Raw genomic sequence first — 55319 nt, forward strand, 5'->3', positions numbered from 1 at the left:
CGCGCCGAACCGGTCCATCCCCGAGGGCCACTGCCCACGCGGCTCCAGGACCACCCCGGGCCGGTCGAGCGAGGCGGCGACCCGCTCGCCCGCGCCGGCGGGCACGCCGGTCGCCAGCCAGGGCTCCCCGCCGGCGGCCCGCACGCAGTTGTCGCAGCGCCCGCACGGCTGCGCGTGCGGATCGTCGAGCTGGGCGGCCAGGAACTCCATCCGGCACCCGTCCGTGCGCTGGTACGCCTTCATCGCCGCCTGCTCGTCCTGCCGCGCCTGCGCGATCCGCTCGTAGCGCTCGGCGTCGTAGGCCCACTCGGCGCCGGTGCGTTCCCAGCCCGAACCCGCCTTGCGTACCGCCCCCTCGACGGCGAGCACCTTGAGCAGCAGCTCCAGCTTGGTCCGGCGGATGTCCACCCGCGACTCCAGCGCCGGCACGCTCAGCGGCCCCTCGGCGGCCAGCGCGTCCAGCACGGCGCCCGCGGTGCGCTGCGTGGGCATCGACGAGGTGGCGAACCAGCGCCAGATGTCGGAATCCTCGTGACCGGGCAACAAGATCACGTCGGCGGACTCGGTGGCCCGGCCGGCGCGGCCCACCTGCTGGTAGTAGGCGACCGGCGAGCCGGGCGCGCCCAGGTGCACGACGAAGCCCAGATCCGGCTTGTCGAAGCCCATCCCGAGCGCCGAGGTCGCGACCAGCGCCTTGACCTTGTTGTCCTTGAGATCGGCCTCGGCCTGCTGCCGCTCGGCGAGGTCGCTGCGGCCGGTGTAGGCGCGCACGTCGTGGCCGGCGTCGGCCAGCAGCCGCGCGGTGTCCTCGGCCGCGGAGACGGTCAGCGCATAGATGATCCCGCTGCCGGGCAGCTCGTCGAGGTGCGACAGCAGCCAGCCGAGGCGCTGCCGGTTGGAGTCCAGCTCCACCACCCCGAGCCGCAGCGACGCCCGCGCCAGCGGCCCGCGCAGCGTGAACACCTCATCCCCCGGCGCCAGCCCGGCGCCGAGCTGCTCCGCCACGTCGGCGACCACCCGCGCATTCGCGGTGGCCGTCGTGGCGAGCACCGGGAAGCCGGCCGGCAGCTCGGCGATCAGGTCGCGGATCCGGCGGTAGTCGGGCCGGAAGTCGTGGCCCCAGTCGGAGATGCAGTGCGCCTCGTCGATCACCAGCAGCCCGGCATTCTCCATCAGGAACGGCAACTGCTCGGCGCGGAACCGCTCGTTCGTCAGCCGCTCGGGGGAGATCAACAACACGTCGAGCTCGCCGGCGTGCAGCTTGTCGCGGATCTGCGCGAACTCCTCGGGGTTGGTGGAGTTGACGCTCGCCGCGCGTACGCCCGCCCGCTCGGCGGCGGCGACCTGGTCGCGCATCAGGGCCAGCAGCGGCGACACGATCAGGCTCGGCCGCGCGGTGCCGGCTGCCTCGCGGATCAGCAGGCTGGCGATGAAGTAGACCGCCGACTTCCCCCAGCCGGTGCGCTGCACCACCAGCGCGCGGCGGCGCCCGGCGACCAGCGCCTCGATCGCCTCGAACTGCCCGTCGTGGAACTCCGCGTCCGCGCGCCCGGTCAGCGCGCGCAGGTGCTCGCGGGCGCGCTCGCGCAGGTGCTCGCCGGACGGATCCGCGGTGCTGCTCATGCGGCGAGTCTGCCGCAGGGCGCCGACACCGGGTCGCCGGCGCCCGCTCAGCCGCCCGCGCCGACGATCGGCCGGACCCGACCGGGCGCGATGGCGGCCAGTTCGGCGAGTACGCCGGCGACGGCCCGCTCGCCGCCCGGATGCATCGCCTCGACGATCACCGCCGCGCGCCGCGTACCCGCCCGGATCGCCGAATGCCCGCTCTGCCGGTGGCACCACCGCCGGGCGTGCGCCTCGCCGGCCGCGTCAGCGAAGATCACCTCGCCGGTTGCCGGGGCCTCGACCGCCCCGGACAGGGTCAGGTAGTGCTCGTCGCCGGCGGCCCGGCGTACCCGCAGCGGACCGGAGATCCGATCCAGATCGAGCGGCGCGACCCCGAAGGGCAGCTCGCCGAAGTCGGCGCGCACGTCCTCGGCATAGCCGAAGTCGAGATCCGCGCTGCTCATGCCACCACCGGCCGCGCGCGCAGCCCGAGCGCCAGCCCGGCGCCGACCAGCGCCATTCCCGCCCACACGCCCGGCCCCGGCACGACGCCGACCACGGCGACGCCGGCCAGCGCGGCCGCCACCGGCGCCACCCCGGCGAGCAGCACCGCGCGATCGCTGCCGAGGCCGCGGACCGCGGAATACCAACAGACAAAGGCGATCGCGGTCACCGCGACGGCCAGGAACACGATGCTCGCCCACGCCGGCCCGGTCAGCGCCAGCACCGCGGCCGGGCCCTCGACCGGCAGGGCGATCGCCGCGAACATCACCGCGGCCAGCCAGACCGCGTGCAGCGAGACGCCCCACGCGCCCAGCCGGCCGATCACCGGCACCGCCAGCAGGGTGAAGCCCGCCTCGCAGGCCAGCACCAGCCCGGCGAGCAGCGCGCCGGTCAGATCGGTACGCCCGAAGCCGATCACCAGCGCCGAGCCGGCGACGACCACCCCCGCAGCGGCGAGCACCGCCGTCCGCGGACGGCCGCCCTCGAGCAGCGGGCCGACCACCGCGACGATCACCGGCGCGCCCGCGACGGCCACCGCGAGCACCGACGGCTCGGCGTGCGCGACCCCGCGGACGATGCCGACGTTGAAGATCACCTGGCCGACCGCGGCAACCCCGATCAGCCACAGCCAGTCGCGCCCGCGGGGTCGCGGCACCCGCACCCGCAGGACCCGCGCCGCGACCACCAGGACCAGGGCCGCGCCGGCGTACCGGATCGCCTGCGCGGTGAACAGCGGCGCGTCGATCAGCGCATGGGAGACGGCGGTGCTGGCGCCGACGATGCCCATCGCCAGTGCCCCGCCCAGAACATTTCTCATCACATCGACCAGCAAAGCGGCATGATGGACCGGTGAACAGGGCCAATCCGGACGCGATCGATGAGTCCAAAACGCCGCCGTCCGGGGTGGACTTCCTGCAGCTCGACCCGTCCGCGCGCGCCGACGGCGTGGGGGTGACCGATTGGCTGACCGGCGAGCTGCGGGTCGCGATCGACGACGGGCGACTGCCGGTCGGGACCAAGCTGCCGGCGACGCGCGAGCTCGCGGACGGGCTCGGGCTGTCGCGGGGAGTGGTCACCGAGGCGTACCGCCGGCTCGGCGACGAGGGGCGGATCCGGGGCCGGGGGCGGGCCGGGACGCTGGTCGAGGCGGCCGCCCGCGCGCGTGCGACACCCCCGGCGGGCCGGTCGACGCCGGGCGCCGATGCGGCGATCTTCGACCGGGCACCCGCGGCCGGGCTGGTCGACGCCTTGCGCGAACTGCCCGCACGGATCGACCTGTCGCCCGGGCGGCCCGACCTGGCCGCCTTCCCGCGGGCGGCCTGGCTGCGCGCCGAGCGGGCGGTGCTGGAGGAGTTGCCGGCGCACGTGCTCGGCTATCCCGATGCCAGCGGTACGCCGGAGCTGCGCGCGGCCGTCGCGGGCTGGCTGGCCCGCTTCCGCGGCATCATCGTGGACCCGGGCGAGGTGATCATCGTCGCCGGGGTGGCACAGTCGTTGACCCTGCTCGCACACCTGCTCAGCCGGAGCGGCGTGGACCGGATCGCGGTCGAGGACCCCGGCTCGCTCGGCGCCCGGGAATCGTTGCGGGCCTGGGGTCTGGCGACACCGCCGATCCCGGTCGACGACCAGGGCCTCGACGTCGCCGCACTCGACGCGAGCGGTGCGCAGGCAGTGTTGATCACGCCCGCACACCAGTTTCCCACCGGCGTCGCGCTGGCGCCGGAGCGCCGGCACGCCCTGCTGGACTGGGCGCGGCGGACCGGCGGGTTGATCATCGAGGACGACTACGACGCCGAGCACCGCTACGACCGCGCGCCCGTGTCGGCGCTGCGCTGCCTCGATCCGGATCTGGTCTGCTACACGGGCAGCGTCTCCAAGACCCTCTCCCCCGCCCTGCGGATCGGCTGGCTGGTCCCACCGGCGCGCCTGCGCGACCAACTGGCCGGTCTGAAGCGCGACACCGATCTGGGCAATGCGGCCCTGCCCCAGCTCGTCCTCGCCCAGATGATCACCACCGGCGCACTGGAGCGGCATCTGCGCCAGCTCCGGCGACAGCAGCAGCGCCGCCGCGACGCCATGATCGAAGCGGTCGAGCGGCACCTGCCGGGGGCCGAGGTGCACGGCGCTGCGGCCGGCGTACACCTGACGATCACGCTGCCCGCCGGCGCCGACGACGTGGCGCTCGCCGCCGCGGCCCTGGCCCGCGGGGTCAAGGTGCACCCGCTGTCCTGGCACGCCCAGCGCCCGGGCCCGGCGGGCCTCGTCCTGGGCTATGCCGCAACCCCGGGTGCCGTGATCGAGGAGGGGATCGGCATCGTCGGGGAGACCCTTGCCGACCAGGGCGCGCACTGATCGGGGCTCATCCTCACCCCGCGTCCGACGGATGGGCGGCGAGCAGCCCGCGCAGCTCCGCGACGGCCTCGGTCAGCCGCTCGGCGAAGCCCGCGACATCGATCCGCGCCCGCGCGCTCAGGTACACCCGCCAGCGGTCGGGCAACAAGATGTAGCCGACCCCGATGCAGTCGTCATTGGTCGGTCCGAAACCGAACCCGTCGATCAGTCGCGACGGCACCGAACTGGTCGACAGCCGTTCCTCGCGCAGGGCGAGCCAGCCCGGGGAGGCGTACAGCTCCGGTTCGTCGGGTACGCCGATGCGCGGCCCGTCGGTCCTGCGTACCTGCTGCAATGCCTCCAGGTGCTGTTGCGGCGCGCGCCCGGCCTGGCACTCCTTCGCCCGGGCCGCGTGGGCGGCGGCCGCATCACCGATCGCGGTCGCCCGCTCGGCTCCCCCGCGCGCGGGATCGCCCAGCGCCTCGATGAGGGCGACGCTGTGCGGAGTCACCACCCGCATCGCCTCCGTCCGACCCTGCCGGTAGCCGCGCATGCTGACCGACTCATAGGTCGGCGCGATCGCGCCGCGCGCCCGGGCGTGGGCGACCTGGTAGGACAACTGGGCGAACGCGTCCGGGGAGACCCCGAGCGCCTTGATCGCGTCGGCCCCGAGGTCGAGATCGACCGCGACGGTGGCGGTGTCGGACACGAGGGCGGCGAACTCGGCCGCGGCCCGCCCGATCTCCTCGCGCAGTTGATCATCGAGTCGCCAGGTCAGTCGCCGGTGTGCCGGCGAGCCACGGCCGGGATCCGGATCGTCGGTCGCGAGATCGATCATGGTCTCCAGCGCGGCGATCACGGTGGTTCCGTCCAGCCGGCTGTGCTCGATGTTGATGCCCGCCCGACCGTCCGGCAGCACGATCCACGACCACGGCTTGTCCCACCAGCGATTGGCGGCCGATCCGAACAGCAGTGCGTCGTCGGCACCAAGATCACCCGGGGCGGCCGCGTCGTCCAGACAGACGCAGCAGATCGCCGACTCGACCGCATCGAGCGCCTCGGCGTTGCCCAGGGCGGCCAGCAGCCGCTCCCGGGCGGCGGCCCAGTCATCGCGCGGTCCGGTGCCGAGGATGCCCACCGGATCGGGTTCCGGCGAGCCCGCCGCCTGCCCCGCGATCGCGGCCAGCGCGGGTGCCAGCGCTTCCGGCGGGTACGCCCGGCCCGCGTCGTCGAGCACGTCGAGGGTGAAGATCGCCCCGCCTGCCAGCACGGCGACATGGCGGACCGACGGGTCCACCGGATCGACCGCGCCACCGATCGTCCGGTCGGTGTCGCGGCCCGGCCGCGGGATCCGGCAGGCACCGAACAGGTAGCGCCACTGATGCATCGACACCCGCTGCCCGCGCACGGTGAGGTCGGGCAGCTCGTCGGCCCGGATCGCGCGATACAGCCGGGCGGTCCGGGCGAGCAGCCGGGCCGCGCGCCCGGCCTGCGCGCCGTCACCGTCCCCGCCGGACTCGGCGGGCAACACCCGGGGGCCCAACCGGAGGAAGAAGTTCGCGTGCATCGCGCCGGGATAGCGGCGGGCGAAATAGCGCTCGGCGAAGAAATCGTCCAGATAGCTGCCGCGCCCGGCGTCCTCGTCGCGCCCCCCCAACACCTGCTGCAGGGCCGGCCCGGGGCCCGCCACGAAGGCCGTCACCGCGCGCTCGGTCTCGGCGTACCCCGCGTCGTCGACCAGCGGGCGGCACCACCGCAGGAATGCCTCGCCGGTTGCCGCGAGGCCGGGCAGCGGCAGCCGCGGCAGGTCGCGCTCACGCGCGGTGAGCCCGGGCAGCGGGTCGATCGGCTCGACCATGATCGTCACCCGTCCCCGTAGAAGATTCGCTCGGTCACCCGCCGGGCGCGCCGCGAGGTGCGGTACCAGCGCTCCTCCAGGTGACTGGCGCCGCCGGTGCCGTCGCCCATCAGATCGGCGACCGCGGCGAACTCGCGGGTGTCGCTCGGCAGCACCTCGGCCTTCTTGCCGCGCACCAGCATGATCTTGTTCCGCAGCGTGCCGGCCAGCGTCCAGGCCTCGCGCAGCACCGCGGCGTCGGCCGGGTTGATCAACTTCTCCTGCTCGGCCACCGCGAGCGCGCGCAGCGTGGATGGGGTACGCAGCCCGGGCACCCGATGGGCGTGCTGGAGCTGGATCAACTGCACCGTCCACTCCACATCGCTCAGGCCGCCCGGGCCGAGCTTGAGATGGCGACGCGGCTCCTCGCCGCGCGGCAGCCGCTCGGTCTCCATCCGATCCTTGAGCCGGCGGATCTGGGCGAGCGCCCGGGCGTCCAGCCCACCCGCGGGCCACCGGGTGGCGTCCATGATCGACAACAGTTCGGTGGCCAACTCGTCGCCGCCGGCTCCGGTGTCGGCCCGAATCAGGGCCTGGGCCTCCCAAGGTTCCGAGCGTCCGGCGTAGTAGGACTGGTACGCCGCCAGCGATCGCACCAGCGGCCCGGACTTCCCGTCGGGTCGAAGATCGAGATCGATCTGCAGCCCCGGTTCGGGGCCGGCGGCGGCCAGCAGTGTGCGCAGCTCGGACACCACGGCCACCGCATGGCGCGTGGCCTCCTCACCGGAATCCCGCATCACCACCACCGCGTCGGCGTCCGAGGCATAGGAGAGTTCCCGGCCGCCCCAGCGGCCCATCGCGACGATCGCCAGCTCGGGAGCGCCGGGATGATCCTCGAGCACCACCAGCAAGGCGTTGTAGATCGTCGCCGCGGTCAGGTCGCTCAGCGCCGCGGCCACCTGCTCGCTGTCCAACCTGCCCAACACATCTGCCGCACCGATCCGGAAGAGCTCGCGGCGGCGTACCGATCGCACGGCGTTCACCCGCGGCCCCGCGCCCTCCTTGGCCGCGACCGCGCGCTCCATCGCCGCGTTCAGCTCCAGCCGGTCCCGCGGCGTCAGGTCGGCATCGTCGCCGAGGATCCGGACCGCCTGGGGGTCGCGCTGCAGCAGCCCGAGCAGATAGCGCGAGGACGCCAGCACCGTCGCCAGCCGGTGCCCCATCATCCCCTCGTCGCGCAGCGCCCGGAGGAACCACGGCGCGTCGCCCAGATCCTCCGAGACCTGGCGGAACGCAAGCAGACCATGATCGGGAATCGGCGCCTCGGCGAACCAGGCAAGCATCGCCGGCAACAACTGCCGGTTGATCTCGGCCTTCCGCGACAGGCCCCGGGTGAGCGCGGCGATGTGCCGCAGGGCGCCGTCGGGATCGTCGTAGCCGAGCGCCTTCAGTCGCTGGCCCGCGGCCTGCGGGGTCAGCCGCAGACCGTCCGCGGGGATCCTGGCGACGGCCTCCAGCAGCGGCGAGTAGAACATCCGCTGGTGCAGCGCCAGCACCGTGCGCCGGGTCTGGCGCCATCGCTTCTCCGCCTCGGCGGCCGGGTCGGCGAGCCCGAGGCTGCGCCCGGCACGTCGCCAGCCCGACACATCGCCCGGCGTGAGGTGGGTGCGACGCAGCCCGACAAGCTGCACCCGGTGCTCGAGTGCGCGCAGGAAGCGGTACGCCTCACCGAGGCTCGTGCCGTCGCTGCGGCCGACATACCCGTGCTCGATCAGCTCGGCCAGCGCCGCCAGGGTTCCGCGGGCGCGGATCCGGTCGTCGGCGCGTCCGTGCACGAGCTGCAACAACTGCACGGTGAACTCGACATCGCGCAGCCCGCCGGCGCCGAGCTTGATCTCCCGATCGGCCTCCCGCGGCGGGATCTCGGCGACCACCCGACGGCGCATCGCCCGCAGATCGGCGAGAAACTCGGGCCGCTCGGCGGCGGCCCAGACCAGCGGCGCGATCATCTCGGTGAAGGCCCCGGCCAGCCCGGCATCGCCGGCCATCGGCCGAGCCTTCAGCATCGCCTGGAACTCCCAGTTCTTCGCCCACTTCTCGTAGTAGGCGCGATGGCTGGCCAGGGTCCGGACCAGCGGGCCGGCCTTTCCCTCGGGTCGCAGCGCGGCGTCGAGCGGAAAGATCTGCCCGACCCGCGTGTGTGCCGAGCAGATGCCGATGACCGCCGACGCGATCTTCGAACCGATGGCGAGCGCGCGCTGGGTGTCGACCGCCGCCGCGCCGTCGGTGTCGGGGGCCGGCTCGGCGACGAACAACACGTCGACATCGCTCACATAGTTCAGCTCCCGCCCGCCGGTCTTGCCCAGGGCGACCACGCCGAGGCGTACCAGCTCGGCCTCCGGGCCGACCTCGTCGCGGGCGAGCTGCAGCGCGGCGGCGACGGTCGCGTCGGCGAGATCGGCCAACTCCCGCCCGACGGGCTCGACCACGGCGAAGGGATCGTCGGCAACCAGATCACGCGCCGCGATCCGCAACTGCGCCGTGCGGTACGCCACCCGCAGCGCCTCGGCCCGCGCTCCGGGGTCGGCCCCGGCCGCCGCGACCGCCGCGGTCAGCTCGTGCTCGAAGCCGGCTCGATCGCGCGGGCCCGGATCCTCCACCAGCGCGGCGGACGCGGGATTGCCGGCAGCCAGGTCATTCGCCGCGCCATCGCTTGCCCCGACCAGTGCGATCAGCCGTGCGGCAAAGTCCTGGTCGCCGGCCAGCCGCGCGGGCAGGCCCGGATCGGCGTCGACCAGCCGCGCGAGCGATTCGAGCGCGCGGTCGGGGTCGGCCGCGCGCGCCAGTTGATCGACGCCGACCTCGCGGGCCGGGGCCGGCCACCCGCGGACGACCTGCGCCGCCTCGTCCGGCCGCGCGAACCCCACGCGCGCCAGCCGGCCCTCCAGCGAGTCCAGTCGGGTCACGAGTCGATGCTAGCCAGCGGCGGCACGGGCGCGAGTAGGGTGCACGCTCATGGATCTGGCGAACGGCGATCGCGGCCCGCGGGTGGCGGTGCACGGCCTCGGCGCGATCGGCGGGCTGTTCGCCGCCCGGCTGGCCCGTGCGGGCGCCGCGGTCAGCGGGATCGGCCGCGGGGCAAATCTCGAAGCGATCCGCCGAGACGGCGTGCGCCTGATCGAGGCCGAGGACCAGCCCGTGACGGCGTACCCGATCACGGTCACCGAGGATCCCGCCGAACTCGGGCCCCAGGACATCGTGATCATCGCGGTCAAGGCGGCCGGGCTCGGCGACGTGGCGGCCGGTCTGCCCGCGCTGCTCGGGCCGCAGACCACGGTCGTCTCGGCGATGAACGGCGTTCCGTGGTGGTTCTTCGCCCGCCGCGCCCGGCCTCCGGCAGCGCTGCCCAGTCTCGATCCCCACGGTCTCGGCGACCTCGTCGACCCGGACCGGGTGCTCGGTGCGGTGGTGCACCTGAGTGCCAGCCGCCCGGAACCGGGCCTGATCAGCCGCACCGCCGACAACCGGCTGGTGATCGGGCGCCCCGGCGCGGCGGCCGACGATCCGCTCACCGCACACACCGCCGAACTGTTCGCGCGCGCGGGCTTCGCGACCGAGCGCAGCGATTCGATCGAGCAGGAGATCTGGTTCAAGCTGTGGGGCAATCTGACGATGAACCCGCTGTCGGCGATCACCGGCTCGACCGTTGACCTGCTGCTCGACGACCCCGCGGTGCGGGGATTTGCCACGGCCTGCATGCGCGAGGCGGCCGCTGTCGGGGCCGCGATGGGCATCGAGATCGACACCGACCCCGAGCAGCGGCACACGCTCACCCGTCGGCTCGGCGCGGTGCGTACCTCGATGTTGCAGGATGTCGAGGCGGGGCGACCGGTCGAGCTCGACTCCCTGGTCACCATCGTCACCGAGATCGCCTCCGCCTACTCGGTGCCGACGCCGAACATCGACCTGCTGCACGGGCTGGCGCGGGCGCATGCGCGGGCCCACGGCCTGGTCGCGTGACGCCCGGCGAGCCGTGAGTTGTCCCGCCATTCACCTGCGCGTCATCCGACTCTTGCATTTCGGTCCTTGGACCATCCCCGGCACGGCGTACCGTCAATGATGTGACTGAGACGGCACGCGGCAACCGGGGGACGCAGCGCCCCCGCGCCGCCGCACGCCCGGCCGCCCAACGACGGCAGCGGCAGATCCAGACCTGGTCCGAACAGGTCGACCGAACGCTGCCGTGGCTCGACGATCACGGCACCGAGCTGACCGATACCGGTTCCCGGCACGGTTCGCGATCGGTGTTGTCCCAACTGGTGATCGCCCAGGCTGGGCTCGCGCGGGCGATCGACCACCCGACCAGCGAGCGGCCGAATCCGTTCACCGACTTTGCCGCGCACAGCTTCAGCAGCCGCGATGTCGAACTGCGCGCCGAGCTGGCCGAGAACGAATCCGTGGCCAGCCTGATCTCGCAGTTGCGGCTGGCCACCGCCGAGCTGACCGATCGGCTCGCCGCACCGGACCTCCCGGACGCCGTGCAGGGAGCGCGGGCGCCGGTGCTGCTCGCCGACCTGCTGCGGCTCGGGGTGATCGAGTGGGTGGTGGCGGCGGGCGATCTGAGCCGGGCCGCGCCCACGGCACCGCCCGTGCCGGTGTCGCGGGCGGCCGCCGCCGACGCGGTACGCGGTCTGACCGAGATCCTCGCCGACCGCTATCCCGGCCGGTCGATCGAGGTACGCGTCCCGCCGCATGCCGCAGTCCAGATCGGGCTGGATCCCGCCGACGGCCCCGCCCACACCCGCGGCACCCCGCCGAATGTGGTGGAGACCGATCCGGAAACCTTCGTCCGGATCGCCACCGGCCGCGACACCTTCACCGCGGCCCGCACCGCCCACCGGGTCCGGGCCAGCGGTACCCGCTCGGACCTGACCGAGGCATTTCCGCTGATCTGAGCGGCGTGGGCCGGCCCGAGTGGTGGACCGGCTAAGGGCGACCTAACCTAGGTGCGTGACCACGTCGACCGAGCCCGCGACTCCGGCTGCCGGCGACGATTCACTCGCGAGCATCCTCGGCGGGCGCCGGGCCGCCGTGGAGGCGAGCCTGCCGACCGCGGGCTTCCTCGCGGGTTGGGGCCTGAGCGGCGGCGAGGTTGCGGTCGGGGCCGTCGCGGCGATCGTTGTGGGGGCGGCTCTGGCCGCATGGGCGCTGGCCCGCGGCCGCAAGCCCCGCGCCGTGCTGCTCGGTGTGTTGGCGGTCGCCGTGGCCGCGCTGATCGCCCTGAGCACCGGCCGGGCCGCCGACTTCTTCTTGCTACAGATCGTCGGCAACATCGCCAGTGCCCTGGCCTGGGCGACCAGCATCGTGATCCGCCGGCCGCTGCTGGGCGTCATCGTCGGTCTGGTCCTGCGGCAGCGTGGCCGCTGGCGGTCCGACCCGGCGCTGGCACGCGCGTACCGGTTGGCGAGCTGGGTCTGGGTCGGCCAGTACGCGGTCCGGGTGCTCGTGTTCGGGACGCTGTGGCTGGCCAACCTTCCGGTGGCGCTCGGCATCGCCCGGCTGGTGCTGACCTGGCCGTTGGTCGCCGCCTGCCTGGCGGTCAGTTGGTGGGTGCTGCGCCGCGCGCTGCCGCCGGGGCACCCGGGCATGCGGCATCCGGTGCCCGCGGGCGATCAGATGACCGGGAGCAACCGCTCCAGCTCGAACGGGGTGACCCGGGAGCGGTAGTCCTCGAACTCCGCCCGCTTGTTGCGCAGGAAGAAGTCGAAGACGTGCTCGCCGAGCGTGTCGGCGGCGAGTTCGGAGCGTTCCATCAGGCCGACCGCCTCGTCGAGATTGCGCGGCAGCGGCTCGATCCCCAGCGCCCGGCGCTCGCGGTCGGTCAGTGACCAGACGTCGTCCTCGGCCTCCGGGGGCAACTCGTAGCCACCCTCGATGCCCGCCAGCCCCGCGCGCAGGACGAGGGCGTAGGCCAGGTAGGGGTTGGCGGCGGAGTCGATCGAGCGTACCTCGATCCGCGCCGAGGATCCCTTCTGCGGCTTGTATCCGGGAACCCGGACCAGCGCCGAGCGGTTGTTTCGCCCCCAGCAGACATAGCTCGGCGCCTCGGTGAACCCGGCGAGGCGCTTGTAGGAGTTGACGAACTGGTTGGTGACGGCGCTGATCTCGCGCGAGTGGGCGAGCACGCCGGCGGTGAACTGCCGGGCGATCGTCGACATGTGGAACTCGTCCGCGCCGTCGTAGAAGGCGTTCTCGTCGCCGGAAAAGAGCGACATGTGGGTGTGCATCCCGGAGCCGGGGTACTCGCTGAACGGCTTCGGCATGAAGGTCGCGTGGATGTCGTGCAGGCGCGCGACCTCGCGTACCACCACCCGAAAGGTTTGGATGTTGTCGGCCATCGACAACCCGTCGGCGTAGCGCAGGTCGATCTCCTGCTGGCCGGGCGCGCCCTCGTGGTGGGAGAACTCGACCGAGATGCCCATCTGCTCGAGGATCGTGATCGCCTGACGACGGAAGTCGCTGCCCGGGCCGGTCACCGTGTGGTCGAAGAATCCGCCGCGGTCGATCGGCTCCGGACTCTGGCCGGGGATCAACCCGTCGCGAAGCAGGAAGAACTCGATCTCGGGATGGGTGTAGAAGGAGAAGCCCAGATCGGCCGCCTTCCGCATCGCCCGCTTCAGCACGAATCGCGGGTCGGCATAGCTGGGCGAACCGTCGGGGAGCTTGATGTCGCAGAACATCCGGGCCGTGCCGGCCTCGGCGCCGCGCCAGGGCAGCACCTGGAACGTGGTCGGGTCCGGGTGGGCGACCATGTCGGACTCGTGTACGCGCGCCAGGCCCTCGATCGCGGAGCCGTCGAAGCCGATCCCCTCGGCGAAGGCGCCCTCCAACTCCGCGGGGGCGATGGCCACCGACTTGAGGAAGCCGAGCACGTCGGTGAACCAGAGCCGGACGAAGCGGATGTCGCGTTCCTCGATGGCCCGCAAGACGAACTCTGTCTGCTTGTCCATGCGCTCAGTGTGCCTGCCACCGTGTAACGGTCGCGTTACAGGTTGGATCGCCGCGCCGCGTGGGTCGCCGCGCCCCCGGGCCCGGGTTCTGGCCGGCGCGCGGGATCTCGCGCCGCCTCACGCCGAAACCGACCACTCGCCCGGGTTCCGGCGCAACTGATCACTCGACCGCCCGCACATCGATCACCCGCGGCCTGGGAAGTGCCGCTGCCACTCGGTGCGCAGCCGCGGGACCCGCATCCCGTGCCGGCGCATGCCCGCGCACACCCGCTGCAGGGTGTGCGCGGGCGTGACGGACAGGTCCCGGGCGACGAAGATCAAGAACTCCCAGCCATCGGCGCCGATCTCCTCGCGTCGAGTGATGTCGTCCTCCCACTGCCGTTCGCGCTCGATGTGGTGGCGACCGTCGTACTCCAGCGCGAGGCGTTCGGCACGGTGGCCGAGATCGAGGCGGCGCCGGACCGCGCCGTGCGCGTCGCGCAGCTCGATGTTGATCTCGGGCTCGGGCAGGCCGGCGAGCACGAGCAGCAGCCGAAGACGCGTCTCGCCGGGCGAGTCCACGCCGCGGCGTACCAGCGCGGCCGCGCGCCGCGCATTGACCCCGCCACGCCCACGGCCCATGTCCCGAGCCGCCTCGACGAGCCGGGCCGGGTCGATCCCGCGCCGGCGTACCAGCGAATCGCCGAGGACCACCAGGTCGACCAGGTCGAGCCGGGCCGCCAGATCGAGGAAGGTCTGCGTCGGCGACGTCATCCTCACCCCGTCGTGGCGCACCGTCGCGGGGCGTGTCGCGTACCGGTGCTGCACCACCGCCTCGCGCCGCGAACGCGCGCCCGCCACCGCGCCGACGTGCGTCTCGCAGGTGTCGGGGACGATCGCCCCCAGCAGCCGCGCCGCGGTGTGGTGGGTGACGAACTCCGCGCTCGGGCGTACCAGTAGCGCCGCGCGGGCGAGCAGCTTCGGCGTGATCACGGTGCCGGTCGCCACGTAGCAGCCGTGGAACAGGCGTTGGTACGCCGGGCCCCGCAACTGCGTGCGCCTGCGCCCGGCCGCGAGCCACTGTGCCGTGGTGAAGGGCCGCCCGTTGTCGAATCGCATCCGGCAACGTTGCCGTGCCGCGCGCGGTGATCGCGCCCCCGAGCGGGGGTTGTCCACAGGGCAACAACGAGTTCGGCCGCGGCCGACGCGTTTCCTGGCCACTTCTCGGGCGAGTGGTCGGTAACGGCGGGCACGAGCGCCGGAGGCCGGCCCAGACCCTGACCAGTGGTCACTTCTGGCCCTGACCAGTGGTCACTTGTGGCGCGCAACCACCGACGCGGCGCGCGCAGCCGCCCCGGTCAGCCCTTCGGGATCCTCTCCCAGTCCGCGAGCCACGCCCGGGCATTGCCGTCGGACGGCGCGCGCCAGTCGCCGCGCGGCGACAGCGAACCCCCGGCCACCACCTTCGGCCCGTTCGGCATCGCCGAGCGCTTGAACTGGCTGAACGCGAAGTAGCGCTTCAGAAAGACCTCCAGCCAGTGCCTGATCGTCGGCAGGTCGTAGGCGATCTTCTTGGGATCGGGGAAGTTCGGCGGCCACGCGCCGGCATCGACATCGGCCCACGCATGCCTGGCCAGGAATGCGATCTTGCTCGGCCGGAATCCGTAGCGCAGCACGTGGTACAGCGTGAAGTCCTGCAGCGCGTACGGCCCGATGGCCGCCTCGGTGGACTGCGGTTGATCACCGGGCACCAGTTCCGGGCTGATCTCGGTATCGAGGATCCGGGTCAGGATCGTCCCGGTGTCGGGCCCGAACAGGTCCGCATCGACGACCCAGCGGATCAGGTGCTGGATCAGAGTCTTCGGTACGCCGGAATTCACCCCGTAGTGCGACATCTGATCGCCGACGCCGTAGGTGCACCAGCCGAGCGCCAGCTCCGACATGTCGCCGGTGCCGAGCACGATCCCGCCGCGGTGGTTCGCGATCCGGAACAGGTAGTCATAGCGCAGCCCGGCCTGCACGTTCTCGAAGGTGGTGTCGTAGACCGGCTCTCCGGAGGCATACGGATGATCAAGATCGGCGAGCATCTGCTCGGCCGCCGGCCGGATGTCCAGCTCGGTGAACTCGACCCCGAGCGCGTGCGCCAGCTCGGTCGCATTCGTCTTCGTCTCGTCACTGGTGGCAAAGCCGGGCATCGTATAGGCGAGAATGTCCGAGCGGGGCCGCCCGAGCTGGTCCATCGCCCGCGCGGCGACAATCAGCGCATGGGTGGAGTCCAGACCGCCGGACACCCCGATCACGATCTTGGGCTGACCGATCGCGCTGAGCCGCTGGACCAGCGCCGACACCTGGATGTTGTACGCCTCGTAGCAGTCCTGGGCCAGCAGCGCCGGGTCGTTCGGCACGAACGGGAAACGCGCCACCTCCCGCCGCAGCCCGATGTCGCCGGCCGGCGGGTCGGCGACGAAGTCGATCGTCCGGTAGCCGAGCTCGGCGTCGTCGTCGCGGTCCAGCCCCCAGGTGCGGGCATTGTCGCCGATCGAGCCGTCCCGGATCCGGTCCTGGCGGATCCGGTCAAGATCGAGATCGGCGACGCTGCGCCGGGGGCCGTCCGGAAAGCGCTCGGTCTCGGCGAGCAGGTCGCCACACTCATAGATCATCGTCATGCCGTCCCAGGACAGGTCGGTGGTCGACTCGCCCTGGCCGGTGGCGGCGTACAGATAGGCCGACAGGGTACGCGCGGACTGGGCCTGGCACAGCAGGTGCCGGTCGCGGGCGCGGCCAACGGTGATCGGGCTGCCGGACATGTTGGCGAGCACGGTCGCCCCGGCGAGCGCGGCCAGCGAACTGGGCGGCACCGGAACCCACATGTCCTCACAGATCTCGATGTTGATCACGAATCCGTCGAGATCGGCCGCCGCGAACAGCAGATCGACGCCGAACGGCACGACCTCCCCGCCCACCTCGATCGTCCCGCCGCGTTGATCATCGCCGGGCGCGAAGTGCCGCTTCTCGTAGAACTCGCGGTAGTTGGGCAGATAGGACTTCGGCACCACGCCGAGGATCTCGCCGCGATGCAGCACCACGGCGCAGTTGTAGAGCCGGTTGCGGTGCCGCAGCGCGGCCCCGATGACGATCACCGGGCGCAGCTTGCGGCTGGCCTCCCGGACGGCGGAGATCGCCTCCCCGACCGCGTCCAGCACCGGATCCTGCAGGTGCAGGTCGTCGATGGCGTACCCGGTCAGCGACAGTTCCGGGAAGACCGCGAGCAGCGCCCCGTCGTCGTGACACAACCGCGCCTGCTCGATGATCACCGCGGCATTGCTCGCCGGATCGGCGATCGCCGTCGGGGTCGCGCAGGCGGCCACCCGCACGAACCCGTGCGCCGGCGCGGAGTCGAAGTCCATCTGCGAGTCCGGGATCGAATCTGGCATCACCGTGCGCCCGGCCGGGCCCTCATTCGGCGTCGTCGTTCCAGTTGGGATCGTTGTCCCAGGCCTCGTTGCGCTCCTGCACCTTCTCCAGGGCGCGCTCGGCGTCGGCACGCGTCGGATAGGGGCCGAGCAGGTTCTCGGCCCGGTCGGCGCCCTCGGGCACGATCTGCTTGGTCACGATGTTGTAGTACCAGGGGCCGTCGCCGGCCGCTTCGGAGCGCGGGGTGTCGGTCATGGTTCCCTCCTCGTCGGGCGCTTGCAGTGGCGATTGTGCCGCATAGGATCTGCGCCGTGTCGCCCACCGCTGCCCCCGTCCGCCCGCACGCCGTCTCGCCGATGCGGCGCGTACCCCGCGACATCCCCGCACCGCCCTATGTCGGGCGGGACCGGCCGCTGCCCTACACCGGCAGCGATGTGCAGTCGACCGAGGTGATCGAGCGGATGCGCGCGGCGGGGCGGCTCGCCGCGCGGGCCATGCGGGAGGCGGCGGCCGCGATCGCGCCCGGGGTCACCACCGACGAGCTGGACCGGATCGGGCACGACTACCTGCTGGACCACGGGGCGTACCCCTCCACGCTCGGGTATCGCGGATTTCCCAAGTCCCTGTGCACCTCCGTGAACGAGGTGATCTGCCACGGCATCCCCGACGCCCGGCCGTTGGCCGACGGGGACATCGTCAAGATCGATCTCACCGCCTATCTGGACGGCGTGCACGGCGACAACTGCGCCACCTTCTTCTGCGGCCAGGTCGACGAGGAATCCCGGTTGTTGTCCGAGCGCACGGAGGAGGCGCTGGTCCGCGCGATCCGGGCCGTGAAGCCCGGCCGGCAGGTGAACGTCATCGGTCGGGTGATCGAGAAGTACGCCGCCCGCTTCGGCTACGGCGTGGTGCGCGACTACACCGGACACGGGGTGCACACCGCCTTCCACTCCGGGTTGATCATCCCGCACTACGACGCGAGCTACTACGACACGGTGCTGCGACCGGGCATGACCTTCACGATCGAACCGATGATCACGACCGGTACGCACGAGTGGGAGCTGTGGGACGACGGGTGGACCGTGGTGACGGCCGACGGGTCGCGCTGCGCGCAGTTCGAGCACACCATCGTCGTCACCGAGGACGGCGCGGAGATCCTCACGCTGCCGTGAACGGGGTCGGGCAGGCCACCACAAGCCCGGCGAGTGGTCGATAACGGCGCGGCCCGGGCGGAAACACGCCACCACAACCCCGACGAGCGGTCGATAACGGCGCGGCCCGGGCGGAAACACGCCACCACAACCCCGGCGAGTGGTCGATAAGGGACGAGCCAGCCGATAAGCCGGATTCTGTCGCGGGTGATCATCCATCTGCGACGGCCGTTGCCGACCGCCTGGTGCGACCTACCCGGCTGCTCGGGCGAGCAACCCTCGAACGCAGCCTGTCTGGTCTTGCTCCGGGTGGGGTTTGCCTGGCCATCCCGGTCGCCCGGGATGCCGGTGGTCTCTTACACCGCCGTTTCACCCTTACCCCCTCACAGGGGCGGTCTGTTCTCTGTGGCACTTTCCCGCGGGTCGCCCCGGGTGGGTGTTACCCACCACCCTGCTCTGTGGAGTCCGGACTTTCCTCGGTACGCGATGCGCACCGCGACCACCTGGCTGGCTCGTCCAAGGCGGATTCTAGCGCGGCAAACCGCTCAGGACCGAAACTCGACCTTGCCCGTCACCATGTTGGCGGACTCGAGCGTCGCGTCGACCTCCTCGCCGGCCTCCAGCCGCTTGCCGACCAGCCGCGCCTCGACGGCGGGGTCCTCCAGCAGCAGGCTCCCCCGGTCGCCGTCCTGGTCGTCGACGTCGACGATGGTGCCGCGGAAGGACTGCCCGATCCGATCGTGCAGGACCAGCACCTCGACCAGATCCACGATGCCCCGCTCGAAGCGCTTGGCCCGCCGGTCCGCCTCCGTCATCTGCTCCGGCAACTCGGGCAGGGCCTCGCGCACCCATCCCGGCACCTCCTCGCCGGCGACGATCGCCGCACAGCATTCCAGGACGTAGCGATCGACGAGCCGTCGCAGGGGTGCCGTGGTGTGGGCATACGGCGTGGCCAGCGCGGCGTGCTCGTTGTCCTTCGGCACGGTGCCGTCGAAGGACAGGTAGCCGGCGCCCCGGAACAGCGACGTGCAGGCATACATCATCGCCACGCCCTTCGGCGTCTCCGGGTCCAGGCTGCGCACGAAGTCCGGATAACCCATGTCGTCCGGCCACGGTACGCCCATCGCGCGCGCCACCCGGCGCAGCCGGCGCAGGGCACGCTCGTCGGCCGCGGGCAGGGTGCGGACGATGCCGACCTTGGCCCGCAGCATCAGCTTCGCCGCGCAGATGCCCGTCAGCAAGGAGATCTGGGCATTCCAGTCCTCCACCGGCAGGGCCGCGCGGAAGATCAACGTCCACTGCCCGTCGACCACCTCGACCTCCTGCGCGGGCAGGTTCAACGAGACACCGCCACGCTCGGTCTCGATCTTGAGGCGCTTCTCGCCGATCTCGCGCAGCAGCATCAGCGACTCGCTCGCGCTGCCGTCGTCGATCCGCGCCTGGGCATCGTCATAGGTGAGCTGCTCGCGGCTGCGTACCATCGCCCGACCAAGATCGACATCGACCACCTCGCCCGCCGCGTCCAGCCGGATGTGCCAGACGAACGCCGGCCGGGTCTGCCCGGCCAGCAGGCTCGCGGCAGATTCGGACAGCACGGGCGGATACAGCGGAAAGCGACGGTGCGGGGCGTAATAGGTCTGCCCGCGTCGGTGCGATTCGACATCGACCGGTCCCCCGGGCTCGACAAAGGCAGACACGCACGCGATCCCGTAACGGACCAGGTAGCCGTCGCCGTCACGCGACAGGTGCATGATCTGGTCGATGTCCTTGGCCCCCGGCGGGTCGATCGCGAAGAACTCGATCGCGGTCAGGTCCGGCGGGGACAGCGGTAGCGAGGCACTGCACGCCTGCTCTGCCGCCTGCTCCACCTCGTCGGGGAAGTCGTCGGTGACGCCGACCTCGGTCATCAGCTTCTCGAACCCCTCGACCAGTTCGACGGGTACGTCCTCGGGAACGATGATCGGGCGTGCGGGCATGACGCTCCTGTCTCAGAGTCCGGATTCGGGGGTACGCACGAGGATCCGGCCACACTCCTCGCAGCGCAGCACCTCCTCGGGAGCAGCGGCGGCATAGGCGCGCAGGTCGGCCGCGTTCGCCTCGATCCGGCAGCCGGTGCAGCGCCGCTGCACCAGCGCCGCCGCACCGAGGCCGTCGTGGCCGGACCGGACCTTCTCGTAGTAGGCGACGAGCTCGGCCGGCAGGGCGGCGACGAGCGCCGCCCGTTCGGTGTCCTGATCGCCGAGCGAGGAGTCGATCTCGGCGACCTGCTCGTCGCGGCGGGCCATCCAGCCGCGCAGCCGGTCCTCGATCGCCGACTTCTGCTCGTTCAACCGGGCCTGGTCGGCCTGGGCCTCCTCCAGCTCGCCCATCACCTCCAGCTCGGCGTCCTCCAGCTCGCCGATCCGCCGGCCGAGGTGGGAGACCTCGTCGATCAGCGCCGACAGTTGCTTGGGGTCGGTGACCGCGCCGCCGTCGATCCGCTCCTGATCACGGACGCGCCGCTGGCGTACCGGTTCCAGATCCGCCTCGGCCTTGCGCTGGGCGCGCTCGAGGTCGGAGACCCGGGTATCGGTCTCGACCAGCTTCTCCATGATCGCGAGGCGCTGCTTCTTGCCGGTGGCGATGTCGGCGTGCTCGGGCAGGGAGCGCCGCCGCGCCTGCAGTTTCGCCGTCTCGGTGTCGACGGCCTGCAGGTCCAGCAGCCGGCGCTGGTCGGCGGGATCGGCTCTGATGTCACTACCTCCTGGCTGGGTCGGCCCGGGCGCCGGGCGACCCGCCGATCCTAATGGGTGGCCGGCACCGCCCGCGCGGCCCCGGCGGTCAGCAGATCGACGGCGACGCGAAGCCGGGACCCGTCGCGATCGGTGGGTACGCGCTCCTGCACCTCGAGTGTGACGATGCCGTGGATGGTGGCCCACGCGACCTCGGTGAGGTGATCGAGGCCCTCCTCGCCGGCGAACGGCCGGATCGCTTCCCGCAGCTCGCCGAACCCCGCACGCAGCTCGTCCGGTGTCTGCGCGCTGGCGAAGGTGAGCGCCGTCGGGCGGACGAACATCGCCTCGAAGGTGGCCGGCCGCTCGCGCGCGAAGCGCCGGTACGCCCGGGCGACCGCGAGCAGCGCGGCGTGGGCATCGCCCGCCCGGCGTCGCGCGCGCCGCAGCGCCGCGGCCAGCTCCGCGAATCCCTCGATCGCCACGGCATCGGCCACCGCCGCCATGTTCGGGAAGTGCGAGTAGAGCACGGGTTGGCTGTGGTCGATCAGCTCGGCCAGCCGACGGGTTGTCACCGCCGACCACCCCTCGCGCTCGGCCAGCTCGCGCGCCGTCGCGACGATCCGCCGCTCGCGTTCGCGTCGCTCGCGGTCCTTGCGCTCGCTCATGACCAGACCCTAGCAATGATCACTAGCGTTGACATTTCTTCTAGCGGTGCTAGTTTTTGGGTATGGACCGGACACCCCGCGCGGGACGAATCTCTCGCCTGGCCCCGCTCGCGCTGGCCGTGCTCGGCGCGTTGTTCATCGGCGCGATCGGCCTGGCCTATCTGTTCGCACCGTCGGCGATCGCGCCAGGATTCGGCTTCGCGGTCGTCCCGGCGGCGGAGGGCTACTTCCAGGTCAAGGGCATCCGCGACCTGGCCAGCGGGTTGGCGATCATCGCGCTGCTGGCGACCGGGCATCGCCGCGCGCTCGGCGTGCTGATGATCGTGATGGCCACGATCCCCGCCGGTGACGCGCTGAACGTGGCGCTGCACGGCGGCGACCTGATGACCGCGATCTTCGTGCATGCGCTGACCGCGGCGCTGGTGATCGCAACCGGGATCTTGTTGCTGCGCCAGCGGCGCGGTCAGCGCGAGTTCCAGCTCAGCAGCGCACGCCCGTCCTTGTAGGGCCCGAGCACACTCAGCGTCCCGGTCTCCAGCGGGAACCGGTCGCCGAGCGCGAAGTCCAGTCCCAGCCAGGTCAGGGTGAGCGCACGCAGGGCGTGGCCGTGCCCGAACAGCACGGCCCGCTCCACCCCGGACGCCTCGACCCGGGAGATCACCCGCTCGCAGCGCACCCGCACCTGCTCCGCGGTCTCGCCACCCGGCGTGGGATGACTCCAGATCGTCCAGCCCGGCACGCTCTCGCGGATCTTCGCGCTGGTGACGCCCTCGTAGTCGCCGTAGGCCCACTCGGCCAGATCGTCGTCGATGACCAATCGGTCCGGATCGAAGCCCGCGATCTGCGCGGTACGCCGGGCCCGGGCGCGCGGGGAGGACAGCACCAGCCCGAAGTCGGCCGGATCGAGCCGGCCCCGCAGTTCGGCGGCCTCCCGTTCGCCGTCCGCGGTCAGCGGCAGGTCGGTGGTCGAGGTGTGTCGGCCGTCGGCGCTCCACTCGGTCTGGCCGTGGCGTACCAGATAGATGTCGGTCATCGATCACCCTTCGCTGGTTGATCAGCATCGTCGCCCGGGTCGAGTTCGATCGTTCCGTCGCGGACGTACCAATGGCCGCCGTCCGCGATGTGATCGGCGATCGCGCGCTGCAGCGACGTGTCCCGCGGCAGCGTTGCCGGGTCGGGGCTGTCGCGGCGCCGAAAGACGAAGAAGATCGCTTCGCCGTTGGCCGCCCGACCCCCGGGCTCGAGCCGCCAGCGCCGCTGGAAGCGGGCCATGTTCGACGACTCGGCGAGCACCTCGGTCAGGCGCGGGTCGAGCAGCCAGCTCGCGCAATGGAAGCCCGCCGGCCGGTGGTCGTCGAAGTGCGTCGCGAAGAAGGCCCGCGCCCGCGCCAGCGACGCATCGACCACATCGGGGCCCAGCGGCCCGGTTTCGGGGATGTGCACCGACAGGTACCACTCCCCACCGCGATCCAGCAGCTCGAACTGCAGCCGGCCGAGCCAGTACAGCCCGCCCGACCAGGCCACCCGCAGCCAGTCGCGGGTGTGCAACCCGAAGCCGCCGAAGGTCGCCCGATGCACCGCCACCTGCTGGCCGAGATCGGCCAGCGTGGCCCACGAGACGTCATCGGGTACGCCGCGGGCACGGTGCTCCGCGCGTACCGCATCGACCGTCGCCAGCAAGGCCAGCACGGCGACCTCCTCGCCGCGGCACGGGTCGAACGTCCCATGATCGCGAAACTCGCCGACCCGGCCGGCCAGGTCCCGCGCCGCGTCCGCCACCTCGGCCAGCAGGTCGGCATCCTCGGCGGCCCGATCGAGCAGCGCGGCAACCTCGGCTGCCTCACCGGCGAGGCCGAGGCGCGCGATGCGATCGGCATCGCGCGCCTTCGCGAGCTCCGCCGACACGTCCACGACGCCTATGATGCCTTGGCAGTCAGTCAGCCCCGACCGGAGGTGTCCGCACAGTCATGAGCGAGCCGCAGCAGAAGCTCCCGAACCGCCAGACCCCCTTCTCCGAGGCGTTCAAGGCGTTCATCCCCACCGGCTGGGCGGACTACGACTCATCCGCGGTCACCGAACTTCCCGCGGCCGCGCACACCGCGCCGCGCCGCGAACGGCTGGCCGAGCAGTTCGCCGGCGAGCGCCTGGTGATCCCGGCGGGCGGCCTGAAGGTCCGCTCCAACGACACCGACTTCAGCTTCCGGCCGCATTCTGCGTTCGCCTGGCTGACCGGCCTCGGCGCCGACCGGGAGCCCGACGCCGTGCTGGTGCTGGAGCCGAGCGACGACGGCCACGAGGCCACGCTCTACTTCAAGCCGCGCGCCCCGCGCGATGCCGAGGAGTTCTACGCCGATGCCCGCTACGGCGAGATGTGGGTCGGCCAGCGCGAGTCGCTGGAGGAGATGACCACGATGACCGGGCTGCCGACGGCGCCGATCGACGAGCTGCGCACGGCCCTGGAGAAGAACGCCGATGCGGTACGCGTGCGGGTGCTGCGCGATGCCGATCCCGACATCACCGCACTGGTGGACGAGATCCGCCACAGCGCCGACAGCGATACCGACACCGAGCTGCAGGTCGCGCTCAGCGAGGCGCGGTTGATCAAGGACGACTTCGAGGTCGAGCAGATGCGCGAGGCGTGCGAGCAGACCGCGCAGGGCTTCGCCGCTGTCGTCGCGGACCTGCCCGAGGCGGTCCGCCGGGGCCGTGGGGAGCGTTGGGTCGAGGGCATCTTCGGGCTGCACGCGCGCCACGTCGGCAACGACGCCGGCTACAGCACGATCGCCGCCGCCGGTGATCATGCCAACACCCTGCACTGGATCCGCAACGACGGTGAGGTACGCGACGGCGACCTGCTGCTGATCGATGCCGGCGTGGAGCTGGATTCGCTCTACACGGCTGACGTCACGCGTACCCTTCCGATCAACGGCCACTTCACCGAGGCCCAGCGCAAGGTCTACGACGCCGTGCTGGAGGCCCAGGAGGCCGGCATCGCGGCCGCGGTGCCGGGGGCGAAGTTCGCCGATGTGCACAACGCCGCGATCGCCGTGATCGCCCGGCACCTGGCCGAGTGGGGTCTGTTGCCGGTCAGCGCCGAGGAGTCGCTGGACAAGACCACCGGCGGCCAGCACCGGCGCTGGATGGTGCACGGCACCTCCCACCATCTGGGCATCGACGTGCACGACTGCGCTCAGGCCCGCAACGAGAACTACCGCGAGGGCACCCTTGCGCCGGGCATGATCATCACCGTCGAGCCCGGTATCTACCTGCGGGCCAACGATCTGCTGGTGCCCGAGGAACTGCGCGGCATCGGGGTGCGGATCGAGGACGACATCCTGATCACCGACGACGGCAACGAGAACCTGTCGGCCGCGCTGCCCCGGCGAGCCGACGAGGTCGAGGCCTGGATGGCGCCGCTGCTCGCCGGCGACTGATCACTCGAACTGCGCGGCCCGGGCGCCCGGGCGGGAGTTCAGCAGATCCCGCGCCTGCTGGGCGACCTTGTGCTCGCTCAGCACCTCATATTTCGTGGCGACGATCTGGCTGACCGAGTTGAAGTCCCGCTTGCCGCCGGACATGGCGTAACCGATCACCGCGAAGACCAGCCCGATCACGATGCCGATGCCCAACGCGGTGAGCAGGATGGCCAGCAGTTGCGCCGGCTCGCCGAAGATCATCATCACCAGGCCGACCAGCAGGCCGGTACCGATCCCGCTGATGATGCCCTGCTGGATCACACTCCCCCAGCTCTTCCGGCTGAGCACGCGCTCGACGGACTTCAGCTCCGTGCCGACGATGGCCAGGTTCTGCACCGGAAACTTCTCGTCGGCCAGGAAATCGACCGCCTCCTGGGCCTGTTCGTACTTGTCGTAGATCCCGACCGACTGCGGGAACTCCAGCTCGAAGAGCGAACCGAGCTGACGGGGCTGGTTGAGCGACATGCGTGCCTCCCGAGCTGTTGTCTGAGGGATCAATCTACCCATCATGGCGCGATCTGGGCGTACCGTACCCGCGAGGTACGCTGCCGCGGTGACCATGACGACCTCGGTGTTCATCTCCCGCATCCGCGGGCTGCCCGTCGTCGACCCCGACGGCGACAAGCTCGGCAAGGTCCGCGATGTCGTGGTGCAGATCGGTCGCACCGGCGCGCCGCGCGTCCGCGGGCTGCTGGTCGAGTTGTTCGCCCGCCAGCAGATCTTCATCTCGATCCAGCGGGTCTCCGCGATCGACGCCGCCCAGGTCGCCACCACCGGAGTGATCAACACCCGCCGCTTCTCCCGCCGCGACACCGAGACGCTCGTGGTCGAGGACCTGTTCGACCGCGAGGTCGGCTGGCGCGGCCACGAGGGTCGCTACCGGATCCGCGATGTGGCGATGAAGGCGATCCGCAACCGGGAATGGGAGCTGGCCGAGGCGGCCCTCGTGGCGGTCGCCCGTCGCCCGGCCTTCCGTCGTCGCGAACATGTGGTGATCGCGGACTGGTCCGAGCTGACCGGGCTGGCCAGCGGCGGTCGCGGCAACGAGCAACTGCTCGCCGAGCTCGAGGACATGCACGCCGCCGATGTCGCGCGCAAGCTGCACGACATGGAGCCCGGACGGCGCGCCAAGGTCGTCGAGGCGCTCGCGGACGAGACCCTGGCCGACGCGCTGGAGGAGCTGCCGGAGGACGAGCAGGTGCAGTTGATCTCGCTGCTCGATGCCGAGCGGGCCGCCGACATCCTGGGCGAGATGGACCCCGACGACGCGGCCGACCTGATCAAGGAGCTCGCGCCGGACATCGCCGAGCAACTGCTCGCCCGGATGGAACGCACCGACGCGGAGACGGTCCGTCAGTTGATGGCCTACGCGGACGAGACCGCGGGCGGCATGATGACCACCGAGCCGGTGATCCTCCCGGCCGATGCCCGCGTCGCGGATGCGCTGGCGTTGGTCCGCAACGAGGAGCTGACTCCCGCGCTGGCCGGCATGGTCTATGTCTGCCGTTCGCCGCTGGAGGTGCCGACCGGCCGGTTCCTCGGCGGGGTGCACATCCAACGACTGCTGCGCGAACCGCCCTCGACGCTGGTCTCGGAGCTGATCGACTCCGACCTGGAGCCGCTCTCGGCGGGCGAGGAACTGCCCTACGTCAGCCGGTACTTCGCGACCTACAACCTGGTCAACGCGCCCGTCGTCGACGAGGACAACCGGCTGCTCGGCGCGGTCACCGTCGACGACGTGCTGGATCACATGCTGCCCGAGGACTGGCGCGGGCGCGGCCTGGACGGCCTCGAGCCCGAGCCCGCCACCGAACCCGACACCGCGGAGGTGAACAGTGGCCGATCGTGACGAGGATCGCGCGCGCCGCGAGCGCATCGCGCGCGACCGGCTGAACACCCCCGGTACGCAGCGCCGTCGGCTGCCCCGGCTGCGGCTGGACAGCGACGCGTTCGGGCAGTTCGCCGAGGGATTCGCCCGGTTCATGGGTACGCCGCAGTTCCTGCTCTGGATGACGGTGATCATCATCATCTGGATCCTGTGGAACACCCTGGCGCCCGAGCCGCTGCGGGTCGACCCCTTCCCCTTCATCTTCCTGACGTTGCTGTTGTCGCTGCAGGCCTCCTATGCGGCCCCGCTGATCCTGTTGGCCCAGAACCGGCAGGAGGCCCGCGACCGGATCGCGGTCGAGGCCGACCGCCGCCAGGCCGCGCAGAGTCGCGCGGACATGGACTTCCTGGCCCGCGAGATCGCGTCGGTCCGGATGAACGTCGGCGAACTTGCCACCCGTGAGTTCATCCGCCGCGAGCTGCGCGACGCCCTGGCCGAGGAGCGCGCCGAAGCCGAGGCCGAGCGGGGGTCGCCGACCGCGTAGGGTTGAGCGCATGTCCGTGCAGTCCACCAGTCCCGACCATCCGCTGCTGCCCGCCATCGAGAAGGCGCTGAGCGGCGTCCAGGACCCCGAGATCCGCCGCCCGATCACCGAGATCGGGATGCTGAAGTCCGTCGACATCGCCGCGGACTCCTCGGTCCGGGTCGGCATCTTGCTGACCGTCGCCGGCTGCCCGATGCGCGACACCCTGACCCGCGACGTGACCGCGGCCGTGGCCGGCGTCGCCGGCACCGGTGCGGTGTCGGTCGACTTCGGTGTGATGGACGACGAGCAGCGCGCCGCGCTGAAAGAGCAGTTGCGTGGCCCCGGCAACGACCGGGAGATCCCGTTCGCCAGGCCCGATTCGCTGACCCGGGTGATCGCGATCGCCTCGGGCAAGGGCGGGGTCGGCAAGTCCTCGGTGACCGTCAACCTGGCGCTGTCGCTCGCTGCCGCCGGGCGTACCGTGGGCGTGCTCGACGCCGACATCTACGGGCACTCGATCCCGACGATGCTCGGCGTCGGCGACGCGCGCCCGACCAGCGTCGACGACATGATCATGCCGGTCCCGGCGCTCGGCCTGAAGGTGATCTCCATCGGCATGCTGAAGCCGCGCCGCGACCAGGTCGTCGCCTGGCGCGGCCCGATCCTGGACCGCGCGCTGCAGCAGATGCTCGCCGACGTCTACTGGGGCGACCTGGACTATCTGCTGCTCGACCTGCCGCCCGGCACCGGCGATGTGCAGATCTCCGTCGGCCAGAAGCTGCCCAATGCCGAGGTGTTGGTCGTCACCACCCCGCAGCAGGCCGCCGCCGAGGTCGCCGAGCGCGCGGGCACCATGGCGTCGATGATGAACCAGCGGGTGATCGGGGTGGTCGAGAACATGGCGTACCTGGAGACCACCTGTCCGCACTGCGGTGAGGCGCACCGGCACGAGCTGTTCGGCTCCGGCGGCGGCGACGAGGTCGCGGGTACGCTCAGCCGCCGCCTCGGCTACCCGATCGAGGTGATCGCCCGGGTGCCGCTCGATCAGGCGCTGCGCGAGGGCGGCGATGCCGGCTCGCCCGTCGTCGGCGAGCCCGGGCATCCGTCCTCGGCCGCGCTGGCGGACCTGGCGACGCGGATCGATTCGCGCGGCCGCAATCTTGCCGGTCGTCAGCTCGGCCTCAGCCCGGTGGGTCGCTGAGGATCAGGTCGCCTCGGTGTCCCACGGCGAGGCCACCAGGGTTCCGGCCTCGTCCGCGGCGACCGATTCACCGGCACCAGCCTCGACCACGGTGACCGTGCCGGTGTCGGCGAGCACGCTGGTGCCGGCGGCGGTCACCGATGCGGCCGCCGTCGCCGAGCCCGGTGCCGGGGAGAACAGCGCCTCGCCGATGGTCTGTTTCTTCGCCTGCTCGTCTCGCTGTTCCGGTTCGCCCTGCTTCGGTTCGGCCAGTTCCGGTTCGGTTTGCTTCGGTTCGGTCTGCTTCGGTTCGGCCGAGCCGTTCCGCTTCGCGGCGCCGAGGGCGCTGCGTACCCCGTCGGACTCCGTGCGGGTCATCCGCCCGGCCTCGTTCACGTCGCGCTTGACGTCGGCGATGATCGGTTCGACGTCTTCGAGCAGATGCTTGCGGACGAACGCCTTGGGATTCAGATCGCGCAGGTCCAGGTCGGCGTACTCCGGGCCGAGCTCGCGGCGCAGTTGACCGGTCGCATCGTTGGCGATGCCTCGCACATAGCGCAGGACCCGCGCGGCCTTGCGGGCGAATTCCGGCAGCTTCTCCGGCCCGAACAACACGACCGCGAGGATCGCCAGCACGGCGATCTCGAACGGCCCGACACTCATGCGCGCAAGCCTATGCCAATCCCCCGGCCGGGCGGCTCACTCCCGGACCGCGCCGAGGGTGACCGAGACGTCGCCGCGGCCCTTGACGCCGAGCACGATCTGCTCCCCGGGCCGTTTGCTGCGTACCCGCACGATCAGTTCGACCATCTCGGTGACGGGGCGGCCGTCGACCGTGGTCACCACATCGCCGCTGCTCAGCCCCGCATCGGCGGCCGGTCCCCCGGCCGTGACGGTGCTCAGCACGACCCCGGAACCGTCGTCCGCGGTCTGCACCTGCGCGCCGATCACCGGATAGCTCGACCGGCCGGTCCGGATCAGTTCGTCGGCGATCGCGCTGGCCTGGTTGATCGGGATCGCGAAGCCGACGCCGATGCTGCCGCCCTGGCGTTCGCCGCCCCCGCCCAGGCTGAGGATCGCCGAGTTCACCCCGATCACCCGGCCCGCCGTGTCGACCAGCGGCCCGCCGGAGTTGCCCGGGTTGATCGCCGCATCGGTCTGGATCGCATCCAGGTACGCCTGGCCCTCGCCGCTGCCGTTGCCGCCCTCGCCGCCGCCCACGGCGACCGGTCGGTCGACGGCCGAGACGATGCCCGAGGTCACCGAGCCACCGAGGCCGAGCGGGGCCCCGACCGCGATCACCCCGTCCCCGACCCGGACGCTGCGCGGGTCGCCCAGGTTGACCGCCTTGAGGCCGCCCTCGGGCCGCTCGTCGACACGGATCACCGCGATGTCGTAGCTCGGGCTGCCGCCGACCACGCTGGCCTGCGCCCTGCTCCCGTCGTCGAAGACGACCTCGATGTTGCCGCCGCGCGCGCCCGCGATCACGTGGTTGTTGGTCATGATCAGGCCCTGCTCGTCGATCACGAAGCCCGAGCCGGTGCCCCCGGATCCGAGCTCGATGACGACGGTGCTGGGCAGGATGCGGCCCGCGATGTCGGTCACGCTGCCCGGCTCCGCGGGCGGCGGGACCGGTTCTTGCGGTGCGGGCTGCAGCGCCGGCTGCACGGTCTGTTGGTCGGCCACCGTCCGGGCACCCCACCAGGCGCCACCGGCTCCGGCGGCACCGCCCACCACGAGTGCGGTGACGATCGCGGTGGCCAGCACCGCGCGGCCGGTGCGCGCCGACGCCGCCCGGGGCGCCGCGGTCGGTGGCGCCCAGCGCGTCGCGGCGCCCGGTGCGGTATCCGGGCGGTGGCCCGCCGACAGATCCGGGCGCGGGCCGGGACCGGTGGGCGCCGGCGGGCGCCACGCGGGTTGCTGGTACGGGCCGGGCGGCCCCGGGGGCGGCTGGCTCACCGAATTCCGGCCCGGCTGGCGATCCAGTCCAGCCCGGCCAGGATCCGATCGAACGGTCCTGGCTGGGTGGGAGCCGCGTGCGGAAGGGATCCGCTGACGCTCTCGACAAGCTGGGCGGAGCCGTCGGTGACCACCGTCCAGACGTCGCCGCCGGACTGCCAGGCGAGCACCGTCACGGCGCCGTCGACCGCGCGCCACGCGCCGGTGGCCGCATCGAAGGTCATCCCGTCCCCGGGCACCAGGGTGCCGGGCTGGCGCGAGACGGTCAGCGTGGTCAGCCCGTCGCCGTAGACGCTCTCGATACAGCCGCCGTCGTCGGTGCCCCGCACGCTCAACAGTTGCAGGCCGCCCATCTGCGGCGCCCGGCTCGGTCCGGCCGGCCGCTCCTCGGCACCGCCCGGCGGGTCGGCCGAGAGCAGCCCGTCGACCGCCGCGCCGAAGGTCAGGCTGGTGAAGCCGGCGCTGGAGACGAGCCGGCCCTCGGCGTACCGCTCGGTCCACAGCAGGTAACCGGTCTCGGCGTCGATCCACCAGCGCACCCGCGGGTCCGATTCACCCGGCATCCGCGCGTCGACGGTCGCGGCCGGCCGGCCGGCGACGCTGCCGCCGAGCTCGCGACAGCTCAGCTCGAACCGGCCGAGCGAGGACAGATCAAGGATCGACGGCCGGCCGACCGGGACGAAATCGGTGTCGGCGATGTCGGCGCCGTCGAGCACACTGAGACTGGTCCCGAAGCCCGGCAGGTTCTCGACGCTGACGGTGCTCTGCACCCAGCCGCTGGGGCCGAGATGCTGCACGGTCTGCACCCCGCTCACCGAGACCTCGGCGTCGGCGCGCTGGGCCCGGTGCAGGGAGCGCTGGCAGTCACTGCCGGTGGCCACCGGGCTCTCGAAGGCCTGCTGCGGCACGGGTCCGGCACCGGCCGGACCGGCGGCCAGCGGTACGCCGGGGCTGGCCGCGACCGCGCCGACCGCGGCATTGCTCAGCGGCATCTGGTTGAGCGCGGAGGCGAAGCCCGCCCGCGCCTGGGCGGTGGGCTCGACGACGACCTGCCGGCTGGGCGGGGCGGCGACCCAGCCGACGAGCGCGACCCCGACCAGCAGGGTGAGCAGCGAGCCGGTGGTGATCAGCCGCCGGCGGCGGGCGTCGCGGCGATTGCTCGGCAGCGCGGCGAAGCCGGCTCCCGGGCGATCGTGCGGATCGAACGGCCGGGCCCACAGCGGCTGGTCGGCCGATTCGCCGGCGATCGAGCGCAACCGGTCCGGCAGCGCCTGCGGGCCGCGGACGGGCTGGCCGGCCGGCTCGGCGTCGGCGCCGGAGCGCAGCAGCGAACGCACGTGTCGCAGCGAGGCGACCTCGGCCCGGCAGTCCGGGCAGCCCGCGACGTGGGTGGCAATCTCCTCGTGGACCGCGGTCGGGAGCGCAGCATCGACATATGCCGACAGCTTGTCGGCATAGGTCTGGCACCCGGCGCGAAACGAGATCATCTGCCCGACGGACCCCCGTCGGCACCGACCTCCACGGGCGCGCCGAGATAGCGGCTGCGATCGCCCGACGGTTCACGGTGGGCGAGAGCGGAACGCAACTGGGCCCGACCCCGGTGGATCCGCGACCGGACCGTGCCGAGCTTCACATCGAGCACCGAGGCGACCTCCTCATAGGACAGCCCCTCGATGTCGCACAGCACCACCGCGGCACGGAACTCGGGCGCCAGCGCCGCCAGCGCGGCCTCGACGTCGTGGGCCAGATCGGCGTCGTCGAGCCGGACGTCGGGGCTCGGGTCGCGGCTCTGCAAGCGCTCGGAGGAGCCCTCGCTCAGCCCGTCGAAGCGGATCTTCTGCCGGCGGCGGGCGCCGTCGAGGAACAGATTGGTGGTGATCCGGTGCAACCAGCCCTCGAAGGTGCCCGGCTGGAACTTGTGCAGCGAGCGGAACACCCGGATGAACACGTCCTGGGTCAGGTCCTCGGCATCGTGCGGGTTGCCGGTGAGCCGGTAGGCCAGTCGATAGACGCGGCCGGAGTGTTCGCGTACCACCTCGTCCCAGGTCGGCGGGGACCATTCGGCGGCAGCATCGGGCGTCGGGCGCGTCTCGGCGCGCGTACCGCCCCGCGTCCACGGCAGTGCCATCGACCCTCTCCCTTCGACCGACTGAGCCATTGTCCCTCCCGGAGGTTCTGCACCCAAGTCGGCGACCGCTGTGGGCGGGCCGATCCTGGTGCGGCGACGCAGCCAGTCTTGACGGCCGCGTGCGGCGGCACCAAGCCGCGCTGCGGGCCGCGGCGGGTTCCACACCGGACTCACAGGATGCGCTGGCGACGCTCACAGTCCCCCGGCCGCGGCGGTGGCGCGGGTCACATCCCGGCGTCGTCCAGCAGCGCGTGGAACGCGTCGACCTGCGCGGGCGTGGCGGGCACCAGCGGCAACCGGACGCCCGGCCCGATCAGGCCCTTGCGCTCCAGCCCGGCCTTGACCAGGAGACAGCCCTGGGTGGCGAACACGCCGGTGAACAGCGGCTCGAGGGCGCGGTGCAGGGTCAGCGCCTCGCCGTGCCGCCCCTCGACCTGGGCGTTGATCATCCGCGCCGCGCCGGCGCCGGTGAAGTGGGTCGAGGTGCCGATCAGTCCGACCGCGCCGAGCGCGAGCAGGGCGAGCGTCAGGTTGTCCTCGCCGGAGTAGTAGGCGAGGTCCGTGCGCGCCATCACCCGCCCGGACGAGGCGAGATCGCCCTTGGCGTCCTTGACCCCGACGATCCGGGGGTGCTCGGCGAGTTCGAGCAGCGTCGCCTCCGCGATCGGTACGCCGCTTCGGTGCGGGATGTCGTAGAGCAGGATCGGCAGTTGCGTCGCATCGGCGACCGCCCGGAAATGCGCGGCGATCCCGTCCTGCGGGGGCTTGGAGTAATAGGGCGTGACGACCAGCAGGCCGTCCGCCCCCGCCTCCTCGGCCTGCCTTGCGAGCTCGATCGTGTGCGGGGTGTCGAAGGTGCCGACGCCGGCGACCAGCGGGATGTCGGGGCCGACCGCCTCGCGGACGGTTCGGATCAGCTCGACCTTCTCCTGGCCACTGGTGGTCGGCGACTCGCCGGTGGTGCCGTTGATCACGAGCGCGTCGTTGCTCTGCTCGTCGATCAGCCAGCGGGCCACCCGACCGGCCGCCTCATGATCAACTTTGCCGGCGGCGTCGAAGGGGGTCACCATCGCCGTCAACAGCCGCCCGAAGATCGGGTCCGCCATGATCGTTCGTCCTCTCGCAGGGGCGTCGCGGCGCGGGCGGGCACCGGGCTCGATCCGGGCGGCGCCTCGCGCATCTTGGCCATCCTAGGCGGTTTCGCGGTCGCGATTCGCTACGCTGCCGCCCATGAGCGCTCCCGACGATCCCGCGGCCGCGGCGGCCCAACAGGCACCCACGGATGCGGGCCGGGCGCCGAAACCCGCCTCCTGGGTGTACGCCGAGGACTTCGCTCCGGAGAGCGCAGCCGCGCTGGCGGCGCGCGCCGCCGCCGCCGATTTCGGCATCGCCCCGGTCAGCCGGGGCGCCGCCGCGCTGCTCACCGTGCTGGCCCGCGCCATCGGCGCGCGCGCGGTCGTGGAGATCGGCTCCGGAACGGGCGTGTCCGGGCTGGCGCTGTTCGCGGGGATGGCCCCCGACGGCATCCTGACCAGCGTCGACATCGAGGGCGAGCACCAGGCCCGGGCGCGCGAGGCGTTCGGCTCGGTGGGCGTACCGGATCGGCGCTTCCGGCTGATCCAGGGCGAGGCGCTGACCGTGTTGCCCAAGCTCAGCGACGGCGCCTACGACCTCGTGCTGGTCGATGCGGACAAGCTGGAGTACGCCGAATACGTCGCCCAGGCGGTACGCCTGCTGCGGCCGGGTGGCCTGTTGGTCATCGACAACGCGCTGTGGCACGACCGGGTCGCCGATCCCCGCAACTCCGAGGACGAGACGATCCTGATCAGGGAGGCCCTGGAGGCGATCCGGGACGGCGACGAGCTGCTCGCCTCGCTGGTCCCGGTCGGCGACGGCCTGCTGCTGGGCGTGCGCCGACCCGGCGTACCGGCCGATCGGTGATCAGTCGCGGGTGATGTGCGCGCCCTTCGGCACGACGGTGATCCCGCCGGGCGAGACGGTCAGCCCCCGGGCCCGATCGGCGTCATGATCAACACCGATCTCGACGCCGCGGTCCACGACCGCGTTCTTGTCCAGGATCGCGTTGCGTAGCACCACATTGCGGCCGATCTCGACATTCTCCATCAGCACGGATCGCTCGACCTTCGCCCACTTGTCCACGCGGACATTCGGCGAGAGCACCGAGCGGTCGACATCGCCACCGGAGATGATGCAGCCGGCGCTGACGATCGAGTCCTCGGCCGTGCCGCGGAGCACGAACTTCGCGCCCGGGCGCTGCACCTGGTAGGTCCAGATCGGCCAGGCATCGTTGTAGAGGTTGAAGTTGGGCTCGACGGAGACCAGATCCATGTGGGCGTCGTGGAAGGCGTCGATCGTCCCGACATCGCGCCAGTAGTCCCGGTCCCGGGTGGTGGCGTCGGGGACCTGGTTGTCGCGGAAGTCATAGACCTGCGCCTGTCCGGCCTCGACGAAGCCCGGGATGATGTTGCCGCCCATGTCGTGCCGTGTGTCGGCGGCCGCATCGTCGGTGAGCGCCTTCACCAGCGCGGAGGCGGTGAAGATGTAGTTGCCCATCGAGGCATAGGACTCCTCCGGACTGTCCGGCAGCCCGGGCGGATCGGCCGGCTTCTCCAGGAAGGAGTTGATCTTGCCGTCGCGCGCGGCATCGATGATGCCGAAGGCGCTCGCCTCCGAGCGCGGCACCCGGATCCCGGCGACCGTGCAGTCCAGCCCGGACTCGATGTGGCGCTCGAGCATCTGCGAGACGTCCATCCGGTAGATGTTGTCGGCGCCGAAGACGACCACGTAGTCGGGATCCTCGTCGCGGATCAGGTTCATCGACTGGAAGATCGCATCGGCGCTGCCCTGGTACCAGCGCGGGCCGAGCCGCTGCTGGGCCGGCACCGGGGTGATGTAGTTGCCCAGGATCGTCGACAGCCGCCAGGTCAGCGAGATGTGCCGGTCCAGCGAATGCGACTTGTACTGGGTCAGCACGCACACCTTGCGCATGTCGGAGTTGACGAGATTGGACAGCACGAAGTCGATCAACCGGTACGTACCGCCGAAGGGGACCGCGGGCTTGGCCCGGTCCACGGTCAACGGCATCAACCTCTTGCCCTCGCCACCGGCGAGAACGATCGACAAGACCCTCGGTCGAGCTGTCATGGCAACGAAACTATTGGACGTCGGATCGTCACGACAACCACCCCCTGCTGGCGGGACCAGCCTGTCGCGAGCGGCGCGATGATGCAACGATCGACCCATGACCGATCGACCCACGCCCGATCGACCCACTGCCGGGCCTTCGACTGACCGGATGCGTGTCGCCCTGCTGACCCGGGAGTACCCGCCGCACATCTACGGCGGCGCCGGGGTGCACGTCGGGCAACTGGTGCCACCGCTGCGCGCGCTCGTCGACGTCGACGTGCAGGCGATGGGCGAGCCGCGCGAGGGCGCCACGGCGCACCCTGAGTCCTATCCGCCCGGCGCGAATGCAGCGCTGCGGGTCTTCGGCGCGGATCTGGCGATGGTGGCGGCGACCCCGCCGGTCGACCTGGTGCATTCCCACACCTGGTACGCCAACCTCGCCGGCCATCTGACCGGTCTCTACCAGGACATCCCGCACGTGGTGACGGCGCACTCGCTGGAGCCGCACCGGCCGTGGAAGGCCGAGCAGCTCGGTGGCGGGTACCGGCTGAGCAGCTGGGCCGAGCGTACCGCCTATGGCGCGGCGTCGGCGGTGATCGCCGTCAGCGACGGGATGCGCCGCGATGTGCTCGACTCCTACCCCGAGCTCGACCCGGCGCGGGTGCACGTGGTCCGAAACGGCATCGACACCGAGGAGTTCCGGCCGGACCCGGGGACCGCCGCGCCCGAGTCGATCGGGATGGCGCTGGATCGGCCGACCGTGGTCTTCGTCGGCCGGATCACGCGGCAGAAGGGCGTGATCCACCTCGTCCGGGCGGCGGAGCGGTTCGATCCCGACACCCAGCTCGTGCTGTTGGCCGGCGCGCCCGACACCCCCGAGATCGCCGAACAGATCTCCTCGGCGGTCGCCGAGCTGGAGCGCCGCCGCGGCAATGTCGTCTGGGTGCAGGAGATGCTGCCGCGCGAGTCGGTACGCCAGGTGTTGTCCCATGCCACGGTGTTCGCCTGCCCGAGCGTCTATGAGCCGCTCGGCATCGTGAACCTGGAGGCGATGGCATGTGAGACGGCCGTGGTGGCCAGCGCGGTCGGCGGCATTCCGGAGGTGGTCGTCGACGGCGAGACGGGCCTGCTGGTCCCCTACGACCCGGCCCGCGCCGACGACCCCACCTTCGTCGCGGCGTTCGAGGCCGACCTGGCCGACAAGATCAATTCGCTGACCCGGGAACCGGGGCGGGCAGCGGCGATGGGCCGGGCCGGCCGGGAACGGGCGATCACCGAGTTCAGTTGGCCCAAGATCGCGGCGGAGACCGTCGAGGTCTATGCCGCGGCGATCGCCGACCCGCTGCGCCCGGCGGCCGGGCCCCGCTGACCCGATCGCATCCCGGCAGACAGACATCCCGGCAGACAGACAAGGGCCCGGCCGGATGGCCGGGCCCTTGCCCTGACGTGTTTCTGGGAGCGCGGGATGATCAGCCCACGACGCCTTTCAGCGCGGCCGCCAGCTCCTCTGCCTCCTGGGCGTTCATCTCGACGACCAGACGACCGCCACCCTCGAGCGGTACCCGCATCACGATGCCCCTGCCCTCTTTGGTGACCTCCATCGGGCCGTCCCCCGTGCGCGGCTTCATCGCTGCCATCTGTGCAACCTCATCTCGTCTGCGTCGGATCTGACGGGGATCATTATTCCGTATCGCGCGCCTCGGCGGGCGCCGAGCGTTCGGAAGCGCCGCCGTCTTGGGCGAGCCGGCGAAGTTCGGTCAGCTCGTCGTCGCGCTGGTCGAGCTCGCGCCCGAGCCGCTCGAGCAGCTCGTCGACGCGCGTCATGTCATAGCCACGCAACTGCACCTGGAACCGGACATCGCGCAGATCATCACCCGTGATCCGGGTGGGCGGCAGGGCCGGGCGGAAGTCGTCGCGCTCCGGCTCGTCCGGCATCCCGCCGAAGGCTCCGCCGGCCACCATTGCCCCGGCGCCGAGCACGGCGACGGCGACGATCACGATCAGCCAGACCATCGGCTGCTCCTCCCCGAGACGGTCATTCGGGGCGCTCCGCGGGGCCCTCGTCCCAGTCGGTGTTCATCGTCGCGATGACCCGCTCGATGTCATCGGTGACCACCAGCCGGTCGAGATCGATCGGGGCGATGTAGCCACCGCCGAGCACCTGTTCGCGGAGCCAGGCGAGCAGCCCCGACCAGTACTGCGTACCGAACAACACCACCGGAAAATTGGTCACCTTGCGGGTCTGCGCCAGGGTCAGCGCCTCGAACAACTCGTCGAAGGTGCCGAATCCGCCTGGCATCACCACGAAGCCCTGGGAGTACTTGACGAACATGGTCTTGCGGGCGAAGAAGTAGCGGAAGTTGATCCCGAGGCTGACCCAGTCGTTCAGCTTGCTCTCGAAGGGCAGCTCGATGCCCAGCCCGACCGACACGCCGTCGGCATCGGCCGCACCGCGGTTGGCCGCCTCCATGATGCCCGGGCCCCCGCCCGTGATCACGGCGAAGCCGGCCTCGACCAGCCGGCGGCCGATCTGGCGCGCTGCGGCATACATCGGGTGATCGGGCGGCGTACGCGCGGATCCGAAGACGCTGACGGCCAGCCCGAGCTCGGCGAGCGCACCGAAGCCCTCGACGAACTCGGCCTGGATGCGCAACACCCGCCACGGATCGGTGTGTACCCAGTCGGCGGGTCCGCGGGATTCGAGCAGTCGCTGGTCGGTGGTCGTCTCCAGCCGGGACCGTCCGCTGCGGGTCACCGGTCCGGCCTGCTGGCCCGGCTCGGGGCTGCGGTCGTCGTCCGTCACGGGGTTCATCCTGCCAGCCAGCGCAGCAGCGCCTCACGGCATGCGCGCACCTGGGCGGCCGGGGTGTGCTCGTCGTCGGTGTGGGCCAGCAGCGGATCGCCTGGACCGTAGTTCACGGCCGGTACGCCGAGCGCGGAGAACCGCGAGACGTCGGTCCAGCCGAACTTCGGCCCGGGCTCGCCGCCCACGGCGGCCAGGAACTCCGCCGCCACCGGGCGGTCCAGGCCGGGCCGCGCGCCCGGCGAGCCGTCGGTGCGGGTGACGTCGAAGCCGTCGAAGACCTCGCGGACATGCGCCTCGGCGGCGGCCAGGTCACGGTCCGGGGCAAAGCGGTAGTTCACCGTGACGACGCACTCGTCGGGGATCACATTGCCCGCGATGCCGCCGCGGATGCCGACGGCGCTCAGGCCTTCCCGGTAGGTGAGCCCGTCCACCTCGGGCTCCCGGGCGCGATAGCGGGCGAGGCGGTCCAGGACCGGCGCGGCGGCGTGGATGGCGTTGCTTCCCACCCAGGGCCGGGCCGAGTGCGCGGCTCGTCCGGCGAGCCGGATGTCGACCCGCAGCGTCCCCTGGCAGCCGCCCTCGACGCGCGCGTTGGACGGTTCGCAGAGCACGGCGAACTCGCCGGCGAGCAGGTCGGGCCGGTTGCGGGCCAACCGGCCGAGGCCGTTGCGGGCGGCCTCGACCTCCTCGTTGTCGTAGAAGATCCAGGTCACCGGCCGGGCCTGCCGTCCCGCGTGGGCGAGCGCCGCGGCGACGGAGAGCTGGACGGCGACGCCGCCCTTCATGTCGGCCGAGCCGCGCCCGAAGATCTGTTCCTCGGCGCCCGTGCCGACCGACCGGCTCGGCAGATTGCCCGCCACCGGCACGGTGTCCAGATGTCCGGCGATGATCACCCGCCGGTCGGTCGGTCCCGGCGAGACCGCGACCACACAGTCGCCGTCGCGGATCACATCCAGTCCGGGCAGGGCGCGCAGCGCGCCCTCCACGGCATCGGCGATCGGCCCCTCGTCGCCGCTGACCGATTCGATGTCGATCAGCTGGCGCAACAGGGCGACGACATCGCCGTCGAGGTCGAGTCGGGTCTCATCGGCCGCAGGCACCGGGTCAGGTTAGCGGCCGCGGGCGGGTCAGCCCGCCTGCCGCCCCGGCCGTTCGGCGCCGGGCGTCCCCCGCCGACGCTCCCGCTTGCCGCGCGCCACCTCGGTGGCGAGCGCGTCGAGCGGCTGGGACCATTCCCGGTGCAGGCCCGCCAGCCAGGCCCGCACCGCGGCGAGCGCGTCGGGCCGCAACCGGTAGAGGCGCCGCGCGCCGTCTCGGCGTACCTCGCAGAACCCGCTGTCGCGCAGTACTCGCAGTTGCATCGAGCCGGCCGGCTGGCCGATCCCGAACTCGGCGCTGGCGATCCGGGTCAGCTCCCCGGCCGGCTGCTCTCCGCCCGCTGCCAGGACCTCGATCAGGCGCCGGCGTACCGGATCGGCCAGCACCGTGAACGCATCGGGCCGCGCGCCGTCACTCGCCCGAGCGTTCGCCATCCCCGCCCTCGCCCGTGTAGAAGGCGATGCAGCGGACTCCCGCCGCACGCGCTCCGGCGGGCTCGTCGCCGGCGGCGATCGCCGCGTCCACCCAGGCATTGGCCGCCTCGATGACGAACGCCCGGCCCTCGGGGGTGGTCGGCCACGCCTCGCCCTCGGCCCGGTCGACCGCCGCTCCGGTACGCAGATGCTCGGCCAGCCCGCGATGCAGGGCCAGGTCCCAGCCGATACCGGTCGCGCCCGGGCCGTAGGTCTCCCAGAACTCCGGTGCCACCGGGGCCTCGTGGACCAGCTCGAGCACGGTCCCGTCGGCATCGGGGCTGAGCGTGACGTCGACCCAGCTCGGGCCGCCGCCCATCTCCCAGGTGATGGCGAGGTGTCGCGGCGGGTCGCAGGAGAGCACCTCACCGCCGGCATTGCCGTCGAGTTGGTAGCGCCCGCCGACCGCGAGATCGCCGGTCACCGGCAGGAACCAGCGCGGCAACCGCTCGGCATCGGTCAGGGCCTGCCAGAGGTCGGCGACATCGGTCCGGTAGTGCCGGGTGACCACCACCCGGGTGGCCGGGGTGCCGTCCCGGTCGATGTGTTCGACCATGCGCTGTTCGTTGGCATCGGTAGTCATCGGGGCTCCTCGGTCCTGCACCGCTCTGGTAGCAAGCTCTCGTATCAACCTGCGTTGATATCAACTTTGCCTGATACAAGCTGCGTGGCGCAAGCCGCGGGGCGGAACGATCAGGTGAAGGCGTTCGTCAGCTCGTTGAAGCCGAGGTAGAAGAACAGCACCGCGACGAGCACCAGCCCGACATTGGCCCACCAACGGTTCCGCCACTGCCCCATCGCCTTCGAGTTCAGCAAGAAGATCAGGGTCAGTCCCAGGAACGGCATGAAGAACGCGCCGAGCACGGTGTAGGCGAGGATCAGCCAGTCCGGGCGCCCCAACGCGACGAGAATCATCGGCGGGAAGGTCAGCCAGAGGATGTAGGCGCGGTAGTACTTGCCGCCCGTGCGCGCATTGGGGCTGTCCACCGGCTCGGAGCGGGCGCGCCGGACGAAGTCGGCGAACATCAGCGAGACGCCGTTCCAGACACCGATCAGCGAGCTCATCGCGACGGCCCAGAAGCCGACCAGGAAGACCTTCGAGGCGATGAACCCGTAGCGCTCCTGCAACACGTTGGTCAGATCGAGCAGGCCCTTGTCCCCGCTGGAGACCGCCACCTGCGCGGAATACAGAACCTCGGCGCCCATGATCAACGTCGCGACCACGAAGATGCCGGTGATCACGTACGCCATCGTGTTGTCGATCCGCATCACCTTCATGAACCGCGGGGTGCTCCAGCCCTTTTCCCGCAGCCAGTAGCCGTACGCCGCGAGCGTGATCGTGCCACCGACGCCGCCGGCCAGACTCAACACGTTGACCGCGCCGCCGTCGGGGATGGTCGGGACCAGGCCTGCGAGAAGCTGCGGAAGATTGGGCACGGTGATGATCGCCGCGCCGACGACACAGACGAACATGATCCCGACCAGCACCGCGCAGACCTTCTCGAAGGTCGCGTAGCGGCCGAACCAGACCAGCAGCGCGCCGGCGATGCCGGAGATGATGCCCCATACCGGCGTGGGCAGGACGGGGAACAGCGCATTCAGGGGCAGGCCCGTGCCGGCCATCGCGGCCGCACCGTAGACGAAACCCCAAACGATGATGTAGGGCACGAAATAGATGCTGGTCCACACGCCGAGCTTCGCCCAGCCGTCATAGATGCTGGTGCCGGTGGCGAGCGTCCAGCGCCCGGCCCCCTCGACCAGGATGATCTTGAGCAGGCAGCCGAGCACGACGGCCCAGAGCAGGGCATAGCCGAATTTGGAGCCGGCGATCAAGGTGGCGACCAGGTCGGCCGCCCCGACACCGGTGGCCGCCACCACGATGCCCGGGCCGATCAATTTCCAGCTCGGGCGAACCTCGCCGGCCTCGTCCGCTCGTGTCGCCATTGATCACTCCTCGCCTCGGTTCCCGATCACGGGTTACCGCGGCAGTCTAGGGATCATCCCGCCGGCATGGGAGCTTCAGTTGATCACAAGCAGGTCACCGATCTCGCAATCCAGCGCCTCGCAGATCGCGGTCAGCGTGGAGAAACGGACTGCCCGGGCCCGATCGTTCTTGAGCACCGACAGGTTGACCACGGAGACTCCGACGCGCTCGGCCAGCGCGGTGAGCGTGATCCCCCGCTCGGCCAGCAGCTCATCCAGTCGGCAGTGCACCCGATGCGATTCCTCGGCAGGCATCAGATCAGACCCTCGGCGTCCTCACGCAGGGCAAGCCCGCGCCGGTAGACCTCGACCAGGACCAGCAGGACGAGGCCGACCACCACCGGCACGGCGTACCCGGGCGGGATCGCGTAGTAGAAGGAGGTCTCGACCTGATGGCCCCAGGTCAGGAACAGCGCGACCGCGAGCTCCAGGAGCGGCACCAACAGCCCGTAGGCGAAGACGCACCGGGAGAGCAGCTCGACTCGACGCAGGGCGGGGCCGGTGAAGGGCTCGCCGGCCCCGACATCGCCGAGCAGCCGCCACAGGGCGCGGCCGCCGACGGCGATCAGCGCCGCGCCGGCGACCGGCGGCACCAGGCTGAGCAGCCACCACCCGGGAGACGCGCCCGGGGCCGACCAGATGATCCGGTCGGCGTAGTTGGCCACCGCCGCAGGCGTGGCCCCGGATCCGCCCCACACCGGCCCGAGCTGTTCTTGCGTACTACCGACCCAGCGCAGCGGCTGGCCGCTCGCCCACGCGACCAGCGGCGCGGCGATCATCAGCGCCGGGACCACGATCGCGAACGTCGCCACCAGGCCCCTGACTGCCCGTAGGCGACGGGCCCCGAGCGGTTTCACCTCGCGTGCGGACATCCCACTCCCCCTTCGTCATTATCGATTTTCGATATTATCGTTCTTCGTTGTTATCGTCAATCGTGATGATCGGCTTGGCTAGAGTTGCCGCCATGACGCAGTCCCCCGCAGCGACCGATCCGACCCGCACCGCCTCCGGCTGGGGGCTGGCCACCGAACACGCCGGCGGCCAGCTGCTGGACGCCTGGTACCCGGAGCCGACGCTCGGCGAGACCGTTGTCGGTCCGCCCGATGCGCTGTCCGCCCTCGCCGGCGAGGACCCCGCGCGGGCGACCCGGGCCGTCGTGGTGCGTACCGAGATCGACCTCGATGCCGCGCCCGCGGACGCCGCCGATGCGTACCTGCGGCTGCACCTGCTCTCCCACCGCCTCGTCGCGCCGAACACGATCAACCTGGACGGCCTCTTCGGCCGGCTGGCGAACGTGGTCTGGACCAGCGCCGGTCCGTGCGCCGTCGACGGCTTCGAGGCGGCCCGGCTGCGCCTGCGCGCCGCCGGTCCGGTCGCCGTGTTCGGCGTGGACAAGTTTCCGCGGATGACCGACTACGTGGTGCCGACCGGGGTGCGGATCGCCGACGCCGACCGGGTACGCCTGGGCGCCCACCTCGCGCCGGGGACGACCGTGATGCACGAGGGCTTCGTCAACTTCAACGCGGGTACGCTCGGCAGCTCCATGATCGAGGGCCGGATCTCCCAGGGCGTCGTGGTGGGCGACGGCTCCGACATCGGCGGCGGCGCGTCCACGATGGGCACGCTGTCCGGCGGCGGCACCGAGCGGGTCTCGATCGGCGAGCGCTGCCTGGTCGGCGCCGAGGCCGGGGTCGGGATCGCGCTCGGCGATGACTGCGTGGTCGAGGCCGGGCTCTATGTCACCGCCGGCACCAAGATCACGATCGGCGACCGGACGGTCAAGGCCCGCGAGCTGTCCGGCCGGAACAACCTGTTGTTCCTGCGCAATTCGCTGACCGGCGCCGTCGAGGCCCGCGACCGCTCCGGCGGACGGGTCGAGCTGAACGCCGCGCTGCACGCGAACTGATCAACGCCGGATGGCCTCCTCCCAGCGCGGCGTCCGCGCCCTCGGCTGTCTCGTCGTGCTCGCGCTGGCGGTCGGTGCCGGGCTCGGCGCGGCGTACCTGATGGGCCGCGAGAGCGGCAACATCGCGCCGAGCGCGCTGGAGGACCGCTGCATCCTGACCGCCGCGGGCGATTCGGTGACGCTCGACCCCGAGCAGGCCCACTACGCCTCGATCATCGTCGGCACCGCCGTCCGCCGCGGCCTGCCCGCCCGGGCCGGTTCGATAGCGATGGCGACGGTCTACCAGGAGTCGGGCATCCGCAACCTCGACTACGGCGACCGGGACTCGCTCGGGCTGTTCCAGCAGCGGCCCTCCCAGGGCTGGGGAAGCCCGAGCGAGGTACGCGACCCCTGGTATGCGACCGACGCCTTCTACGACGCCCTGGTCGAGATCGACGGCTGGCAGACCGGCGACATCAACGATGTCGCGCAGGCGGTGCAGCGCAGCGGCTATCCCGAGGCGTACCGGCAGCACGAGCCGAATGCCCGGATCATCGCCAGCGTGCTGGCGGGCCGCTCGCCGCAGGGCATCACCTGCGCCGTACGCGACGATGCCCCGGGCGACCCGGAGGGGCTGGCCGCGAGCATCGAGAAGACGCTCGGGATCGCGGTCGACCCCGGCTCCGCGATCGCCGCCGACCCGGGCGACGACAACACCCGCTGGGCCCTCGCCCACCATGCGGTGGCCAATGCGGGTCGCTACGGGGTCTCCGCCGTGCAGGTCGGCGACCGGCGCTGGACGCGCTCGGACGGCTCCGCGCCCGCCTGGCAGCCGAGCGAGGAGCCCACCGACGGCGTCGTGATCAGTTTTCGCTGAGGCGCCGCGCCGCGGCCGCGATCCGCTCGTCGGTGGCGGTCAGGGCGACCCGCACGAAGCGGTCCGCGCCCGTGGTCGGGTCGCCGTAGAAGTCGCCGGGTGCGACCAGGATGCCGTGCCCGGCGAGGAAGTCCACGGTCTCTCGGCAGTTCTCCTCGCGGGTGGCCCACAGGTAGAGCGAACCCTCGGAATGCTCGATCCGGAATCCGGCCGCGGCCAGTGCGGGCGCGAGCACCGCACGGCGGCCCAGATAGCGGGCGCGCTGCTCTGCCACGTGCGCGTCGTCACCGTAGGCGGCGACAGACGCGGCCTGGATCGGGCCGGGCGGGATCATCCCGGCGTGTTTGCGCATCTCCAGCAGGCGCCGGATCAGGGCCGGATCGCCGGCAACGAATCCCGCGCGATAACCCGCCATGTTGGAGCGCTTCGACAGCGAGTGCAGCGCGAGCAGCCGCTGGTGGTCGCCGCCGCTGATCGGCTCGCCGAGCACGGTCGCCGGCTCGGCCTCCCAGCCGAACTCGGCGTAGCACTCGTCGCCGGCGAGCACACCGCCGGTCGCGCGCGACCACTCGACCCAGGCCCGCAGCTCGTCCTCCGACGCGATCCGACCGGTCGGGTTGCCGGGCGAATTGACCCAGGCGAGCCGCGCGTCCCCCGCCTGGCCCGGGTCGTCGGTCGCCACCACCGTCGCCCCACACAGGGCCGCACCCACCGCATAGGTCGGATAGGCGACCGACGGGACGACGACCCGATCGCCCGGACCGAGGCCAAGCAGCGTGGGCAGCCAGGCGACGAATTCCTTGGTGCCGATCAGCGGCAGGGTCGCGTCCGCTTCGATCGGTACGCCGAAGCGCCGCGCCAGATAGCCGGCCTGGGCCGCGCGCAGGTCGGGCGTACCGGTGGTGGCGGGGTAGCCCGGCGCGTCGGCGGCGGCGGCCAGGGCCTCGCGCACGGGTGCCGGCGTGGGATCGACCGGCGTGCCGACCGACAGGTCGACGATGCCGTCCGGGTGGGCGGCCGCGCGGGCCTTGGCCCCCGCGATCGTGTCCCAGGGGAAGTCGGGCAGGGCCCGCGCGCGCGGGACTTCGCTCACTCGGCCCCGTTCTGCGGCGGCAGCGCGGCGACGAGCGGGTGATCGGAGTCGATCACGCCGAGCTTGGCGGCCCCGCCCGGCATGCCGAGATCGTCGAAGAACTTGACGTTGACGTCGTAGTACTCCGACTGGTCCTCGGGCAGGTCGTCCTCGTAGTAGATCGCCTCGACCGGGCAGACGGGTTCGCAGGCCCCGCAGTCCACGCATTCATCGGGTTGGATGTAGAGCATCCGCTTGCCCTCGTAGATGCAGTCCACCGGACATTCGTCGACGCAGGCCCGGTCCTTGATGTCCACACAGGGCTGCCCGATGATGTAGGTCACGACTCCACTCCTCGCGTTCTGCACGGATCGTCCCACCTGCTGCGGGACGTCCCCACTAGTATCACGCCTCCCCCGCCCCGCCGATGCAAAGGTTCACCTCATGAATCGACCGGGCCGCGACGTCCCCCGGACCGGACAGCGCTTCACGGTACGCCGCCGGCTGCCCGACGGCGGCGTCGGCGACGTCATCGGGGTGTTGATCTTCCACGATGATCAACAGCTCGTGCTGACCGACCGGCGTGGCAGGAATCACACCATCGCCCGGGCGGACGTGATCGCCTCGCGCCGGGTGCCCGACCGGCCGGGCGGCACCCGATGAGTTGCGGGGATCAGTTGCAGGTGACCTCGCGGGTCGCGTAGTAGCGCCAGGAGTAGTTCTCCCGCGGCTTGGCGAGCTTTCCGTCGCGATAGAGCTCGCGCCAGTAGGTGGCGGTGAAGCCCGGCACCTCGCCCTGCGGCTGGCAGGAGGACGAGCTGTCGGTGGTCGGCGGGTCGGTGTAGAAGTCGGACTTGCGTGGCTCGGCGGTCTTCACCTCGTAGTACTTGGTGGACCACATCTTGAAGGTGATCGAGCCGCGATTGCCGGGCGTCGACTTGTTGATGATGCCCTGGATCACCACGCCGTAGGGGGTGTTGTTCTTGATCTTGAGATCCTTCGAGCCCCAGGCCACCGTCGCCTCGCGACCAACCGGGTAGCGATCGATGTAGAGGGTGTGCGGCCAGTGCTCCACGTCCTCCAGACCGGCGAAGAAGCCGGCGTTGTAGAGCGTCGTCACCGACTGCGAGACCCCGCCGCCGGTCTCCTTGACGAATCGGCCGTTGGAGATGATCGTGCCCTCGACGAATCCGTTGGCGGTCGTCCGCTCGCCGACGGTCTCGTTGAACGAGAAGGTCTCGTCCGGCTTGATCAACACCCCGGTCAGGACCTCGGCCGCCCGGCCGATGTTGGCATTGCGGTAGTCGGCGTGCGGGAACCGGGTGGTGAACTCGCCCACGACCTCCTTCACGCCGAGCTTCTCCGCCGCGGCGGCGTCCAGTTCGGCCTTGGCCTGGTCGATGGGCACCTCGATCGAGCGCCCCTCGGACTTGGTGACGACCGGCTCGACGGCGGCGAGCAGCTTGTCCGGCATGATGTCGTCGCCGTCCTTGGATTTGGTCACCACCGGGCGCCCGCCCTCGAAGCGGAATCCGGCGTCCTGGGGCTTGCTCAGCTTGACGTTCTTGGTGATCTCGGGATTGGTCTGGCTGCGCAGTTCCTTGGCGTCGATCCTGGCCTTCGGCGCGCCGTCGACCGCCTCGAACCTGGTCGACTTGGCGATGGCACGCTCGGTGACCTTGAACTCGCCCTTGTCGGTCTTGGCCGTGATCGGGCCGGAGATCGCGGGCTCGGCCCACTCGGTCGCGAGCTGCTCGACCTCGGCGGTGCTGATGTCGGGATCCTGCACCGCCGCGGTCACCGGGACCGTGGTGGCGGTCAGGTACGCCGACCGCAGCTCCTCGGCGGCCGCCGCGCGATCGACCCGGACCGACTGCTGGCCGGGCTCCTTGACGATCTTCGGGGCACCCTCCCGCGGCACGTCGAACTTGATCGAGGCGTCCTTGGGCTCGGTGTCGAGCTGCTTGGCGGCCGCGTCGACCGCGGCCGTCAGCGCCGCCTCGTCGACGGCGACGACCGGCTCGGTCGCCCCACCGCCGGTCAGCACCCGCAGGATGTGGGCCGGCGATGCGCTTCGGCCCACGCCGGTCGCCGCCAGCGTCGCCTCGTAGTCGATGGCCAGACCGGCGTCGGCGGGTTTCACCGTGGCCGTCTTCTCCCCCGCCCGCAGCTCCAGCTCGGCGGACTCGGCATCGGCCAGCTCGGCGCGCAGCTTGTCGTTCGCCTCGGCACGCGGCAGGCCGCCCAGCGAGATGCCCGCCACGGACGCATTGCGCGGGACGACATCGCCGGCGGCGAGATAACCCGCCAGGTACAGCCCGCCGAGCGCCAGCACGAACAGGGCGACGACCAACCCGACGACCCAGCCGCGGCGCCGCGGCTTGTCACGGGACGGGTCGGGGCGCGAGCCGGCCTTCGTGGTGGTTGTCAATTCCCCGTCCTACCCTTGGCTGCGTGGTTCGCCCACGCGGTCGTCAGCGTGATTTCGCGCAGAGTCTACGGGACCGCGGCCCGCGATCACGCATTCTCCGCGCCCAGGTAGCGGCTCCCGTAGAACAGCAGGGGGGCGAGGTCCGCGGCCGCGTCTGCCGGCTCGGCCGTCAGCACCGAGGCGACGAACAAGGTGTGGTCGCCCGCCGCCACCCGTTCCACCGTCCGGCACTCGAGCCAGGCGAGCGCGCCGGTCAGCAGCGGCAGGCCGAGCTGCCCCACCCGGTGCGCGACCCCGTCGAACTGGCTGGCCAGATCGCGCCCGGAGCGGGCGAAGTGCGCGGCGACCGCCGCCTGGTCGGCGGACAGCACCGACACGGCGAAGTCCCCGGACTCGGTCAGTGGGCGGTGGAACCTGGTGCTCGTCGCGACGCTCAACAGCACCAGCGGCGGGTCCAGGGAGACGCTGGTGAACGAGTTGGCCGTCATCGCATGCCACCGGCCGCCGTCGCCGCGCGTCGTGACCACCGTGACCCCGGTGGCGAATCTCGCCATCGTCGTCCGCAGCCGCGACGAACGCGCCGCGGCACCGGGGCCGGCGACCAGATCGTCGCGGTCGCCGGCGCTTGCGGGTTCGCTCACGACAGGCCGGCGAACAGGTCGTCCGCGGGCGGCCCCGGGGGCATCGCGATGCCCGCCGCCAGCCGGTAGCTCTCGGTGCCGGCCACCTGGGGTGCCCGCTGGGCCGCCGCGGCGAAGGCCGCGAAGAATCCGTCGTCGAGGTTGACCTGCGATTCGTGTGCGCGCAGGGCCGCCTCCTTCGCGGCGGCATGTTCTGGTGCGTGGACGCCGACCGAGATCAGTTCGTCGGGTACGCCCATCGGCAGCCGGTCGGAGTCCGGGTCGAGGCCGCCGAAGGACTCGGTGTCGCCGGCCTCGCGCAGCGCGCGGATGAGTTCGCGTACCGCGCCTCGGGCCCAGGTCGACCAGAAGAGGCGCGACACCTGCCACGGCTCGCCGAGATCGGGCCGGTAGCCGTCGATCGCGGCCAGCAGATAGGCATACATCGTCACCCGATGCGCCTGGATGTGATCGGGATGGCCGTAGCCGCCGAAGTCGTCGTAGGTGATCATCACCTGCGGGCGCCGGTCCCGGATCAGGGCCACCAACAGATCGGCGGCCTCGCGCAGGTCCGCATGCCAGAACGCGCCCTCGGGCACCTCGGTCCCCGGAACCACGGAGCCGTCCTCGGCATAGGCCATGCCCGAATCGTGATAGCGGAAGTCGCCGCCGAGGCGTACCGCATCGGTGATCCCCAGTTCGGCCATCGCCTTGTCCAGTTCGCCCAGCCGGTGCCGACCGAGCTGCTCGGGCGTGAGGTGCTTGAGTCGGTCGGAGACGATCTCCCCGAGCTCGCCGAGAGTGGCCGTCACCAGGGTGACCCGAGCCCCCTGGGCGGCGTACTTCGCCATCGTCAGCGCGGTCTGGCTGGACTCGTCGTCGGGATGGGCATGCACCAGCATCAGCCGGCGTTCATCGTGCGGAATCACGTCGGCCACTCTAGGAGCTCAACCGCGGTTCAGCGCGAGCGGACGTGCTCAGACGACCCGGACGGGCTCGGCGAAGTGACAGGCCGAGGGATGCTCGCTGACGCCGTCGGGGTGATCGATCAACGGCGGGTCGTCGACCGAGCAGACATCCTTGGCCTTCCAGCAGCGGGTGTGGAAGCGGCAACCCGACGGCGGGTTCGCGGGGCTGGGCACATCGCCGGACAGCACGATCTGGCGGCGGGTGTCGCGCTTGGTCGGGTCCGGCACCGGCACCGCCGACAGCAGCGCCTGGGTGTAGGGGTGCGTCGGCCGCTCATAGATCTGCTGCTCATCGCCCACCTCGACGATCTTGCCCAGATACATCACGGCGACCCGGTCGGAGATGTGCCGGACGACCGACAGGTCGTGGGCGATGAAGACATAGGCCAACCCGAGCTCGTCCTGCAGCTTCTCCATCAGGTTGACCACCTGGGCCTGGACCGAGACGTCGAGCGCGGAGACCGGCTCGTCGCAGACCAGCACCTTCGGGTTCAGCGCGATCCCGCGGGCGATCCCGATGCGCTGGCGCTGGCCGCCGGAGAACTGGTGGGGATAGCGGCCGATGTGCTCGGGATTCATCCCGACCAGCTCCAGCAGCTCCTGGACGCGCTTGCGCTTCGACGTGCCCCGCGACAGCGCATCGGGGTGGATGTCGAAGGGTTCGCCGACAATGTCGCCGACCGTCATCCGGGGGTTCAGCGAGGTGTAGGGGTCCTGGAAGACCATCTGGATGTCGCGGCGCAGGCGACGCATCTCGGGGCCGGACTGGGAGTAGACGTCGACGCCGTCGAAGGTCAGCGTGCCGGACGTCGGCTCCTCCAGCCGCATCAGCATCCGGCCGAGGGTGGACTTGCCGCAGCCCGACTCGCCGACGATGCCGAGGGTCTCGCCCTTGTAGAGCTTCAACGACACACCGTCCAGGGCCCGCACGTGGCCCTTGGTGGTACGCAGCACGCCGCCCTTGATCGGATAGTGCTTGACCAGATCGGTCGCCTCGATGATCACATCGCCCTCCGGCCGGGCGGCCGGACGCGCGGACTCAACGCTCGTCGACATGGAGCACCTCCTCGGTGAAATGGCAGGCTGAGGTGTGGCCGGGAGCCACCTCGATCAGCGGCGGCGCCCCGCCCTCGCGGCACAGGTCGCGCGCGAACCGGCATCGCGGATTGAACGCGCAGCCCGGCGGGATTCGCATCAGATTGGGTGGCAGGCCGCCGATCGCCGTCAGCTCCTGGCCCTTCTGGTCCAGCCGCGGAATGGATTCCAGCAGGCCCAGCGTGTACGGGTGCGCCGGGCGATCGTAGATCTCGAAGACACCGGCCGACTCCACGATCCGGCCGGCATACATCACCGCGATCCGATCGGCCACGTCGGCCACCACACCGAGATCGTGGGTGATCAGGATGAGGCCCATCTGCCGTTCGGCCTGCAACTCGGCCAGCAGCGCCATGATCTGCGCCTGGACGGTCACGTCGAGCGCCGTCGTCGGCTCGTCGGCGATCAGCACCGCCGGATTCAGCGCGATCGCCATGGCGATCATGATCCGCTGCCTCATGCCGCCGGAGAACTGGTGCGGGAACGCGTTCACCCGCTGCTTGGCTCCGGGGATGTTCACCCGCTCCATCAGCTTGATGGCCTGGGCCTTGGCGTCGGAGCGATTCATCCCGCGGTGCACCCGCAGCATCTCCGCGATCTGCCAGCCGACCGGAAAGACCGGGTTCAACGACGACAGCGCGTCCTGGAAGATCATCGAGATCTCGGGGCCGCGGATCGCCCGGCGTTCCTTCTCGCGCATGGCCAGCAGATCCTGGCCGCAATAGCGGATCGACCCGCCGGTGACGAAGCCGGGCGGGCTGTCCAGGATGCCCATGATCGCCTGGGCCGTCACGGACTTGCCGGACCCGGACTCCCCCAGGATCGCCAACGTCTCGCCCGACCGCAGATCGAAGGACACACCGTTGATCGCCTTGGCCACCCCGTCGCGGGTGCGGAACTCGACCTGCAGGTCATCGACCTCGAGCAGGGTCTCGCCGTCGACCGGGACGAAGCGGTCGTCGGCGGTGCGCGCCTCGACGAGCTCCTCGTCAAGCTTCGGATTGGACATGATCAGTCTCCTTGGCTGCCGCGCTCAGCGCAGCTTCGGGTCGAGCGCGTCGCGGACGGCGTCGCCCAGCATGATGAAGGCGAGGACCGTCACCGACAGGAAGATCGACGGGAAGATCAGCATGTGCGGCGTCTGGCGTACCAGACCGATCGACGAGGCGTCGGCGATCGACAGCCCCCACGAGACGGCCGGCGGTTGCAGGCCGATGCCGAGGAAGGACAGCGTCGCCTCCAGCGCGATGTAGACGCCGAGGTTGATCGTCGCGATGACCAGGATCGGCGCCAGGGCATTCGGCAGGACGTGCGACATGACGATCCGCCACGGCGAACCGCCGAGGGCCCGCGCGGCCGTCACATAGTCGTTCGGCTTCACCTGGAACACCGCCGAGCGCATCAGGCGGGCCGTCGTCGGCCAGGCGAACAGGATGATCACCAGGCTCACCTTGCCGGTGACCACGAAGAAGTTGGCACCCGGCGGCGAGGGGAAGATGTAGAGGAAGAGGATGCCCGCCAGCAGCAGCGGGATGGCCAGGAAGATCTCCCCCACCCGGGAGAGCAGCGAGTCGACCCAGCCGCCGAGGTAGCCCGAGACCAGGCCGACCAGACCGCCCAGCACGAGCACGCCCAGGGTGGCCACCACGCCGACCAGGATCGAGGCGCGGGCCCCGTAGATGGTCCGGGTGTAGACGTCGTAGCCCTGCTTGTCGGTGCCGAAGATGTGCTCCGGCGACGGTGGCTGCCGGGCGATCGACAGGTTGGCGTACTCGGGATCGCCGCTGGCGAACCACTGCGGGAAGACGGCCATCGTCACGACCACCAGGATCAGCGCGCCCGAGATCCAGAACATCGGGTTGTGCCGCAGTTCGCGCCAGGCGTCGGACCACAGCGAACGGGCTCGCTGCTCGCGTTCCGGAGCGCCCGGCGGGCCGGGCGCGACCTCGGCGCGCTCCACCGCGGACACCATCGTGTCGGCCGCCGGGTCGATGCCCACACCGGGCGCTTGGGCAGTCGGTTCAGTCATGGCTGATCCTCGGATCCAGGTAGCCGTAGAGGACGTCGACGAACAGGTTGGCGAGCAGGTAGACCGCGACCAGCAAGGTGATCGTGCCGACCACCGCGGTGCCCTGTTTGGTGGCGATGGAGCGGAACAGGTAGCCACCGATGCCGTTCACGTTGAAGATGCGCTCGGTGACCACGGCCCCGCCCATCAGGGAGCCGACGTCGGTGCCGATGTAGGTGACCACGGGGATCATCGAATTGCGCATCGTGTGCACACCGATGGTGCGCGCATTGCTCAGGCCCTTCGCCCGGGCGGTACGCACATAGTCGGCGCGCAGGTTCTCGGCGAGGCTCGCCCGCATCAGGCGGGCGATGTAGGCCACCGACACCGAGCCCAGCACCAGGCCGGGCAGCAACAGCGAGCGCAGCGAACTGTCCCCGGCCGTGGCGGTGAAGATCTCGATCGGTCTACCGAGTCGTTCGGACAGCCATTGGTTGAGCTGGATACCGAGCACGAGCTGCGCCAGGCCACCGAGCACGAAGATCGGGATCGAGATGACCACGAGGCTGGAGACGGTGACCAGGTAGTCGATGAAGCTCTTGCGGAAGACGCCGGCCAACACCCCCGCCAAGATGCCGATCACGGCCTCGAAGACGAGCGCGATGAGGGCCAGCTTGATCGTCGTCGGCCAGCGGACGAGCAACTGCTCGCCGACATCCTGGCCGTTGAACGTCGTCCCGAGATCACCGCGGAACAGGTCACCCAGGTAGTAGCCGTACTGCACGATCAGCGGCTGGTCGAGGTGGTACTCCTCCACCAGCCGGGCGATGTAGGAAGGGGGGCACGGGCGCTCGCCGCAGCGGCCCACCGTGGGGTCGCCGATGCCGTAGACCATGGCATAGATCAGGAACGTGGTGCCCAGGAAGACCGGGATCAGTTGCAACAGTCGCCGGGCAATGTAGGTCAGCAAGGGAAATCCGTTCCGCGCAAGATCGAGAACGCAGGATCAGGGTCAGGGAACAGGCTGTGGTGGTGTGGGCCGGGCCAGCTCGGCCCGGCCCACACCGTCGTCATGCTTGGCGGCTCAGCCGTTGACGGTGACCGCCGTGTAGTCCGGCGTACCGAGCGGCTTGAGGTTCACGTTCGACACGCGGTCCGACCAGCCGATGGTCTCGGCACGGTAGAACATCGGCAGCGACGGCAGGTCCTTGGCCAACTGCTCCTCCGCCTGGCGGTAGAACTGGTTGGCCTCGTCCGGCGTCGCGGCGGCATTGCCGTCGGCGAGCAGCCGCTCGAACTCGGGGTTGTCGTACCGGGTGTAGTTCGAGCTCGACCCCTTCGAGTACAGCGGGGTCAGGTAGTTCTCGATCGACGGGTAGTCCGCCTGCCAGCCCGAGCGCCAGATGCCGGTGTACTCGGCATTGGTGCGCCCGGTCAGGAAGCTCGCGAAGTCCACCGTCATGTTGATCTGGCAGTCCACACCCAGGTTGTTCTTCAACTGGTTGCAGACGGCCTGAGCGGTCTCGCGGTTGCCCGCACCCTCGGGGTTGGTGGTGTAGAGCAGCTTGCCCTTGTAGCCACCGGCCGCGTCGTAGAGGCGCTTGGCCTCGGTCGGGTTGAACTCACAGGTCGGCCCACAGGTGTTGGCCTGGTACTCCGGCAGCGAGGGCGAGCCCCAGCCGTCCAGCGCGGGACGCGAGCCGTTGAACAGCGTCGTGTTGATCTCCTCGCGGTCGATCGCCATCGAGATCGCCTTGCGCAGGTCGACATTCTTCAACTGCTCGTCCGACGGGGAGATCTCGACGGTACCGATGGACAGCGTCGACTTCTGCTGGTTGCGGTCCGGCAGATCGGACTTGTACAGGTCTCCGGCGAGCTGGTCCGGCGGGATCTGGTCGATCACGTCCAGGTTGCCGGCGACCACATCGGCGTACGCGGCACCGATGTCTTCGTAGATGCGGAAGGTGATCTTGTCGGCATTGCCCGGATCGACGCCGGTGTAGTCGGCGAACTTGGTCAGCACGGTCTGCTGGGTGTCCACCGACTCGACCTGGTACGGGCCGGCGCCGATCGGCTTCTTGGCGAACTCCTCCTTGCCCTCGGAGGTGTCGGCGAAGAACGCATCCGGCTGCGGCGCGAACGCGGTGTAGCCGAGCCGGACCGGGAGGTTCGAGACCTTCTCGGTGGTCTTGATGGTGAACGTCGTGTCATCGACGACGGCCAGGCCCGACAGCTTGTCGGTCTTCGGCTCGGACTTGCACTCGTCGTCGGGGCACTGGGTGTCCTTGAAGCCCTCGATCGGCTGCATGAAGTAGGAGCCCTGCTGGCCGTTCGGGCCGTAGGCGGTGTAGTTCCACGCGTCGACGAAGTTCTTGGCCTTGATCTCGGTCCCGTCGTGGAACTTGTAGCCCGGCTTGATCTTGACGGTGAAGGTCTGGTTGTCCTCGGTCTCGATCGACTCGGCGATGTCGTTCTCCGGGGCGGCGGTCTCGCCGTTGTAGTGCACCAGCTTGGCGGTGACCAGGTCGAGGATGTTGCCGCCGCAGACC

At 71.1% G+C, this 55319-nt stretch carries 55 protein-coding genes and 1 other RNA gene (2 of these 56 running past the window's edge); 15 read left to right on the forward strand and 41 right to left on the reverse strand.

The window, feature by feature from the left end; genetic code table 11:
• The 3 genes in view from ACXDC7_RS14620 to ACXDC7_RS14630 are tightly spaced (at most 47 nt apart) and all read right to left on the reverse strand, a layout consistent with a single transcriptional unit that may run on beyond the window.
• A protein-coding gene (locus ACXDC7_RS14620) for a DEAD/DEAH box helicase (protein WP_459222560.1) crosses the window boundary here: on the reverse strand, positions 1 to 1623 show its 5' portion. It extends 549 nt beyond the left edge of the window; 1623 of the gene's 2172 nt are visible here — the first part of the coding sequence; the start codon lies at positions 1621 to 1623; its stop codon lies off the left edge, out of view.
• Between the two features lie 47 nt (positions 1624 to 1670).
• The gene (locus tag ACXDC7_RS14625; RefSeq protein ID WP_459222561.1) at positions 1671 to 2069 is read right to left on the reverse strand and encodes a phenylalanine--tRNA ligase beta subunit-related protein; all 399 of its coding nucleotides are present in this window, start codon (positions 2067 to 2069) and stop codon (positions 1671 to 1673) included.
• On the reverse strand, positions 2066 to 2926 hold the full coding sequence (locus ACXDC7_RS14630) for an EamA family transporter (RefSeq protein WP_459222562.1): 861 nt from the start codon (positions 2924 to 2926) through the stop codon (positions 2066 to 2068). The genes ACXDC7_RS14625 and ACXDC7_RS14630 overlap by 4 nt, the downstream gene beginning before the upstream one ends.
• A gap of 32 nt (positions 2927 to 2958) precedes the next feature.
• Between ACXDC7_RS14630 and pdxR the strand changes: the two genes are divergently transcribed.
• Complete coding sequence (gene pdxR, locus ACXDC7_RS14635) at positions 2959 to 4461, forward strand: MocR-like pyridoxine biosynthesis transcription factor PdxR (RefSeq protein WP_459222563.1); 1503 nt, start codon at positions 2959 to 2961, stop codon at positions 4459 to 4461.
• A gap of 13 nt (positions 4462 to 4474) precedes the next feature.
• On the opposite strand, the gene ACXDC7_RS14640 is transcribed toward pdxR, so the two are convergent.
• Positions 4475 to 6298 (reverse strand): choline/carnitine O-acyltransferase, encoded by a 1824-nt coding sequence (locus tag ACXDC7_RS14640; protein WP_459222847.1) that lies wholly within the window; start codon positions 6296 to 6298, stop codon positions 4475 to 4477.
• Positions 6299 to 6303: 5 nt separating this feature from the next.
• Positions 6304 to 9243: a bifunctional [glutamine synthetase] adenylyltransferase/[glutamine synthetase]-adenylyl-L-tyrosine phosphorylase gene (locus ACXDC7_RS14645; protein ID WP_459222564.1), complete on the reverse strand. Its 2940-nt coding sequence runs from the start codon at positions 9241 to 9243 to the stop codon at positions 6304 to 6306.
• Between the two features lie 49 nt (positions 9244 to 9292).
• Between ACXDC7_RS14645 and ACXDC7_RS14650 the strand changes: the two genes are divergently transcribed.
• The 3 genes from ACXDC7_RS14650 (at position 9293) to ACXDC7_RS14660 (ending at position 12004) form a co-directional block, all read left to right on the forward strand.
• Positions 9293 to 10297, forward strand: a complete 1005-nt coding sequence (locus tag ACXDC7_RS14650; RefSeq protein WP_459222565.1) for a 2-dehydropantoate 2-reductase — start codon at positions 9293 to 9295, stop codon at positions 10295 to 10297.
• 101 nt (positions 10298 to 10398) lie between these two features.
• Entirely contained in the window at positions 10399 to 11232 is an 834-nt protein-coding gene (locus ACXDC7_RS14655; protein WP_459222566.1) for a sterol carrier family protein, read from the forward strand.
• Positions 11233 to 11287: 55 nt separating this feature from the next.
• Positions 11288 to 12004: a DUF3159 domain-containing protein gene (locus ACXDC7_RS14660; RefSeq protein WP_459222567.1), complete on the forward strand. Its 717-nt coding sequence runs from the start codon at positions 11288 to 11290 to the stop codon at positions 12002 to 12004.
• On the opposite strand, the gene ACXDC7_RS14665 is transcribed toward ACXDC7_RS14660, so the two are convergent.
• The 4 genes from ACXDC7_RS14665 to ACXDC7_RS14680 all read right to left on the reverse strand — a co-directional run bounded on the left by ACXDC7_RS14665 (position 11950) and on the right by ACXDC7_RS14680 (position 16935).
• Positions 11950 to 13287 (reverse strand): glutamine synthetase family protein, encoded by a 1338-nt coding sequence (locus tag ACXDC7_RS14665; RefSeq protein ID WP_459222568.1) that lies wholly within the window; start codon positions 13285 to 13287, stop codon positions 11950 to 11952. The genes ACXDC7_RS14660 and ACXDC7_RS14665 overlap by 55 nt on opposite strands.
• Positions 13288 to 13470: 183 nt before the next feature.
• On the reverse strand, positions 13471 to 14385 hold the full coding sequence (locus ACXDC7_RS14670; RefSeq protein WP_459222569.1) for a hypothetical protein: 915 nt from the start codon (positions 14383 to 14385) through the stop codon (positions 13471 to 13473).
• Between the two features lie 239 nt (positions 14386 to 14624).
• Positions 14625 to 16700, reverse strand: coding sequence for an NAD(+) synthase (locus ACXDC7_RS14675; RefSeq protein WP_459222570.1), 2076 nt, complete (start codon positions 16698 to 16700; stop codon positions 14625 to 14627).
• 22 nt (positions 16701 to 16722) lie between these two features.
• Positions 16723 to 16935: a hypothetical protein gene (locus tag ACXDC7_RS14680; protein WP_179445727.1), complete on the reverse strand. Its 213-nt coding sequence runs from the start codon at positions 16933 to 16935 to the stop codon at positions 16723 to 16725.
• 101 nt (positions 16936 to 17036) lie between these two features.
• Between ACXDC7_RS14680 and map the strand changes: the two genes are divergently transcribed.
• A complete protein-coding gene (map, locus tag ACXDC7_RS14685) occupies positions 17037 to 17852 on the forward strand; it encodes a type I methionyl aminopeptidase (protein WP_459222848.1) in 816 nt (271 codons plus the stop codon).
• 150 nt (positions 17853 to 18002) lie between these two features.
• On the opposite strand, the gene rnpB is transcribed toward map, so the two are convergent.
• The 4 genes from rnpB to ACXDC7_RS14705 all read right to left on the reverse strand — a co-directional run bounded on the left by rnpB (position 18003) and on the right by ACXDC7_RS14705 (position 21210).
• Positions 18003 to 18346: RNase P RNA component class A (rnpB, locus tag ACXDC7_RS14690), an RNA gene on the reverse strand.
• 30 nt (positions 18347 to 18376) lie between these two features.
• Positions 18377 to 19807 (reverse strand): RNB domain-containing ribonuclease, encoded by a 1431-nt coding sequence (locus tag ACXDC7_RS14695; protein WP_459222571.1) that lies wholly within the window; start codon positions 19805 to 19807, stop codon positions 18377 to 18379.
• Positions 19808 to 19819: 12 nt separating this feature from the next.
• Positions 19820 to 20563 carry a CT398-like coiled coil hairpin domain-containing protein gene (locus tag ACXDC7_RS14700; RefSeq protein WP_179446600.1) on the reverse strand — a complete coding sequence of 248 codons (744 nt, stop codon included), beginning with the start codon at positions 20561 to 20563 and terminating at the stop codon, positions 19820 to 19822.
• Positions 20564 to 20613: 50 nt separating this feature from the next.
• A complete protein-coding gene (locus ACXDC7_RS14705) occupies positions 20614 to 21210 on the reverse strand; it encodes a TetR/AcrR family transcriptional regulator (RefSeq protein WP_459222572.1) in 597 nt (198 codons plus the stop codon).
• A 62-nt stretch (positions 21211 to 21272) separates the two neighbouring features.
• On the opposite strand from ACXDC7_RS14705, the gene ACXDC7_RS14710 reads away from it, so the two are divergent.
• A complete protein-coding gene (locus tag ACXDC7_RS14710) occupies positions 21273 to 21716 on the forward strand; it encodes a DUF4267 domain-containing protein (protein WP_459222573.1) in 444 nt (147 codons plus the stop codon).
• On the opposite strand, the gene ACXDC7_RS14715 is transcribed toward ACXDC7_RS14710, so the two are convergent.
• On the reverse strand, positions 21674 to 22243 hold the full coding sequence (locus tag ACXDC7_RS14715; RefSeq protein ID WP_459222574.1) for a histidine phosphatase family protein: 570 nt from the start codon (positions 22241 to 22243) through the stop codon (positions 21674 to 21676). The two genes, ACXDC7_RS14710 and ACXDC7_RS14715, sit on opposite strands and share 43 nt — an antisense overlap.
• A complete protein-coding gene (locus ACXDC7_RS14720) occupies positions 22240 to 23121 on the reverse strand; it encodes an acyltransferase domain-containing protein (protein WP_459222575.1) in 882 nt (293 codons plus the stop codon). The genes ACXDC7_RS14715 and ACXDC7_RS14720 overlap by 4 nt, the downstream gene beginning before the upstream one ends.
• Positions 23122 to 23177: 56 nt before the next feature.
• Here ACXDC7_RS14720 and ACXDC7_RS14725 point away from each other — a divergent pair, with 56 nt between their 5' ends.
• Complete coding sequence (locus tag ACXDC7_RS14725; RefSeq protein ID WP_179445722.1) at positions 23178 to 24644, forward strand: aminopeptidase P family protein; 1467 nt, start codon at positions 23178 to 23180, stop codon at positions 24642 to 24644.
• Here the strand turns inward: ACXDC7_RS14725 and ACXDC7_RS14730 are convergent, their stop codons facing one another.
• Positions 24645 to 25151: a YflT domain-containing protein gene (locus ACXDC7_RS14730; protein WP_179445721.1), complete on the reverse strand. Its 507-nt coding sequence runs from the start codon at positions 25149 to 25151 to the stop codon at positions 24645 to 24647.
• A gap of 88 nt (positions 25152 to 25239) precedes the next feature.
• Between ACXDC7_RS14730 and ACXDC7_RS14735 the strand changes: the two genes are divergently transcribed.
• The 3 genes from ACXDC7_RS14735 to ACXDC7_RS14745 are packed head-to-tail and all read left to right on the forward strand — an operon-like array spanning position 25240 to position 28241.
• Entirely contained in the window at positions 25240 to 26535 is a 1296-nt protein-coding gene (locus tag ACXDC7_RS14735; protein ID WP_425487404.1) for a magnesium transporter MgtE N-terminal domain-containing protein, read from the forward strand.
• Complete coding sequence (locus ACXDC7_RS14740; protein WP_343045955.1) at positions 26522 to 27058, forward strand: DUF1003 domain-containing protein; 537 nt, start codon at positions 26522 to 26524, stop codon at positions 27056 to 27058. Before ACXDC7_RS14735 ends, ACXDC7_RS14740 begins: the two co-directional genes overlap by 14 nt.
• Positions 27059 to 27068: 10 nt before the next feature.
• Positions 27069 to 28241 carry an Mrp/NBP35 family ATP-binding protein gene (locus tag ACXDC7_RS14745; RefSeq protein ID WP_459222576.1) on the forward strand — a complete coding sequence of 391 codons (1173 nt, stop codon included), beginning with the start codon at positions 27069 to 27071 and terminating at the stop codon, positions 28239 to 28241.
• Positions 28242 to 28244: 3 nt separating this feature from the next.
• Here the strand turns inward: ACXDC7_RS14745 and ACXDC7_RS14750 are convergent, their stop codons facing one another.
• The 5 genes from ACXDC7_RS14750 to dapA form a co-directional block, all read right to left on the reverse strand.
• Positions 28245 to 28883, reverse strand: a complete 639-nt coding sequence (locus ACXDC7_RS14750) for a sec-independent translocase (protein ID WP_459222577.1) — start codon at positions 28881 to 28883, stop codon at positions 28245 to 28247.
• Between the two features lie 36 nt (positions 28884 to 28919).
• Entirely contained in the window at positions 28920 to 30179 is a 1260-nt protein-coding gene (locus ACXDC7_RS14755; protein WP_459222578.1) for a S1C family serine protease, read from the reverse strand.
• On the reverse strand, positions 30176 to 31666 hold the full coding sequence (locus tag ACXDC7_RS14760; RefSeq protein ID WP_179445717.1) for a zf-HC2 domain-containing protein: 1491 nt from the start codon (positions 31664 to 31666) through the stop codon (positions 30176 to 30178). Before ACXDC7_RS14760 ends, ACXDC7_RS14755 begins: the two co-directional genes overlap by 4 nt.
• Positions 31663 to 32307 carry an RNA polymerase sigma factor SigE gene (gene sigE / locus ACXDC7_RS14765; protein WP_179445716.1) on the reverse strand — a complete coding sequence of 215 codons (645 nt, stop codon included), beginning with the start codon at positions 32305 to 32307 and terminating at the stop codon, positions 31663 to 31665. The genes ACXDC7_RS14760 and sigE overlap by 4 nt, the downstream gene beginning before the upstream one ends.
• Before the next feature lie 224 nt (positions 32308 to 32531).
• Positions 32532 to 33413, reverse strand: a complete 882-nt coding sequence (gene dapA, locus ACXDC7_RS14770; protein WP_179445715.1) for a 4-hydroxy-tetrahydrodipicolinate synthase — start codon at positions 33411 to 33413, stop codon at positions 32532 to 32534.
• Positions 33414 to 33537: 124 nt separating this feature from the next.
• On the opposite strand from dapA, the gene ACXDC7_RS14775 reads away from it, so the two are divergent.
• Complete coding sequence (locus tag ACXDC7_RS14775; RefSeq protein ID WP_179445714.1) at positions 33538 to 34248, forward strand: O-methyltransferase; 711 nt, start codon at positions 33538 to 33540, stop codon at positions 34246 to 34248.
• Here ACXDC7_RS14775 and glgC read toward each other — a convergent pair whose 3' ends face one another.
• On the reverse strand, positions 34249 to 35472 hold the full coding sequence (gene glgC / locus ACXDC7_RS14780) for a glucose-1-phosphate adenylyltransferase (protein ID WP_179445713.1): 1224 nt from the start codon (positions 35470 to 35472) through the stop codon (positions 34249 to 34251). It lies immediately after the preceding gene.
• 151 nt (positions 35473 to 35623) lie between these two features.
• Here glgC and glgA point away from each other — a divergent pair, with 151 nt between their 5' ends.
• Positions 35624 to 36823: a glycogen synthase gene (glgA, locus tag ACXDC7_RS14785; RefSeq protein WP_459222579.1), complete on the forward strand. Its 1200-nt coding sequence runs from the start codon at positions 35624 to 35626 to the stop codon at positions 36821 to 36823.
• A gap of 100 nt (positions 36824 to 36923) precedes the next feature.
• Here glgA and ACXDC7_RS14790 read toward each other — a convergent pair whose 3' ends face one another.
• The 9 genes from ACXDC7_RS14790 to ACXDC7_RS14830 form a co-directional block, all read right to left on the reverse strand.
• Positions 36924 to 37091 carry a DUF3117 domain-containing protein gene (locus ACXDC7_RS14790; protein WP_094359238.1) on the reverse strand — a complete coding sequence of 56 codons (168 nt, stop codon included), beginning with the start codon at positions 37089 to 37091 and terminating at the stop codon, positions 36924 to 36926.
• 43 nt (positions 37092 to 37134) lie between these two features.
• On the reverse strand, positions 37135 to 37467 hold the full coding sequence (locus ACXDC7_RS14795) for a DivIVA domain-containing protein (RefSeq protein ID WP_179445711.1): 333 nt from the start codon (positions 37465 to 37467) through the stop codon (positions 37135 to 37137).
• A gap of 22 nt (positions 37468 to 37489) precedes the next feature.
• Positions 37490 to 38266 carry an LOG family protein gene (locus ACXDC7_RS14800; RefSeq protein WP_179445710.1) on the reverse strand — a complete coding sequence of 259 codons (777 nt, stop codon included), beginning with the start codon at positions 38264 to 38266 and terminating at the stop codon, positions 37490 to 37492.
• The gene (dapE, locus tag ACXDC7_RS14805) at positions 38263 to 39360 is read right to left on the reverse strand and encodes a succinyl-diaminopimelate desuccinylase (RefSeq protein ID WP_459222580.1); all 1098 of its coding nucleotides are present in this window, start codon (positions 39358 to 39360) and stop codon (positions 38263 to 38265) included. Before dapE ends, ACXDC7_RS14800 begins: the two co-directional genes overlap by 4 nt.
• 27 nt (positions 39361 to 39387) lie before the next feature.
• Positions 39388 to 39792 (reverse strand): ArsR/SmtB family transcription factor, encoded by a 405-nt coding sequence (locus ACXDC7_RS14810; protein ID WP_179445708.1) that lies wholly within the window; start codon positions 39790 to 39792, stop codon positions 39388 to 39390.
• A complete protein-coding gene (locus tag ACXDC7_RS14815; protein ID WP_459222581.1) occupies positions 39770 to 40414 on the reverse strand; it encodes an SRPBCC family protein in 645 nt (214 codons plus the stop codon). The genes ACXDC7_RS14810 and ACXDC7_RS14815 overlap by 23 nt, the downstream gene beginning before the upstream one ends.
• 110 nt (positions 40415 to 40524) lie before the next feature.
• Positions 40525 to 41775, reverse strand: coding sequence for an Nramp family divalent metal transporter (locus tag ACXDC7_RS14820; RefSeq protein ID WP_459222582.1), 1251 nt, complete (start codon positions 41773 to 41775; stop codon positions 40525 to 40527).
• Between the two features lie 75 nt (positions 41776 to 41850).
• The gene (locus tag ACXDC7_RS14825) at positions 41851 to 42069 is read right to left on the reverse strand and encodes a helix-turn-helix domain-containing protein (protein ID WP_179445705.1); all 219 of its coding nucleotides are present in this window, start codon (positions 42067 to 42069) and stop codon (positions 41851 to 41853) included.
• Positions 42069 to 42626: a DUF2975 domain-containing protein gene (locus tag ACXDC7_RS14830; RefSeq protein ID WP_459222583.1), complete on the reverse strand. Its 558-nt coding sequence runs from the start codon at positions 42624 to 42626 to the stop codon at positions 42069 to 42071. Before ACXDC7_RS14830 ends, ACXDC7_RS14825 begins: the two co-directional genes overlap by 1 nt.
• Positions 42627 to 42778: 152 nt before the next feature.
• Here ACXDC7_RS14830 and dapD point away from each other — a divergent pair, with 152 nt between their 5' ends.
• Together dapD and ACXDC7_RS14840 are read left to right on the forward strand one after the other, a co-directional pair.
• Positions 42779 to 43720, forward strand: coding sequence for a 2,3,4,5-tetrahydropyridine-2,6-dicarboxylate N-succinyltransferase (dapD, locus tag ACXDC7_RS14835; protein WP_459222584.1), 942 nt, complete (start codon positions 42779 to 42781; stop codon positions 43718 to 43720).
• A gap of 10 nt (positions 43721 to 43730) precedes the next feature.
• Positions 43731 to 44576, forward strand: a complete 846-nt coding sequence (locus tag ACXDC7_RS14840) for a hypothetical protein (RefSeq protein WP_459222585.1) — start codon at positions 43731 to 43733, stop codon at positions 44574 to 44576.
• Here the strand turns inward: ACXDC7_RS14840 and dapC are convergent.
• The gene (dapC, locus tag ACXDC7_RS14845) at positions 44563 to 45669 is read right to left on the reverse strand and encodes a succinyldiaminopimelate transaminase (protein WP_459222586.1); all 1107 of its coding nucleotides are present in this window, start codon (positions 45667 to 45669) and stop codon (positions 44563 to 44565) included. The genes ACXDC7_RS14840 and dapC overlap by 14 nt on opposite strands.
• On the reverse strand, positions 45666 to 45992 hold the full coding sequence (gene fdxA / locus ACXDC7_RS14850) for a ferredoxin (protein ID WP_179445700.1): 327 nt from the start codon (positions 45990 to 45992) through the stop codon (positions 45666 to 45668). The genes dapC and fdxA overlap by 4 nt, the downstream gene beginning before the upstream one ends.
• Positions 45993 to 46092: 100 nt before the next feature.
• Here fdxA and ACXDC7_RS14855 point away from each other — a divergent pair, with 100 nt between their 5' ends.
• Complete coding sequence (locus ACXDC7_RS14855) at positions 46093 to 46311, forward strand: hypothetical protein (RefSeq protein ID WP_179445699.1); 219 nt, start codon at positions 46093 to 46095, stop codon at positions 46309 to 46311.
• Positions 46312 to 46321: 10 nt separating this feature from the next.
• Here ACXDC7_RS14855 and ACXDC7_RS14860 read toward each other — a convergent pair whose 3' ends face one another.
• The 8 genes from ACXDC7_RS14860 to ACXDC7_RS14895 all read right to left on the reverse strand — a co-directional run.
• On the reverse strand, positions 46322 to 48079 hold the full coding sequence (locus ACXDC7_RS14860) for a VanW family protein (protein ID WP_459222587.1): 1758 nt from the start codon (positions 48077 to 48079) through the stop codon (positions 46322 to 46324).
• An 86-nt stretch (positions 48080 to 48165) separates the two neighbouring features.
• The gene (locus tag ACXDC7_RS14865) at positions 48166 to 48720 is read right to left on the reverse strand and encodes a flavin reductase family protein (protein ID WP_343045954.1); all 555 of its coding nucleotides are present in this window, start codon (positions 48718 to 48720) and stop codon (positions 48166 to 48168) included.
• Positions 48717 to 49628 carry an N-acetyl-1-D-myo-inositol-2-amino-2-deoxy-alpha-D-glucopyranoside deacetylase gene (mshB, locus tag ACXDC7_RS14870; RefSeq protein WP_343045953.1) on the reverse strand — a complete coding sequence of 304 codons (912 nt, stop codon included), beginning with the start codon at positions 49626 to 49628 and terminating at the stop codon, positions 48717 to 48719. Before mshB ends, ACXDC7_RS14865 begins: the two co-directional genes overlap by 4 nt.
• A 48-nt stretch (positions 49629 to 49676) precedes the next feature.
• Positions 49677 to 50723, reverse strand: a complete 1047-nt coding sequence (locus tag ACXDC7_RS14875; protein WP_459222588.1) for an ABC transporter ATP-binding protein — start codon at positions 50721 to 50723, stop codon at positions 49677 to 49679.
• Entirely contained in the window at positions 50707 to 51771 is a 1065-nt protein-coding gene (locus ACXDC7_RS14880; protein WP_179445696.1) for an ABC transporter ATP-binding protein, read from the reverse strand. Before ACXDC7_RS14880 ends, ACXDC7_RS14875 begins: the two co-directional genes overlap by 17 nt.
• A 24-nt stretch (positions 51772 to 51795) precedes the next feature.
• On the reverse strand, positions 51796 to 52791 hold the full coding sequence (locus tag ACXDC7_RS14885; protein ID WP_179445695.1) for an ABC transporter permease: 996 nt from the start codon (positions 52789 to 52791) through the stop codon (positions 51796 to 51798).
• A complete protein-coding gene (locus ACXDC7_RS14890; RefSeq protein ID WP_179445694.1) occupies positions 52784 to 53740 on the reverse strand; it encodes an ABC transporter permease in 957 nt (318 codons plus the stop codon). Before ACXDC7_RS14890 ends, ACXDC7_RS14885 begins: the two co-directional genes overlap by 8 nt.
• Positions 53741 to 53854: 114 nt before the next feature.
• A protein-coding gene (locus ACXDC7_RS14895; RefSeq protein WP_459222589.1) for a peptide ABC transporter substrate-binding protein crosses the window boundary here: on the reverse strand, positions 53855 to 55319 show its 3' portion. The gene runs 191 nt beyond the window's last position; only the last 1465 of its 1656 coding nucleotides appear in the window; the start codon falls outside the window, past its right edge; it ends in the stop codon at positions 53855 to 53857.

This window comes from Naumannella huperziae (assembly GCF_054073625.1).

Excerpts from the sequence above, each read along its gene's own strand:
- ACXDC7_RS14705 (WP_459222572.1), bottom strand. The coding sequence starts at position 21,210 with ATGAGCGAGCGCAAGGACCGCGAGCGACGCGAACGCGAGCGGCGGATC.
- ACXDC7_RS14855 (WP_179445699.1), top strand. The coding sequence starts at position 46,093 with ATGAATCGACCGGGCCGCGACGTCCCCCGGACCGGACAGCGCTTCACG.
- ACXDC7_RS14820 (WP_459222582.1), bottom strand. The coding sequence starts at position 41,775 with ATGGCGACACGAGCGGACGAGGCCGGCGAGGTTCGCCCGAGCTGGAAA.
- glgC (WP_179445713.1), bottom strand. The coding sequence starts at position 35,472 with ATGACAGCTCGACCGAGGGTCTTGTCGATCGTTCTCGCCGGTGGCGAG.
- ACXDC7_RS14695 (WP_459222571.1), bottom strand. The coding sequence starts at position 19,807 with ATGCCCGCACGCCCGATCATCGTTCCCGAGGACGTACCCGTCGAACTG.
- ACXDC7_RS14650 (WP_459222565.1), top strand. The coding sequence starts at position 9,293 with ATGGATCTGGCGAACGGCGATCGCGGCCCGCGGGTGGCGGTGCACGGC.
- ACXDC7_RS14885 (WP_179445695.1), bottom strand. The coding sequence starts at position 52,791 with ATGACTGAACCGACTGCCCAAGCGCCCGGTGTGGGCATCGACCCGGCG.
- dapA (WP_179445715.1), bottom strand. The coding sequence starts at position 33,413 with ATGGCGGACCCGATCTTCGGGCGGCTGTTGACGGCGATGGTGACCCCC.
- ACXDC7_RS14750 (WP_459222577.1), bottom strand. The coding sequence starts at position 28,883 with ATGAGTGTCGGGCCGTTCGAGATCGCCGTGCTGGCGATCCTCGCGGTC.
- ACXDC7_RS14825 (WP_179445705.1), bottom strand. The coding sequence starts at position 42,069 with ATGCCTGCCGAGGAATCGCATCGGGTGCACTGCCGACTGGATGAGCTG.
- ACXDC7_RS14730 (WP_179445721.1), bottom strand. The coding sequence starts at position 25,151 with ATGTCGCTCAACCAGCCCCGTCAGCTCGGTTCGCTCTTCGAGCTGGAG.
- glgA (WP_459222579.1), top strand. The coding sequence starts at position 35,624 with ATGCGTGTCGCCCTGCTGACCCGGGAGTACCCGCCGCACATCTACGGC.
- ACXDC7_RS14775 (WP_179445714.1), top strand. The coding sequence starts at position 33,538 with ATGAGCGCTCCCGACGATCCCGCGGCCGCGGCGGCCCAACAGGCACCC.
- ACXDC7_RS14675 (WP_459222570.1), bottom strand. The coding sequence starts at position 16,700 with ATGCCAGATTCGATCCCGGACTCGCAGATGGACTTCGACTCCGCGCCG.
- ACXDC7_RS14665 (WP_459222568.1), bottom strand. The coding sequence starts at position 13,287 with ATGGACAAGCAGACAGAGTTCGTCTTGCGGGCCATCGAGGAACGCGAC.
- map (WP_459222848.1), top strand. The coding sequence starts at position 17,037 with ATGCGGCGCGTACCCCGCGACATCCCCGCACCGCCCTATGTCGGGCGG.
- dapD (WP_459222584.1), top strand. The coding sequence starts at position 42,779 with ATGACGCAGTCCCCCGCAGCGACCGATCCGACCCGCACCGCCTCCGGC.
- sigE (WP_179445716.1), bottom strand. The coding sequence starts at position 32,307 with ATGGCACTGCCGTGGACGCGGGGCGGTACGCGCGCCGAGACGCGCCCG.
- ACXDC7_RS14625 (WP_459222561.1), bottom strand. The coding sequence starts at position 2,069 with ATGAGCAGCGCGGATCTCGACTTCGGCTATGCCGAGGACGTGCGCGCC.
- ACXDC7_RS14640 (WP_459222847.1), bottom strand. The coding sequence starts at position 6,298 with ATGGTCGAGCCGATCGACCCGCTGCCCGGGCTCACCGCGCGTGAGCGC.
- ACXDC7_RS14760 (WP_179445717.1), bottom strand. The coding sequence starts at position 31,666 with ATGATCTCGTTTCGCGCCGGGTGCCAGACCTATGCCGACAAGCTGTCG.
- ACXDC7_RS14875 (WP_459222588.1), bottom strand. The coding sequence starts at position 50,723 with ATGTCGACGAGCGTTGAGTCCGCGCGTCCGGCCGCCCGGCCGGAGGGC.
- ACXDC7_RS14715 (WP_459222574.1), bottom strand. The coding sequence starts at position 22,243 with ATGACCGACATCTATCTGGTACGCCACGGCCAGACCGAGTGGAGCGCC.
- ACXDC7_RS14670 (WP_459222569.1), bottom strand. The coding sequence starts at position 14,385 with ATGCGATTCGACAACGGGCGGCCCTTCACCACGGCACAGTGGCTCGCG.
- ACXDC7_RS14680 (WP_179445727.1), bottom strand. The coding sequence starts at position 16,935 with ATGACCGACACCCCGCGCTCCGAAGCGGCCGGCGACGGCCCCTGGTAC.
- ACXDC7_RS14880 (WP_179445696.1), bottom strand. The coding sequence starts at position 51,771 with ATGTCCAATCCGAAGCTTGACGAGGAGCTCGTCGAGGCGCGCACCGCC.
- ACXDC7_RS14745 (WP_459222576.1), top strand. The coding sequence starts at position 27,069 with ATGTCCGTGCAGTCCACCAGTCCCGACCATCCGCTGCTGCCCGCCATC.
- ACXDC7_RS14725 (WP_179445722.1), top strand. The coding sequence starts at position 23,178 with ATGAGCGAGCCGCAGCAGAAGCTCCCGAACCGCCAGACCCCCTTCTCC.
- ACXDC7_RS14800 (WP_179445710.1), bottom strand. The coding sequence starts at position 38,266 with ATGAACCCCGTGACGGACGACGACCGCAGCCCCGAGCCGGGCCAGCAG.
- ACXDC7_RS14790 (WP_094359238.1), bottom strand. The coding sequence starts at position 37,091 with ATGGCAGCGATGAAGCCGCGCACGGGGGACGGCCCGATGGAGGTCACC.
- ACXDC7_RS14810 (WP_179445708.1), bottom strand. The coding sequence starts at position 39,792 with ATGGCGAACGCTCGGGCGAGTGACGGCGCGCGGCCCGATGCGTTCACG.
- ACXDC7_RS14795 (WP_179445711.1), bottom strand. The coding sequence starts at position 37,467 with ATGGTCTGGCTGATCGTGATCGTCGCCGTCGCCGTGCTCGGCGCCGGG.
- ACXDC7_RS14840 (WP_459222585.1), top strand. The coding sequence starts at position 43,731 with ATGGCCTCCTCCCAGCGCGGCGTCCGCGCCCTCGGCTGTCTCGTCGTG.
- ACXDC7_RS14815 (WP_459222581.1), bottom strand. The coding sequence starts at position 40,414 with ATGACTACCGATGCCAACGAACAGCGCATGGTCGAACACATCGACCGG.
- ACXDC7_RS14630 (WP_459222562.1), bottom strand. The coding sequence starts at position 2,926 with ATGAGAAATGTTCTGGGCGGGGCACTGGCGATGGGCATCGTCGGCGCC.
- ACXDC7_RS14710 (WP_459222573.1), top strand. The coding sequence starts at position 21,273 with ATGGACCGGACACCCCGCGCGGGACGAATCTCTCGCCTGGCCCCGCTC.